The 57,671-nt window shown below is 63.3% G+C and carries 44 protein-coding genes and 1 pseudogene (2 of these 45 cut by a window edge); 18 read left to right on the top strand and 27 right to left on the bottom strand.

Features of this window, described 5'->3' with window-relative positions; translation table 11 throughout:
• From DX905_RS01045 to DX905_RS01035, 3 genes and pseudogenes are all read left to right on the top strand, one after another.
• Positions 1–553, top strand: the 3' end of a protein-coding gene (locus DX905_RS01045) for a glycosyltransferase (protein WP_162875403.1). The gene continues 608 nt to the left of window position 1, outside the view; 553 of the gene's 1,161 nt are visible here — the last part of the coding sequence; its start codon lies beyond the left edge, outside the window; its stop codon occupies positions 551–553.
• An 88-nt stretch (positions 554–641) separates the two neighbouring features.
• A pseudogene (locus DX905_RS01040) lies at positions 642–1,001 on the top strand (YciI family protein); the annotation flags it as partial.
• 126 nt (positions 1,002–1,127) lie between these two features.
• A complete protein-coding gene (locus DX905_RS01035; RefSeq protein WP_116089678.1) occupies positions 1,128–2,438 on the top strand; it encodes an RNA polymerase sigma factor in 1,311 nt (436 codons plus the stop codon).
• Positions 2,439–2,463: 25 nt separating this feature from the next.
• Here the strand turns inward: DX905_RS01035 and DX905_RS01030 are convergent, their stop codons facing one another.
• The 4 genes from DX905_RS01030 to DX905_RS01015 all read right to left on the bottom strand — a co-directional run bounded on the left by DX905_RS01030 (position 2,464) and on the right by DX905_RS01015 (position 9,443).
• The gene (locus DX905_RS01030) at positions 2,464–3,438 is read right to left on the bottom strand and encodes a pectinesterase family protein (RefSeq protein WP_205412170.1); all 975 of its coding nucleotides are present in this window, start codon (positions 3,436–3,438) and stop codon (positions 2,464–2,466) included.
• 25 nt (positions 3,439–3,463) lie between these two features.
• The gene (locus tag DX905_RS01025; RefSeq protein ID WP_116089676.1) at positions 3,464–4,774 is read right to left on the bottom strand and encodes a pectate lyase family protein; all 1,311 of its coding nucleotides are present in this window, start codon (positions 4,772–4,774) and stop codon (positions 3,464–3,466) included.
• A 14-nt stretch (positions 4,775–4,788) separates the two neighbouring features.
• Positions 4,789–6,147, bottom strand: coding sequence for a glycoside hydrolase family 28 protein (locus DX905_RS01020; protein ID WP_116089675.1), 1,359 nt, complete (start codon positions 6,145–6,147; stop codon positions 4,789–4,791).
• 80 nt (positions 6,148–6,227) lie between these two features.
• Positions 6,228–9,443 carry a TonB-dependent receptor domain-containing protein gene (locus tag DX905_RS01015; RefSeq protein WP_240320670.1) on the bottom strand — a complete coding sequence of 1,072 codons (3,216 nt, stop codon included), beginning with the start codon at positions 9,441–9,443 and terminating at the stop codon, positions 6,228–6,230.
• Between the two features lie 586 nt (positions 9,444–10,029).
• Here DX905_RS01015 and DX905_RS01010 point away from each other — a divergent pair.
• Positions 10,030–11,484, top strand: a complete 1,455-nt coding sequence (locus DX905_RS01010; RefSeq protein ID WP_116089673.1) for a GH1 family beta-glucosidase — start codon at positions 10,030–10,032, stop codon at positions 11,482–11,484.
• A gap of 42 nt (positions 11,485–11,526) precedes the next feature.
• Here DX905_RS01010 and ettA read toward each other — a convergent pair whose 3' ends face one another.
• Both ettA and DX905_RS01000 read right to left on the bottom strand, forming a co-directional pair.
• The gene (gene ettA, locus DX905_RS01005; RefSeq protein ID WP_116089672.1) at positions 11,527–13,206 is read right to left on the bottom strand and encodes an energy-dependent translational throttle protein EttA; all 1,680 of its coding nucleotides are present in this window, start codon (positions 13,204–13,206) and stop codon (positions 11,527–11,529) included.
• Between the two features lie 344 nt (positions 13,207–13,550).
• Positions 13,551–14,318: a FadR/GntR family transcriptional regulator gene (locus DX905_RS01000; protein WP_116089671.1), complete on the bottom strand. Its 768-nt coding sequence runs from the start codon at positions 14,316–14,318 to the stop codon at positions 13,551–13,553.
• Between the two features lie 169 nt (positions 14,319–14,487).
• Here DX905_RS01000 and DX905_RS00995 point away from each other — a divergent pair, with 169 nt between their 5' ends.
• The 4 genes from DX905_RS00995 (at position 14,488) to DX905_RS00980 (ending at position 20,059) form a co-directional block, all read left to right on the top strand.
• Complete coding sequence (locus tag DX905_RS00995) at positions 14,488–17,715, top strand: TonB-dependent receptor (protein ID WP_116089670.1); 3,228 nt, start codon at positions 14,488–14,490, stop codon at positions 17,713–17,715.
• Positions 17,716–17,844: 129 nt separating this feature from the next.
• On the top strand, positions 17,845–19,182 hold the full coding sequence (locus tag DX905_RS00990) for a M28 family peptidase (protein ID WP_116089669.1): 1,338 nt from the start codon (positions 17,845–17,847) through the stop codon (positions 19,180–19,182).
• A gap of 1 nt (position 19,183) precedes the next feature.
• Positions 19,184–19,627, top strand: a complete 444-nt coding sequence (locus DX905_RS00985; protein ID WP_116089668.1) for a nuclear transport factor 2 family protein — start codon at positions 19,184–19,186, stop codon at positions 19,625–19,627.
• A 198-nt stretch (positions 19,628–19,825) separates the two neighbouring features.
• Positions 19,826–20,059 carry a PspC domain-containing protein gene (locus DX905_RS00980; protein ID WP_116089667.1) on the top strand — a complete coding sequence of 78 codons (234 nt, stop codon included), beginning with the start codon at positions 19,826–19,828 and terminating at the stop codon, positions 20,057–20,059.
• A 25-nt stretch (positions 20,060–20,084) separates the two neighbouring features.
• Here the strand turns inward: DX905_RS00980 and DX905_RS00975 are convergent, their stop codons facing one another.
• Both DX905_RS00975 and DX905_RS00970 read right to left on the bottom strand, forming a co-directional pair.
• Positions 20,085–21,365, bottom strand: coding sequence for a glycoside hydrolase family 130 protein (locus DX905_RS00975; RefSeq protein ID WP_116089666.1), 1,281 nt, complete (start codon positions 21,363–21,365; stop codon positions 20,085–20,087).
• A gap of 117 nt (positions 21,366–21,482) precedes the next feature.
• Complete coding sequence (locus DX905_RS00970; protein ID WP_116089665.1) at positions 21,483–23,765, bottom strand: glycosyltransferase family 4 protein; 2,283 nt, start codon at positions 23,763–23,765, stop codon at positions 21,483–21,485.
• 257 nt (positions 23,766–24,022) lie between these two features.
• Between DX905_RS00970 and DX905_RS00965 the strand changes: the two genes are divergently transcribed.
• The 6 genes from DX905_RS00965 (at position 24,023) to DX905_RS00940 (ending at position 31,081) form a co-directional block, all read left to right on the top strand.
• The gene (locus tag DX905_RS00965) at positions 24,023–24,259 is read left to right on the top strand and encodes a hypothetical protein (RefSeq protein WP_116089664.1); all 237 of its coding nucleotides are present in this window, start codon (positions 24,023–24,025) and stop codon (positions 24,257–24,259) included.
• Positions 24,260–24,376: 117 nt separating this feature from the next.
• The gene (gene cysS, locus DX905_RS00960; RefSeq protein WP_116089663.1) at positions 24,377–25,816 is read left to right on the top strand and encodes a cysteine--tRNA ligase; all 1,440 of its coding nucleotides are present in this window, start codon (positions 24,377–24,379) and stop codon (positions 25,814–25,816) included.
• A gap of 87 nt (positions 25,817–25,903) precedes the next feature.
• Positions 25,904–27,277: a class II 3-deoxy-7-phosphoheptulonate synthase gene (locus DX905_RS00955; RefSeq protein ID WP_116092226.1), complete on the top strand. Its 1,374-nt coding sequence runs from the start codon at positions 25,904–25,906 to the stop codon at positions 27,275–27,277.
• A gap of 219 nt (positions 27,278–27,496) precedes the next feature.
• Complete coding sequence (locus DX905_RS00950; RefSeq protein ID WP_116092225.1) at positions 27,497–28,948, top strand: ATPase domain-containing protein; 1,452 nt, start codon at positions 27,497–27,499, stop codon at positions 28,946–28,948.
• The gene (locus DX905_RS00945; RefSeq protein ID WP_116089662.1) at positions 28,945–30,624 is read left to right on the top strand and encodes a response regulator; all 1,680 of its coding nucleotides are present in this window, start codon (positions 28,945–28,947) and stop codon (positions 30,622–30,624) included. The genes DX905_RS00950 and DX905_RS00945 overlap by 4 nt, the downstream gene beginning before the upstream one ends.
• A 76-nt stretch (positions 30,625–30,700) precedes the next feature.
• Positions 30,701–31,081 (top strand): hypothetical protein, encoded by a 381-nt coding sequence (locus DX905_RS00940; protein WP_116089661.1) that lies wholly within the window; start codon positions 30,701–30,703, stop codon positions 31,079–31,081.
• Between the two features lie 26 nt (positions 31,082–31,107).
• Here the strand turns inward: DX905_RS00940 and DX905_RS00935 are convergent, their stop codons facing one another.
• From DX905_RS00935 to DX905_RS00910, 6 genes are all read right to left on the bottom strand, one after another.
• Positions 31,108–32,229 carry a major royal jelly family protein gene (locus DX905_RS00935; RefSeq protein ID WP_240320668.1) on the bottom strand — a complete coding sequence of 374 codons (1,122 nt, stop codon included), beginning with the start codon at positions 32,227–32,229 and terminating at the stop codon, positions 31,108–31,110.
• A gap of 147 nt (positions 32,230–32,376) precedes the next feature.
• Positions 32,377–33,156: an SDR family oxidoreductase gene (locus DX905_RS00930; protein WP_116089659.1), complete on the bottom strand. Its 780-nt coding sequence runs from the start codon at positions 33,154–33,156 to the stop codon at positions 32,377–32,379.
• Positions 33,157–33,305: 149 nt separating this feature from the next.
• Entirely contained in the window at positions 33,306–35,621 is a 2,316-nt protein-coding gene (locus DX905_RS00925) for a TonB-dependent receptor (protein ID WP_116089658.1), read from the bottom strand.
• Positions 35,622–35,810: 189 nt separating this feature from the next.
• Positions 35,811–36,008, bottom strand: coding sequence for a hypothetical protein (locus tag DX905_RS00920; RefSeq protein ID WP_116089657.1), 198 nt, complete (start codon positions 36,006–36,008; stop codon positions 35,811–35,813).
• Complete coding sequence (locus DX905_RS00915) at positions 36,008–36,814, bottom strand: DUF72 domain-containing protein (protein WP_116089656.1); 807 nt, start codon at positions 36,812–36,814, stop codon at positions 36,008–36,010. The genes DX905_RS00920 and DX905_RS00915 overlap by 1 nt, the downstream gene beginning before the upstream one ends.
• Positions 36,811–37,782, bottom strand: coding sequence for a threonine ammonia-lyase (locus DX905_RS00910; protein ID WP_116089655.1), 972 nt, complete (start codon positions 37,780–37,782; stop codon positions 36,811–36,813). The genes DX905_RS00915 and DX905_RS00910 overlap by 4 nt, the downstream gene beginning before the upstream one ends.
• A 170-nt stretch (positions 37,783–37,952) precedes the next feature.
• Between DX905_RS00910 and DX905_RS00905 the strand changes: the two genes are divergently transcribed.
• Both DX905_RS00905 and DX905_RS00900 read left to right on the top strand, forming a co-directional pair.
• Positions 37,953–39,179, top strand: coding sequence for a type III PLP-dependent enzyme (locus DX905_RS00905; RefSeq protein WP_116089654.1), 1,227 nt, complete (start codon positions 37,953–37,955; stop codon positions 39,177–39,179).
• A gap of 112 nt (positions 39,180–39,291) precedes the next feature.
• The gene (locus DX905_RS00900) at positions 39,292–40,344 is read left to right on the top strand and encodes a 1,9-bis(guanidino)-5-aza-nonane synthase (RefSeq protein ID WP_116089653.1); all 1,053 of its coding nucleotides are present in this window, start codon (positions 39,292–39,294) and stop codon (positions 40,342–40,344) included.
• Here DX905_RS00900 and DX905_RS00895 read toward each other — a convergent pair.
• The 12 genes from DX905_RS00895 to DX905_RS00835 form a co-directional block, all read right to left on the bottom strand.
• Positions 40,341–41,195, bottom strand: coding sequence for a sulfurtransferase (locus tag DX905_RS00895; protein ID WP_116089652.1), 855 nt, complete (start codon positions 41,193–41,195; stop codon positions 40,341–40,343). The two genes, DX905_RS00900 and DX905_RS00895, sit on opposite strands and share 4 nt — an antisense overlap.
• Complete coding sequence (locus DX905_RS00890; protein ID WP_116089651.1) at positions 41,192–42,025, bottom strand: HpcH/HpaI aldolase/citrate lyase family protein; 834 nt, start codon at positions 42,023–42,025, stop codon at positions 41,192–41,194. The genes DX905_RS00895 and DX905_RS00890 overlap by 4 nt, the downstream gene beginning before the upstream one ends.
• A complete protein-coding gene (locus DX905_RS00885) occupies positions 42,025–42,477 on the bottom strand; it encodes a MaoC family dehydratase (RefSeq protein WP_116089650.1) in 453 nt (150 codons plus the stop codon). Before DX905_RS00885 ends, DX905_RS00890 begins: the two co-directional genes overlap by 1 nt.
• A 9-nt stretch (positions 42,478–42,486) precedes the next feature.
• Entirely contained in the window at positions 42,487–42,948 is a 462-nt protein-coding gene (locus tag DX905_RS00880; RefSeq protein ID WP_116089649.1) for a GNAT family N-acetyltransferase, read from the bottom strand.
• Positions 42,945–44,858 carry an acetyl/propionyl/methylcrotonyl-CoA carboxylase subunit alpha gene (locus DX905_RS00875; RefSeq protein ID WP_116089648.1) on the bottom strand — a complete coding sequence of 638 codons (1,914 nt, stop codon included), beginning with the start codon at positions 44,856–44,858 and terminating at the stop codon, positions 42,945–42,947. The genes DX905_RS00880 and DX905_RS00875 overlap by 4 nt, the downstream gene beginning before the upstream one ends.
• Positions 44,855–45,232: a nuclear transport factor 2 family protein gene (locus DX905_RS00870; RefSeq protein WP_240320667.1), complete on the bottom strand. Its 378-nt coding sequence runs from the start codon at positions 45,230–45,232 to the stop codon at positions 44,855–44,857. The genes DX905_RS00875 and DX905_RS00870 overlap by 4 nt, the downstream gene beginning before the upstream one ends.
• A gap of 95 nt (positions 45,233–45,327) precedes the next feature.
• Positions 45,328–46,923: a carboxyl transferase domain-containing protein gene (locus tag DX905_RS00865; RefSeq protein WP_116089646.1), complete on the bottom strand. Its 1,596-nt coding sequence runs from the start codon at positions 46,921–46,923 to the stop codon at positions 45,328–45,330.
• Positions 46,920–48,077 (bottom strand): isovaleryl-CoA dehydrogenase, encoded by a 1,158-nt coding sequence (locus DX905_RS00860; protein ID WP_116089645.1) that lies wholly within the window; start codon positions 48,075–48,077, stop codon positions 46,920–46,922. Before DX905_RS00860 ends, DX905_RS00865 begins: the two co-directional genes overlap by 4 nt.
• A gap of 59 nt (positions 48,078–48,136) precedes the next feature.
• Complete coding sequence (locus DX905_RS00855) at positions 48,137–50,107, bottom strand: acetyl-CoA carboxylase biotin carboxylase subunit (protein ID WP_116089644.1); 1,971 nt, start codon at positions 50,105–50,107, stop codon at positions 48,137–48,139.
• Between the two features lie 218 nt (positions 50,108–50,325).
• Entirely contained in the window at positions 50,326–52,473 is a 2,148-nt protein-coding gene (gene scpA / locus DX905_RS00845) for a methylmalonyl-CoA mutase (RefSeq protein ID WP_116089642.1), read from the bottom strand.
• A gap of 141 nt (positions 52,474–52,614) precedes the next feature.
• Entirely contained in the window at positions 52,615–53,037 is a 423-nt protein-coding gene (gene mce / locus DX905_RS00840; RefSeq protein WP_116089641.1) for a methylmalonyl-CoA epimerase, read from the bottom strand.
• Positions 53,034–54,560, bottom strand: a complete 1,527-nt coding sequence (locus DX905_RS00835) for an acyl-CoA carboxylase subunit beta (RefSeq protein WP_116089640.1) — start codon at positions 54,558–54,560, stop codon at positions 53,034–53,036. The genes mce and DX905_RS00835 overlap by 4 nt, the downstream gene beginning before the upstream one ends.
• A 77-nt stretch (positions 54,561–54,637) precedes the next feature.
• On the opposite strand from DX905_RS00835, the gene DX905_RS00830 reads away from it, so the two are divergent.
• Positions 54,638–55,873 carry a flavin monoamine oxidase family protein gene (locus tag DX905_RS00830; protein WP_116089639.1) on the top strand — a complete coding sequence of 412 codons (1,236 nt, stop codon included), beginning with the start codon at positions 54,638–54,640 and terminating at the stop codon, positions 55,871–55,873.
• A gap of 30 nt (positions 55,874–55,903) precedes the next feature.
• On the opposite strand, the gene DX905_RS00825 is transcribed toward DX905_RS00830, so the two are convergent.
• Positions 55,904–57,169 (bottom strand): MFS transporter, encoded by a 1,266-nt coding sequence (locus DX905_RS00825; protein WP_116089638.1) that lies wholly within the window; start codon positions 57,167–57,169, stop codon positions 55,904–55,906.
• Positions 57,170–57,288: 119 nt separating this feature from the next.
• Here DX905_RS00825 and DX905_RS00820 point away from each other — a divergent pair, with 119 nt between their 5' ends.
• Positions 57,289–57,671: the 5' portion of a DoxX family protein gene (locus DX905_RS00820; RefSeq protein WP_338053747.1), read on the top strand. 121 nt of this gene lie beyond the right edge of the window; the window shows 383 of its 504 coding nt (coding positions 1–383); it begins with the start codon at positions 57,289–57,291; its stop codon lies beyond the right edge, outside the window.

Genomic DNA, 57,671 nt, shown 5'->3' with positions numbered 1-57,671 from the left:
GATCGAACGCGAGCCCGATCTGATCGTCGCGGCGGGCCGGCTTGAGCCGCAAAAGAATTTCGCCCTGGCAATCGAGGCGATGGCGCATCTGTCCCGCTGGACGAGCGCGCGGCTTGTCATCCTGGGAGAAGGCAGCGAGCGAGCGCGGCTCGAGCGCATGATCGAGCGACTGGGCCTGCATCAATGCGTGCTGCTGCCAGGGCATGTCCGCGATATCACGCCCTGGCTGCGGCGGGCATCCTGCTTCCTGATGACTTCGCATTACGAAGGCTATCCGGCGTCGCTGGTCGAAGCTTTGGTGTGCGGCACTCCCGCGATCGTGACGCCTTTTTCCGCCGCGCTGAACGACATACTGCCTCACGCCGCGCGGGCGGTTACGGTCCGGCCGGACCCGGAGGCGATCGCCTGGGCGCTGCAGGATCTGCTGCGCCGCCCATACCTCCTGTCGATCGACAATGTGTTATTTGCTCGGCACGGCGAGAGCTCTGCCGCTGCATCTTATCTGAAGTTGATGGACGACATGCTGGCGCGAACGAGGAGGAGACACCAATAAATTTCATCACGGTGTCGATTTGCGCAGAGCTCGCTCGTCGTCACAATATCCGGCGCAGGATCGCCGGTAAGGTAGAGGAGTGCAGACGATGCGTGTGATGGTGTTCGTAAAGGCAACCGAAGACAGTGAACGGGGATTGCCGCCGGCCGAAGACATGGCCGAGATGCTCGAGGCGATGGGCAAGTTCAACGAGGAGCTGGCCGATGCCGGTGTGATGTTGAGCGGCGACGGGCTCAAACCCTCATCGGCGGGCAAGCGCGTCGCCTTCGATGGGCCGAACCGGACCGTAATCGACGGCCCATTTGCCGAAACTCGCGAATTGGTGGCCGGCTATTGGATTTGGGAAGTTAAGGACATGGACGAGGCGCTCGCCTGGGTGAAGCGCTGTCCCAACCCGATGCCCGGCCCCAGCGAAATCGAAATCCGCCCTTTCTACGAGCTGAGCGACTTCGGTGAGGCGATGACGCCGGAAGCCGAACGGATCCATGAAAGCGTGCGCGAAAAGCTCGCCGGCAACTGACGCTATCGGCTGCTGCCGGCTTGTCTTGCCGAGGGCGCTCGTCGACAAAGCCGCATGGCGGCGAGCGACACGGGCGCGGAGACAAGGCGGGCAATCGAGGCGGTTTTCCGCATCGAACGGGCCAGGCTCATCGGCGGCCTGGCCCGTATGGTGCGCAACGTCGATCTTGCCGAGGAGCTGGCGCAGGAGGCGCTGGTCGTCGCACTGTCCGATTGGCCCGGGAGTGGGGTTCCGGCTAATCCTGGCGCGTGGCTGATGGCGGTCGCCAAACGGCGTGCCATCGACACGTTGCGGCACGACCAGATGCGCACACGCAAGCATTCGGAACTCGCACTCACGCTGGACGATGCGGCCGATGGAGGGGCGGAAGCTATCGAAGCCGCCATCGACGATGACCTAGGCGACGAACTGCTCGGCCTGATCTTCACGGCCTGCCATCCGATACTGCCGCGCGACGCCCGGGCCGCGCTCACACTGCGGGTGGTGGGCGGCCTGACTACCGAAGACATCGCTCGGGCCTTCCTGTCGAGCGAGCCCACGATCGCGCAGAGGATCGTGCGCGCCAAGAAGGCGATCACGAAGGCCGGGTTGACGTTTGCAGTGCCGCGGGGCGCGGAGCGGGCGGCGCGGCTGCCATCGGTGCTGGAAGTGATCTATCTCATTTTCAACGAAGGCTATGCGGCCACAGCGGGCGACGATCTGGTTCGGCCAGCGCTGGCGCAGGAGGCGATACGGGTCGGGCGCATGCTGGCGGCGCTAGTGCCCAGGGACGCGCCGGACGACGCTTCAGCGACCGCGGAAGTGCTCGGCCTGCTGGCGCTGATGGAGCTGCAAGCGTCGCGCCTCAGCGCCCGTACCGGAACGGACGGCGGCTTCATACCGCTTGAAGGGCAGGACCGTGCCCGCTGGGACCATCTGCTGATCGCCCGGGGGCTGGAAGCGCTGAGCCGGGCCGAAGCGCTGGGCGGTGCCGCGTTGGAAGCGAGCGGTCCCTATGTGTTGCAGGCCGCGCTGGCCGCCTGTCACGCCCGGGCGCGCCGCGCCGCCGATACCGATTGGCCGCGCATCGCAGCGCTGTACGACCGGCTGCGCCTGGTCATGCCCTCACCCATTGTCGACCTGAATCGCGCGATCGCGCACAGCATGGCGTTCGGGCCGGACGCAGGTCTGAAATTGGTGGACGCGATCGCCGACGATCCGGCCCTGCGCCATTATGCGCCCCTGCCGGCGGCGCGGGGCGACTTCCTGTTCCGCGCCGGCCGACTCGCCGAAGCGCGTTCGGAATTCAAGGCGGCCGCCGCGCTCACCCGCAACCGGGCGGAGAAAGCCTTTCTCCTCGGTCGGGCCGCAGCTTGCGATCGCTAGCCAGATCAGCCTCAGTGCCGCAGGATCAACCCGGCCAAGAATCCTGCGCGCGTTGGCGCCGCGCGCCCGGCCCGGTGCTGCCCCGCTCGGCAAAGCGTACCACCCCCGGCTCGAGCGCGACCCGCTCACCGGCGCGATCGCGGTAGGTCATGGATGTCCAGGCGGCAGGCGCGATGTGCGCCTCCATCCGGCAGTGCAGGTAGTTCACCATGCCGACAGCGTCCGGATCGCCGTAGAGCCCGTCGGCGAACTGGCGCGTCGGGCGCCATGGACGGGCGAGATAGACCGATCCGGCAGCGACGCCGGGCTCGTGGGTAAGGTGGCAATGGTCGAAGACCAGTCCGACCGGGCTGCTCCGGTTCGTGCTTGGCGCGGCAATATAGCCGGGTCCGCGCGACCGAACCTCGCAATGGCTCAAATGGGCTTGGCCCGCACCGAAGACGAAGTCGACGGTTCCCGCGACGAGGCACTGCCGGAAGATAGAGCGCCCGGCATTGACGTAGAGCGTGTCCTGCCGCCCGAGAATGTCGACCCGGGCAAGCAGCGTGCGATCGCTGCCGGCCGCGAGCATCAGCGCGACGGCCTGTCGATCATGCGGTGCCTCTGCGCCCAGTGCCGCCGGATCGAAGCTATTCTCGATCGTCAGGTTGGCCGCGTGGAAACCGGGCGCCTTGACGATGATCGTCCCGCTGCCGCCGGTGCCCCACGGGTAGCCGTCCGGCCCCGCCAGGCCAGACGCGGCGTCGAAGCGGATGCGCGTGCCGCTACGGTCTTCGCCCGTGATCCAGACATCAGGCGCCGCGACAACCAATTTCTCCCGCCAAACGCCCGCCCCCAGCCAGATCCGGAACGGACCCTGGCGCGGCTTAGCAGCCACAGCGAGCGCGGCCGCGAGACCGGCGTGGCGCGGTCCGGGCGGCCCAGCGGCGCGCGGTCGAGCAACCACGGCATCGTAACGCAAGGAGCGCGCGTCAGCGACCGTCGCGGCAAGACCTGCCAACCCACCGCCGAGCAGGGCGCGCCGGTCAATCGTTAGCGACAAGGCTGTTGAGATAATCTTCGAGGTTGGTGTAGCCGTCGCCATCGCGATCGAGCGCACCGTCGTTCAGGGCGGGATCGAGGCGATTGGCGCGTTCCCAGGCATCGGGCATGCCGTCGCTGTCGCCGTCGCGCGGCGCCGGAGCCGTCGCGAGCACCGGCCAGCCCCCGACCTCGCGCTGGCTATCGATCTGTCGACCGGTGCGATCGCGCACGCCAGCGACGATGCGAGCGTCGACCGTGTCGCGCGCCTTGGACGCTCCCGCGCTGGCGAGCACCCGGCGATAAGCCGACGCGGCAGGATCGGGCTGGACAGGGGCGACATCGACCGGTGCAGGCAATTTGTAGCCTTCGGGCTGGATGCCAGTGACGAGGCTGTAGGGATCGGCCGGGATGACGCCGTTCATGCTGTTGCCGGCGAAATAGGCTTTGGCGAGCGTGTCGGACTCGTTGAACGCGATCGCCTTCTTCGACTGGGGACCGGATATGTAGCTATTGTCGACGAAATTGTATCGCGACAAAGTCGCGGTGTCGGCATTGTAGCCGGAGCGATCCCCGCCCCAATTGTAGAAGACGTTCGAGCGGAAATCGAAGAAGGCGCCGACCGGATCCACATCGGGGCCGCTGTAATTGCCCGGCCGCGGCATGCGCGCCTCGTGATTTGCCCACAGATTGTGGTGGAAGCTGACCCGCGCCCCGCGCCCTCCGCGGATAAGGCTGCCATAGCCATGTTCGCCCTTGGCGTGGAGCGAATGGGTCAGCGATTCCGCGATCAACGACCATTGGACGGTGAGATCGTAGAAGCCCTGATCCGGCCTCGTATAATTGGCTGATGCGGAGAGCGTCTCGTCGACGGACCAGCTTGCCGACACATGATCGAGGATGATGCGGCGGCCGCCCATGATCCAGATCGCGTCGGACTCCGTCTTGGACTCGTCCCCGAGCCGCGAGCGGATGTAGCGGATGACGACGTCGTCGGCGTCGATCTCGAGCGGATGATCGCGCAGCGTGATCCCCCCGCCCGGCGCCGATTGTCCCGCGATGGTGACGCGGCCTTCGCGAATGCGCAGCGGCTTGGCAAGCTGGATCGTTCCGGACACGGCGAAGACGATCGTGCGGGGGCCAGGCTGCTCCACCGCCGCGCGCAGCGAGCCTGGGCCATTGTCGGCAAGGTTGGTCACCGTCACGACCGCCCCGCCCCGTCCGCCCGCCGCGAACCGCCCGGCCCCTTCCGCCCCGGGAAAGGCGAGCTGCTGGGGCGAAGTTGCGGACGCGGCGATCGCGGCTAACAGTAGCATTGCATATCTTCCAATCAGACGAGCGTGCGAACTGTGGCGCCGTTGACGCTGACATTATCCAGCACCAGGCCTTCGGTATTCCGAACGATGCTGGGCGCGCGAACGCCATCGAAACGGCAGTCGCGCAGCGTTATTCCGGTCACGGGCGCACCCGGCAGCCCCTGGCTGTCGAGCACACGGTTGGCGTGGCGCGCGTGAAGCCGTTCAACGACGATGTCTCTTAACCGCGGCACGAACCGGCCGTTGGCGCCTTCCTCATAATTGAAGTCGCAAGCGATCGCGGCCTTGGCGACATGACCGACGCTGATGTCGCGATAGTAGAAATGTTCCAGCAGCCCGCCGCGCAAGGCGTTGTTCTTGAAGCGTATGGCATAATCGAGATTCGGGCTGTCGAGGATACAATGTTCGGCGAAGATGCGACGCACTCCACCGGAGATCTGGGATCCGACGGTGATGCCGCCATGCCCTTCCCTCATCCTGCAGTTGCGGATGACGATGTCTTCGGATGGGCGCGCCACGCGTCGGCCGTCGGCATTGCGGCCGGAGTTGATCGCAATGCAGTCATCGCCGGTGTCGAACGTGCAGTTCTCGATCACCATGCCGCCCACGGATTCTGGATCGCAGCCGTCATTGTTGGGCCCATGGCCCATGATGTCGACGTTGCGGACGATGACGTTGCGGCACAGCACCGGATGAAGTTGCCAGAACGGCGCACCACGCAGCCTGACGCCTTCGATCAATACATTCTCGCAGAGATAAGGCTGAACGAATGCCGGACGCAGATAGGCGCCGTCCCCGAAGACGCGCTTCTCCGGCGGCACGTTACGCTCAGCCAGATCGAACAGACGCGCCCGCGCCGGCCGCTGATCGGGCATGCCTTCGCGCCAGCCATGGTCCACGGTGCCGCGCCACGGCCCCTTCCACGACCACCAAGCACTGGCGCTGGCCTGGCCGTCAAGCGTCCCCTGTCCGGTCACAGCAACGTTGCGCGCCTTGTAGGCATAGACCAACGGCGAATAGTTGATGAGTTCGATCCCCTCCCACCGGGTGAAGACGAGCGGATAATCGGCGGGGTTGGTGGAGAAGAGCAAGGTTGCCGCGCGATCGAGGTGGAGCTCGACATCCGACGCGAGGTGCACCGCACCGGTCAAGAACCGGCCAGGCGGGACAAGTACACGCCCGCCCCCGGCCGCCACGCACGCCGCGACCGCGCGCGCGATCGCGGCGCTGTTGAGGGTTGCGCCATCGCCGACGGCCCCAAACTTCCGGATATCGAATGAGCGGGCCGGAAAGCGCGGCGTGCGTAGCCCGCGCAGCACGGCTGCGGCATGGTCCCAAGGGTCCGGCGCTGCCGCCGCCCCCCGCAACATCATGGCGGCCGCGCTTGCTCCCCCGAATTGCAGGAGGGCGCGGCGTGTAGGCTCGTTCGGCAAAATCACGCCGCGCCGGTCAATCAGAAGACCAGCCGGATGCCGGCTGTGATCACCCGACCGGTGCTCTGATATCCCTGCGAGACCGGATCGGCAGCATATTCGGTCGAATAGGTCGGTGCATTGGTGAGATTGCGGCCCTCGAGCGTCAGCTTGGCGAAGTCGGTGATGCTGTACGACATGGCCGCGTCGATATTAAGCTGCTTCTCGCGATAGCCGAAATCGGAGACCACCGGCGAGTTACAAACGGCGCCGTTATTGGTGGTAAGTCCGACGCTGCACGTGCCCGATGCCAGCGGGAAGCGCGTCACATAGCGGGTGCGGTAGGCACCCGACACGCGTGCCGAGAAGCGCTTGTCTTCATAATAGAGGGTGGCGTTGAACGAATTGGGCGAGGTGTTGAGGAATGGCCCCGTCGCGAAGGTGTTGGAGGCGGTGCCCGTCTGGGTCCGCGTCGTCGCTAGCTGGGCATTGGTGAGATAATTCAGCTTCGACGAGATATGGGTGTAGTTGGCGGTCACGCCGAAATTATCGAACGGTGCGGGCAGAAACGTGAAGTTCGACTGCACATTGAGCTCGACGCCCTTGATCGTGCCGCCGGGCGCGTCGTTATATTGCCGCACCGCATAGACGCCCCCTCCCCGCGTGTAAGCGAGCAAGGTCGTGCTGGTGATCGACGCGTAAATCGATTCCAGCGTGGCGGCGTCATAGATCGCCTGCAGCGGATATTCGCCCGCGATCTGCTGCGGGAAGCTGGCGAGCTTCTTGGCGAACAGGCCCACCGAAATTAGCCCGCCCCGCCCGAAATAATGTTCGAAGGCGAGATCGAAATTGGTCGCGCGATACGGGCTGAGATAGGGATTACCGACCGTGATCTGCGGCGCGGTCGTCGCATTGAGACCGGTGGGGAATGACGTGGTGCCGGGCGTCAGCGCGGCCAGCTGCGGCCGCGCGATAACCTTGGCAGTTGCGAAGCGCACGAGCGTATCAGGCACCACCTCCCAGGTCACGTTCAGAGCGGGCAGGAAGTCGGTATATTCGTTGCGGGCGGATACGACCGTGCCAATGACACCATTGGCCGCGCCGCCGACCGAGCCGGAGCCGCGCACGACGGTATTCGCGATGCGCGTGCCGGCATTTCCGCGGAAGGGCCGGCCGAGCAACGTTCCGTTCCAGTCGAACTGGAGGAATCCCGACAAGTCGTTCTCGGTGACCTTATTGGCCTGGCGCGCGTCGACCAGCGCGCGGAAATCGGCCCATTTGTTGATGCAATTGCAGTTGATGCCAAACTGATTGATGAACTTGCCGATGTCCGGGGCGTAAAAGCTGGTCGGGGTACCATCGGGTACGTTGAGGCCCTTGCCGAACCCCATAGTGCGGCCGAGATCGGTGATCAGCAGCTTCGACTCGGCCAGCGTGGGGTTGATCGCTTCGATGTCGCTGTTGCGGCGCGCCTGAGTGCTGGAATAGGCAAAGCGCTTATAGGTCAGGCCGGTCGAGACGGTGAATTCGTCATTCGCTTCCCAGCTGAGATTGCCGCGAGCGACGCGGAAGGAATTGACGATATCGTCCGTCAGATAGCGGATGGTCGAGAGGCCTTTGACCAGCGTCCAGCTCTGCGGGCTGGCGACATCGAAGCCGGGGCTGAACACAGGCATCTTTCCACCGGCGCGTTCATCGAACGTGTAATTGTCCTGGTCGATCGCGTTGAACTCGGCGAGCAGCGACTGGCCTTTATATTCGGAGCGTGAATAGCCGGCTGTGCCTTCGAAATGCAGCCGGTCGCCGAGGTCCTGACGCAGGTTGAGCGTGCCCTGGTAGAATTTGGTCGTACCATCGACGCGCTGGGTCGAGCTGCGCCAATCGACATCGTCTAGCACCAGATAATCGGCGATGCCGGCGCCGTTGACGTTGGCGGCGCGTACCTTGGTGTTGGGGCGCCCGATCAGCTGAGTATAAAAACCGGTCTGATCGCCGGTGGCGACGTAGCCCGGCGACGAGGTCGAATTATAATAATCGAACGGGTTGAGATTGTTGGGATTGTAGCTGGCCCGCGTGCCGGCGACGAGCCCGCCACCGTTCAAGGATTGGCCACAATCCACTGTCGTGCTCGGCGCACAATTGGGATAGAGCGCGATGCGGTTGGTCAGCCCGGTGGCAGTATTGGCGGCGCCCAACGCGTTACGCGCATAATTGGCGTTGGTCCCGTTGCGGTTGAGCCCGATCGTGGTGATGCCGGCGGTCGTGCTGTGCTGATCATATTTCGAATAGACGCCGTCGAGTGTGATTTCCGTGCGCGAGGTCGGCTTCCACTGCACGGTCCCGGTGGCGCCGAGCCGGCGATAATGCAGATCCTGGCGATTGATCGACGGTAGCGCCGGGATCAGCGCGTTAGGGGTCAGCAGGGCGTAGGCGGCGGGATCCGAGCCGAACGTAGCCCCCGTCCCCGCCGTTGAAGGACGCGCGAAACCGAATGTGTTCGGGGTGACGCCCATCAGCTGTGACGAGCGATAGACATAATCGAACGCGCCGATGCTGCGCTGGTAGAAATCGATCTGCTGGCGCTGATCCTGATAGGCCACGGAGCCCAGGACGGCCAGATTGTCGGTGATGTGCTTCGACACCAGCCCAGTCAGGCGCGGATTGACCGTACGGCCATTCTCGCGGAATTCGCCCTCAAGCCCGAGGGCGTAGCGATCCTTTTTATAGGTCAGCGGACGGCCGGTGGTGAGATCGATGATCGCGCCGAGCGACCCTTCGTCATTGGCCGCCGACGTGGTTTTGGTAACCGTCACGCCGCCGAACAGTTCAGAGGCGAAGGTGTTGAAATCGAAGCCGCGCGACCGGTTTGCGCCCGAGGCATCGGTGCCGCCACCGGTGATGCTGAGCGCATCGGCGCCATTGAGGCGCACCTGCTGAAAATCACCGCCGAGGCCACGCACGGTGATCGTGCGGCCCTCGCCGTTGTCGCGGTCAATCGAGATGCCCGGCAGGCGCTGGATCGACTCGGCGAGGTTGGCGTCTGGGAAATCGGCAATGTCTTCGGCCGTGATTGCGTCGATCACCTGGTTGGACTTGCGCTTGAGATCGACGGCGCGGGCAAGGCTGTTGCGGAAGCCGGTGATGACCACTTCCTCTGGCGCGGCCGGGGCAGTTTCCGACGTGCTCTGACCGGGCGGTGTACCGGCTGGCTGCTCTGCCTGTTCGGCCGGAGAAGCGCCCTGAGGCGTCTGTCCCACGAGCGGCGCAACCTGATCGACAGCCCTGTTCCTCGAGGAGGCGGCGGGTTGACCCCCGCTATTATCCTGTGTGCCGGCCCAAACCGGGGCCGCCATCAGACTGGCGAAAGCAAGCGCCGCAATCGATGCGCCAGAACGCAACCAAACCCCCGTCGGCATCACTTCTCTCCCGTATATGCCCTTGATACTGTGGGCTTAGCTCGAGAGTAGAAGTCTCTGTCTACCGGTGTCAATAATGCGTGTTGCGTCTGCCCTCGCCGTGCGGACACACCACAGCAAGGGCAAAAGAGACCGTGGCGCTCGCTCTTCCTGAGACAGTCCGTGCTTAAAAGGAGATCGGCCGTGGCGATTCTAGCTCGACCGTGGATCAGCGAGCGCGAGAGCGAGCCGTAGCAAAAAGCCGATCTGACACCGGTTACCAATCGTAGCGTGTGAATGGAACCGGATATTGAAGCCTTACCTCTGCGTCAGGTGGAGTGAGCTGCGGAGAGCTGGTTGGCCACGCATAACGATCCCGTGTTTATCTCAAGAGAAATTGGCCCTATCCATTCTGACATCGATGACAAAAATAGACATGGAGAGGCACATGAAACGGCGGGACCTTCTTAAATCCGGCCTGGCTCTGGGAAGCGGGCTAGCGATGGCCGGGCATAGCGGCATCGTCCAGGCAGCCGTCGGCACGGCGCCTGTGACCTTCCCCAAAGGCTTTCTGTGGGGCGTCGCGACGGCTGCCTATCAGGTTGAAGGCGGCGCCCGCGACGGCGGCCGCGGCCCATCCATCTGGGACACCTTCTCGCATACGCCAGGCAAGACCAAGAACGGCGACACCGGCGATGTCGCCGATGACAGTTTCCATCGCTGGCGCGAAGATATCGCGCTGATGACGCAGCTCGGCGTCGACAGCTATCGCTTCTCCATTGCCTGGTCGCGCATTCAGCCGACCGGGAGAGGGCCGGCCAATGTCCAGGGCTTGGATTATTATAAGCGGCTGGTCGACGGCTTGCTTGAGGCGGGCATTCGCCCCTTCCCCACCCTCTATCATTGGGATCTGCCGCAGGCGCTGGAGGATGCAGGCGGCTGGCCGAACCGGGACACCGCCGATCGCATGACTGATTACGCCCTCATCATGGCCGAGGCGCTGGCGGACCGGGTGACCGCGTGGAGCGTGCTCAACGAGGTCAAGACCTTCACCCAGGCAGGCTATTGGGACGGAGGCATGGCGCCAGGACGCAAGGAGCCTCTGGCCTTTCTCAAGGCAACCCATGTCGCCAATATCGCCAATGCCAATGCTTTCCACGCGCTGAAGGCGGTAAATTCCAAGGTACAGGTCGGCAGCGCTTACGATTGCGCCAATTGCTTCCCAGCGACCGACAGCGAGGCCGACAAGGCCGCAGCCGTCCGCTGGGATAAACTGATTAATCTATGGTATTTGCAGGCAACACTTACCGGCACCTATCCGGAATTGCTGCCCGCCGACCGCCAGGCAGAACTGCTAGGCTGGCGGGCCGGCGACGAAGCGCGGCTCAAGGTGCCGCTCGATTTTGTGGGCATCAATTATTATAGCGGTTGGCGGGTCTGGGACGAGCCCAAGGGCAACGGCATCCCCAATCTCAACACGCGCGCCGAATGGGCATGGTCCCCGCGCTCGATCGGAAAATCCGACTTCGGCTGGGACATCGACCCGCCCGGAATCCACCAGATCCTCAAGCGCATGCAGCAATTGACCGGGTCCATCCCGATCGAGATTACCGAGAATGGCATCGCCGATAATACGCCCCCAGGACCTGACGGGCGCATCCATGACGTCAGGCGCATTGCCTATTTACGTGCACACCTGAAGGAGCTGCGCCGCGCGATCGACGACGGCGTGCCGGTACGAGCCTATCACCTGTGGAGCCTACTCGACAATTTCGAATGGGCGGCCGGCTATTCGCAGCGCTTCGGCATCGTCCACGTCGATTTCGAGCACGGCCAGAAGCGCAGCCCGCGCGACTCGGCCTATTGGTATGCCAATGTCATCAAGCAGAATGCAGTAGCCTGACTCCAGCTCGGCTGCGCAAAGCGCGGCCGAGCCTTTAGCGGATCAGCGCGTCAGCTTCTTATAGGCTCCGGCGCCGGGACGGTCTGCCGCATCGCCGAAGCGCCGGCGCTTGTCTTCCTCATAGCTTTCGAAATTGCCTTCGAACCATTCGACATGGCCGTCGCCTTCGAACGCCAGGATGTGCGTTGCAAGACGATCGAGGAAGAAGCGATCGTGGCTGATCACCACGGCGCAGCCGGCGAAGCTCTCCAACGCTTCCTCGAGCGCGCGTAGGGTCTCGACGTCGAGATCGTTGGTGGGCTCGTCGAGCAGAAGGACGTTGCCACCCTCCTTGAGCATCTTAGCGAGGTGAACGCGATTGCGTTCACCGCCGGACAGCTGGCCGACCCGCTTCTGCTGGTCGGGGCCCTTGAAGTTGAAGGCGCCGACATAAGCACGGGTCGGCACGTCATGCTTGCCGAAGGTGAAGCGGTCGTGCCCGTCCGAAATTTCCTCCCAGACGTTCTTGTTGGCGTCGAGATGGTCGCGGGATTGATCGACATAGCCGAGCTTCACGGTCGGGCCGACGTCGATTTCACCTGTGTCCGGTATCTCCTGCCCTGTGATCAAGCGGAACAAGGTGGTCTTGCCGGCGCCGTTAGGGCCGATCACGCCAACGATGCCACCCGGTGGCAAGGTAAATGACAGATCGTCGAACAATGTCTTGTCGCCATAGGATTTGGTCAATCCCTTCGCCTCGATCACCTTGTGGCCGAGCCGTTCGGGAATCTGGATCAGTATCTGCGCGCTGTCAGGGCGGCGATCCGCCTGCTTCTCTACGAGCTCGTCGAAAGCGCGGATGCGGGCCTTGGACTTGGTCTGGCGCGCCTTCGGGCTCTGCCGGATCCAGGCCAGTTCCTGCTGGATTGCGGTCTGGCGCCCCTTCTCCTCGCGGTCCTCCTGTTCGAGCCGCTTACTGCGGCCCTCCAGCCACGCCGAATAATTGCCCTCGAACGGGAGGCTGCGGCCGCGATCGAGTTCCAGTACCCAGCCCACCACATTGTCCAGGAAGTAGCGATCGTGGGTAACGAGGATGACGTTTCCGGCATAATCGATCAGGTGACGTTCCAGCCAGGCGACGCTTTCGGCATCGAGATGGTTGGTCGGCTCGTCGAGCAGCAGCACTTCGGGCTTTTCTAGCAGCAGCTTGGTAAGCGCTACGCGACGCTTTTCCCCACCCGAAAGCTTGGTGACCGGCGAATCTCCCGGAGGGCAGCGTAGCGCCTCCATTGCGATCTCGAGCTGGTTGTCGAGCGTCCAGCCATCGACCGCGTCGATCTTCTCCTGCAGCGTGCCCATTTCCTCGAGCAGAGCATCGAAATCCGTGTCGTCCTTGGGATCGCCCATCTCGGCCGAGATGGCATTGAAGCGATCGACCATGTCCGCCACGGCGCGCACGCCGTCCTTGACGTTCTCGAGCACGCTCTTGTCCGGGTCGAGCTGTGGCTCCTGCGGCAGATAGCCGACGCGATAGCCCTCGGCCGCCCACGCTTCGCCCGAATATTCGGTATCGAGGCCCGCCATGATCTTCATCAACGTCGACTTACCGGCGCCGTTGACGCCGATGATCGCGATCTTGGTACCGGGCAGGAACTGCAAGTTGATGTTGTTGAGCACGGGCTTGTTGGCGCCCGGGAAGGTCTTCGTCAGGCCCTTCATGACGAAGCTATACTGCACGGCCATAAGATGGCGTCTCCGCGTGTCGATGATGTGAGAAACTGAGGGCAAGCCGATAGACGGCCCGCTCGCACTTGCCAACATGGGTATGGTCTGGCGGCAGTGCAATCGATCGAACGCGCTCTGCCATTGCAGCGATGAACGCGCGACACTCACAAAGGCACATTATGCCGCTGTTAAGGTGCAGCCTCTTATCGCTGGTCGCCGCTGCTGGGATCAACCCGCCTGATCGCGGATATTATCTACATTATTGATAGCGCTCCCAGCCATTGTCTATGGCAGCAGCTATAGCGTGGAGTGGTGGGGGAAAGCCCCGATTAACCGCGTCTCACCGGTCATGGTCTTACCACTTAACCAACTTTTAGACCGGCTCGTCGCGCAAAATCGAAACGCCGCTCCTCGACCCGTAGACGGGCGCGATCCATTACGTCCGCCTCCGACGCATGCAGCAGGCATTCCGTAACCCGGCTCAGATGATCGCGCATCGCCAGCCGCGCCGCGTCCGGATTTCGCGCCCGGATCGCTTCCAGGACGCGGCGATGCTCATCAACGGGGGGCTGGATTCCCGCATCGCGAGCGCGACTGAAGAAATACACGCACAGCGGCGACCGATATCTTTTGTCCCATAGATCCTCGATCATTCCCACCAGGACATCGTTGGTCGTTGCCCGCGCCAGCGCGAGGTGAAATGATCGATCAGCTTGCTCGCGATCGAGCTGCGAGACGTTCATGTCGCTGATTATGGAAAGAATCTCCTCCATTTCGTCGATCTGCGCGTCAGTCGCCGTCGCCGCAGCCAACGCAGCAATCTCACTCTCCAGCAGCCGACGCGCCTCGGTCACTTCAAACGGTCCGTCGAGACCATCATTGGCCGAATTGCCCTGTCGGTCGCCTGTCCGGCCGCTCACGAACACGCCCGCGCCCGGTTTGCGTCGTACCAGTCCGCCTAGTTCCAGAGCCATGGTCGCTTCGCGTATGACGGGGCGACTTACCCGAAATTGTTCGGCCAGCTCGCGCTCCGAAGGCAGGCGCGCGCCCAGCGTGTAGCGGCCCATCTCGATCGCTCTTTCGAGATCGCGGGCCACGCCTTGAGAGAGGCGCGTGGACAATTTTTCCATTCGATGATCCCGTAATGGGCCCGGCACGGACCTAATTGGTAAGACCATTAGGTAAACCAGATGTTGACACTTGTCATCCGCCGCATATTAGGCGGCGATGTGATCGCTAACATAGCGACTTAACGGATTCGTCTCCGTCGTGGAGGCGACTAATGTGAGAGGATTCCTGATGCGAGCCACTTCCGCTCGGCGGGCTGCGCTGCTCGGCGCAACCATTCTCGCCGGCTATTCGATGCCCGTTCTGGCCCAGACGGATGCCCAGCCGGCGGGCGCGCCGGTGCCTGCGGCTGCCTCACCAAGCCAGGCGTCGAGCGAGACGTCGCCTTCGGTTGGCGCGCCTGCCGCTGCACCCTCCACCGCCGACCCGTCCGCTACCGGCGCGGACGTCGAAGAGGTCGTCGTAACCGGCTATCGGCGCAGCCTTGCGCAGTCGACGACGGCCAAGCGCAACGCGACCGGCTTTACCGACTCCATCTTTGCGGAGGACATCGGCAAGTTCCCGGATCTCAACATCGCGGAATCCTTCAATCGCATTCCCGGTATCACGATCAGCCGCGACATCACCGGCGAAGGCACCAACGTCGCCATCCGCGGCCTGGGCAGCAACTTCACGCAGGTGACGCTCAACGGGGCGCCGATCGCAGTTGCCTCCAGCGGCGCCACCGATGCGCAGGGCACCGATCGTTCCGTGGACCTGAGCTTCTTTCCAACCGATCTGTTCACCAAGCTGACGGTCGCAAAGAGCTACACGCCCGATCTCGAGGAAGGAGGCGCCGCCGGTAACGTCGATATCCGCAACGCGCGGCCGTTCGACAATCCCGGCACGCACATCACCTACAATTTGCAGGGGACCAAGCAGAGCCAGGCCTCCGGCTGGGGCGAACGTGGCTCGCTGATCGCAAGCCATACCAGCGACACGTTCGGCATCCTCGCCGGGGTCGCCGCCAATCATACCCGCTCGCGCACCACAGGTTTCGAGACGATTGGCTATACCAACCCCGCGCTTTCAACGCCGCAGTCGCTCGCCTTGGCCAGGAACCACCCGACTCCGACCGCGCAGGATTTCGCCGACGCGCAGTGCGCTACTGGTTGCAACAGCACCGGTGGCGGCAATTTTACCATTCCCGGCACCGTGCCGGCGAATGCCGGTAACGGCCTGGTTCCGGGTGCGACGCTCAACCAGGCTGCACTTCTGGCGCTTAACCCAGGCGCCACGCTGCAGCAGATCGACAACGGGCTGATCCCGCGGCTCGGGCGGCCGTCCGACGAATATGGCAGCCGTGATCGTATCAACGGCGTGGTCAGTGCCGAATGGCGCCCGACTGATGACCTGCATTTCTACATCGACGGCCTGTACGGCTGGCGGAAGAACGATCTCCGGCGCGTCGACATGAATTGGGTCGGCCGCAACGGCGCGACCATCCCGATCAACGAGACATTCGACAAGACCGATTGCTCGGCCGGTTGCACCGTCACCGGCGGCACCTTCGCCAATGCGCAATTCTTCCTGGAATATCGCCCCTATATCGAGACGACAAAGTTCTGGAGCGCCAACCCAGGTGCGTCGTGGAACATCACGAATAATCTCAAGCTCAACATTCAGGGCAATTATACCCGCAGTACCTTCCACCGCGAATCACCCAGCGTCGTCGTCATCACGCCGCCCTCATCGGGCAACACCGTAACCTACACCAACGATGGGGGAATCCCATCCATCACCAGCAATGTCGACCTCAACAATCCGGCGAGCTTCGGCTGGACCGGCGGCGGGCGCGTCAACATCCAGGACGAACGCCGCAAATATTTGACGAAGGGCGTGCGCGGCGACCTGACGTGGGGCGACGAGAAGCTCAACGTCAAGATCGGCGGCAATTACGACGATATCTCGCGTCGTATCGAGGCGTTCGACAACAGCCAGGCTTGGCAGAATGCGGTCTGCGGGAACAATCCCAGCGTGTTCCTTCCTTCGCCTAACGCCCAACCGAATTGCGACGGCCTCAACGTCGCCGGCGCGGCACCGGCCGGCTATCCGACCTACCCCGCATACGGCACCGGCTATACGGCGGGCATGACCGGGCCGGTAACCTATGCCGGTTCGCTGATCCCAACGTCTCAGCTCGCCAATTTCCTGCGGCCGGGGCCCGACGGGTTCGTCACGGTCGACTGGAACAAGTTCAAGCAAGCATCCAATTACGATGCGTTCCACGACGCCGCCCCGGCGGTCGGATCCGCCAATACCGGCGCTGCGGGCGGTTATATCCGGGAGCAGTCCCCAACGGCCTATGTCGAGGTAAACGGCGTCCAGACCGTCGCCGATGCCGATCTGCGCTTCAATGTCGGCGTGCGCTACGTTCACACGAAGCAAACCATTTCGGGGCTGGTTTCGCTGACCGATCCGCGCAACCCGTCGCCGGTTCCGGCCTCGGCGCAGGGCAGCCTTTATCCGAACGTCGTGAATACCGCGACGACCAAGAGCAGCTACACAAGGTGGCTGCCGGCGGCCAACTTCGCCTACGATATCGGTGAGCATGCGGTCGCACGCTTTGCGGTTTCCAAAACGCTGACGCGCGCCGATCCGAACGCGCAGCTGCCGGGCGTGAACTTCTCATCGCCGTCGGCCGATACCGCTTCGATCGGGAACCCTGCGCTCAGCCCCTACACGTCGAAGAATATCGACCTTGGCGTCGAATATTATACCGGGCACGAAGGGCTGGTGAGTGTCGCCGCCTTCCGCAAGGAGCTGAAGGGCTTCACCACCCCCGGCATCTCGACGGTGCCGTTCAGCGCCCTTTCCGCCTACGGCATAACCTTCGGCTCGCTCACGCCGACGCAGCAGGCGGCGATCATCAGCCGGGGTGGCGAGAATGCCGCATCGGTGCAGGTGTCGCAGCAGATCAACGCCAGCGGCACGCTCGACGTCAACGGCATGGAATTCCAGTGGGTCCAGCCGCTCGACTTCATCACCGAGCGGTTCGGCGTAAAGGGCTTCGGCTTCAACGCCAACGCCACGATCGTCGACCAGAAGGGCAGCGGTGCCGCTCCTGCAACGGCGCTCGGCGTCGCCAAATATACCTACAATATCAGCGGCTATTATGAGCATGACGGCATCAGCCTGCGGGTCTCGACCACGTTCCAGAAGGGATCGCAGGTTTCGAGCCCCAATCAGAACGGCATCCCGTCGGCGGCGTTGTTCACCAACAATTACCGCCAGACCGACTTCTCATCGATCTTCGATCTGGAAAAGATTTTCGGCGTCCGGCACGCGCCGCAAGTTACGTTTGACGTGGTCAACCTGACCAATTCCAAGCTGCGCACCTACTTCCAGTTCCCGAACGCGACGTTCACGCAATACAAGCCGGGTCGTCAGTTTCTGATCGGTCTGCGCGGTTCGTTCTAAACTTCTCCTCCCCTGAGGGTGGCCGGCTCCCCCGCCGGCCACCCTTTTTTTTGGTTGGTGACCGATCTGTTCGCCCTCCCTGCGTCGCTCGCGTTGCCAAGCGACGGGCCATTGAAGTAGCCAGGACCTATGCGATCCTTGCTCCTGCCCATTGCCGCCCTTCTCTCCTCTTCCAGCTTGGCCGCTCCGCCGGCCGACCTTGGCTATGAACTGGTCGAGGGACTGACTACCGAAGTCGGCCAGCGCCTTGCCGGCACGGAAGCCGAAGCGCGAGCGCGCGCTTGGGCAGTGTCGCGGCTCAGGTCGCTCGGTTTTGCCAATGTTCGCATCGAACCGTTCGATATGCCGGTATGGGTGCGGGGCGCGGAAACGGCGGAAGTGATCGCGCCTTTCCCCCAGAAACTCGTCTTGGCGGCGCTTGGCAATAGCGGCGCCACCCCCGAGGCAGGCCTCACCGCCGAGGTGGTCGGCTTTCCCAGCCTCGACGCGCTCAAGGCGGCGCCCGACGCCCGGGTGCGCGGGAAAATTGTCTTCGTTTGGCATCGCATGACCGCAACCCAGGACGGCTCTTCTTATGGCTATTTCGGCGCTGTCCGCCGCAGCGGGCCATCGGTCGCATCAAAGAAGGGCGCGCTCGCGATCCTGATCCGTTCGATTGGCACCGACCATCATCGCGTGCCCCATACGGGCGTACAAACGTGGAGCGATGGCGCGCAGCCGATCCCGGCAGCCGCGCTATCCGTACCCGATGCCGATCAGCTCGAGCGCATCCTGTCTCGCGGCAAGCCGGTGACCATCCATCTCGTGCTGACCCCGCGCATGACTGGCACGCATCAGTCAGGCAACGTCATCGCCGAAGTACCCGGGCGCGATGCGGGTGCTGGCGTCGTGCTGATCGGCGGCCATCTCGACAGCTGGGATCTTGGGACCGGCGCCATCGACGATGCCGCCGGCATTGCCATCACCACCGCGGCCGCCAAACGCATTCTCGACGGGTCCAAGCCGAAACGCACGATCCGGCTGGTATGGTTCGGCGCGGAAGAACCGGGCGGGTTCGGCGGTGACGCCTATGCCAGGGCCCATGATCGCGAAAAACACGCGCTGACCGCCGAGGCGGATTTCGGCGGCGATCGGGTATGGAGTTTCCGGGCAAGCCTTGCCGATCCGAAAGGGGCGTTGACGGCAGAACTAACCAACGTTTTGGGTGGCTTCGGGGTCGGGCCGGGCGCTGGCGCAGCGCATGGCGGTACGGACATTGGCCCAATGGTTCAGCGCGGCACGCCCGTGATCGACCTGGAGCAGGACGGAACCCGCTATTTCGATATCCACCACACTGCCGATGATACACTCGACAAGATTGACCGCGCTCAACTCAATCAGGCGATCGACGCCTGGTCGGCGATGCTGCGGGTCGTGGCCGATACCGACGATCCTTTAACGCCGCTGCCGCCGCGTGAGGGTCATTGATATGCGCAATATGGTCCTATTCGCCGCGTCCATCCTGACGCTAGGTGCGCCCGCCGTGGGCCAGACGCCCGCCGAAAACGCTGAGATCCGCGCCGCAGCGCAAGCGTTTGACGACGCCCAGCTCCACGGCGACCGTGCCGTGCTGGAACGGATGCTCGCGCCTGATTTCCTGCTTGTCCGCGGCTCCGGCCGGATCGGCGGCAAGGCCGATTTCATCGCAGGGTTCACCGACCCCAAATCGCATCTCGAACCATTCGAGATTACCGACCGGCTATTCATTCGCCCGTCGGCCGATACGGCGATCGTTGGCGGCGAAGCACGCGTGCGCGGCACCGACAATGGCAAACCTTTCGCGGAGCATTTCCGATACTCGGACACCTTCGCCAGGCGTGATGAACGCTGGATCGTGGTCTACACGCAGGTCACTCCCCTCCCCGCGCCGTAAGCGACTGTCCATAATCGGTCACCTGTCGATCGAGATCGGGCAATCTCGAATTGGCAAATTTTGCCACATATTGGCGTCCTCCTGCCGAGCGGCAGCGCTTCACACGCTATTCATGCCCTTGAGCCGACTTGGCACGGTGTCTGCAATGCTCGCAGTGACGCGGGGAGGCAGGCTCTTCGCCAAGGTACGGAACGACACATGACCACCCAGACCGCCCCCCAGCATGATAACCTCCTCGGCATTTGCCATGCGCTCGGCGAAACGTTCGGTTTCAACCCGATCGTCCTGCGGCTGGCCTTTCTGGTCGGCCTCGTGCTCGCACCCGAAGGCAGCATGATCGCCTATGGCGTCGCCGGCGTGGCCGTGCTGGCATCCAAGCTCCTGACCCGCAGCAGCAGCAAGCGGCCGGTGCAGGTCCTCACGCACGCCTGACGGCGTGCGCCGGCGGCACAGCCGGTCAGCGCATCGCCGCGAGGAGGCTCGCAATCGACACGAAGGCGAACGCGACCGAACTGTCTGCCACCCCGTAGGGCAGGAAGATGAGGTCGCCGTGGCGCATGCCGCCGCAGCTATAGACCACGTTGGGGACATAGCCTTCGCGATCCTCGTCCGCCGGCGATAGCAAAGGCTGGCTCATGCGCCCGATCAACTTGGACGGGTCGTTCTTGTCGAGCAGCACGGCGCCGACCGAATATTTGCGCATCGCGCCGACGCCATGGGTCAGCAGCAGCCAGCCTTCGTCGAGCTCGATCGGCGAGCCGCAATTGCCGAGCTGGACCATTTCCCAAGTATATTTAGGCGTCAGCAGCAATTGCCCCTCGCCCCAGAAATCGAGGCGGTCGGAGCGAAGCAGGAAGACATTCTCGCCATCCTGTCTGCCGATCATCATATATTCGCCGCCGATCTTGCGCGGGAATAACGCCATGCCTTTGTTGCGCGCCGCAGGTCCGCCCATCGGCGACAGGGTGAACGTCCGGAAGTCACGCGTGCGCAACAATTCCGAGCGGATCGCCGCGCCATTATAGGCGGTATAGGTGCCGATCCACTCCTGGCTGCCGTCCTCGTGCATGAATTCCACGAGCCGCATGTCCTCCAGACCCTTCGACTGGGCCGCCGTCATGGGGAACAGCACCGTCCCCGAGAGCGAGCTGTCGGCGTGGCGATGGACCTCGATCGCTCCATTACCTACCTCGCCCGCCCCGTCGGCCGCGGTGGCGAATGGCGGCTCGGGCATCAATTCGACGGTTGGGCCTGGGCCAAGAATGCCCTCGCGAAACGAGACCGAAGAGATATGTCCCTCGCCCACTGCTCGCAGCGACATGGCGATGCGGACGGCGCCGCTCGACAGCCCGCTCTGGTCCGGATGAGCGACGACGCTGGGGTTCATCAGCGCGGCCGCAGCGTAGCTATATTCGTGACAGAAATAAGCGCCGATCAGCTGCTGTTTGATCTCGGATATCTCAGCAGAGTTCAGGCCGAGTGCCTGCTCGATCTGCACGTAGCGTCCCATGAACACGGAACGTGTCTGCCAGTGACGCGCTTCGAAATCGCGAAGCACCAGTTCCAGCTCGATCTCGGCCATTTCTTCGTCGAGCGCTAAAACCGAATCCACGATACGGCGGACGCGCCCTGGCCGTCCGGCAGTGGATGCGGCTTCGATCGGAATATGGAAGGGACGCACCACCACACGGGCAGGGTCGGCCGACAGGCGCAACGGAGCGTGAATTACATCGAGCAAGCGGCACCCCGGCGATTGTCATGACGGCAAGTCGCCGGAACCCCCCGGCATAATGGCCTTATCTCGACACCTAGCGGGCAAATAAAGCCCTATTCGACAACGGCTCGCCGCATCGGCTCAGGCGCGAAGGTTGTTTTGCACTTCGCTCGGTCGCGCATCGGCGGTGGTAGCCGCCTTCGACATTGCTGCGCAGGTGAACTGAAAGGCGAGGATCGATTCAGCGCCCTGGTTGAGATTGACACGATCGCTCATCAGACCGTCGAAGCAGCCACCGTCCGCAACCGTGGCAATCGGCAGATTGAGATCATTCTCACCCAGATACCAGCCGTGGGCGCGCCACGCCGCATCCAGCCAGCGTGCCTGACCAGTCAGCTGATATGCGAACATCATGGCGTCGACCGTGGCCCAAGCCTCCAGGGGCTGCTGATCGAACGGCAGTGGATCCGCATAGGGACGACCGAAGCTGTCGGAACCGACGGCGCGGAACTGGCCATCGCTGTTGGTCTGGTGATCGTCCAGCCACGCCAGCGCCGCCAAACCTTCCTCGACCATCTCCGCGTCGTCCAGAATATCGCCGGCACGCAGCAATGCCTCGGGCAGACGTGCATTATCGTAGGCAAGCACGGCTTCGAACCAGGTCCAGCCCTCGCGCCGCTCCCGGCGTAGTTCCTCAAGCAGGCGGCGGCCATATTCGCGTACCAGCTGGCGCGCGATCGGATGGTCGCGATGCTGGCGGAGCACCGCATCGGCGCCCAACAAAGCGAACGCCCACGTACGCGGGCTGCCGAGCTCTAACGAATGAGGCGCGACCTGGTTGAACAGGTTGAGCGCCCACCGCCGCATATTGGGATTGCGCGCCTCGGCGGCAGTTGCACCGATCGCCCAAAGCGAGCGGCCGAAACTGTCCTCGGAGCCTTCCGCCTCCAGCCACTGGCGATCAAAGCCCATGAAATTGCGAAAGCGACCGAGCTCGCCGTTCCAGGCATGCTGAACGAAAGCGCCATAAACGGTTGCCAAACGATCGGCACGCTCCTCATCCGGCCCCTCTATCCGATGCATGAGCATCAGCGCGCGGCAATTGTCGTCGACGCAATAACCGTGGTTGCGATCAGGGACCGCATAATTGGAATGTTGGATCATGCCGGTCGCATCGGTCATGCGCTCGACCGCTTCGAGCCGCGGATGGATCGCGATACGGGCCAGCGCACGCGCCGGCCGCTGGATGCGCACCGGCCGCTTGGCCACCGCTTCCTCGCAAATGGCGATATAGGCCTCGGCCAGAGCGCTCCACAGCATCGACCGGCCAGCAGAGTAAGCGCGGTTTGCCATGTCTGCGAGCCGCACCGGATCATCCAACAACGTGATGATCTCTTCCGAGAAACGCCGGCTATCGCCGAACGGAACCAGGATTCCCGTGCCTCCGGCAAGCAACTCGGCCGCATGCCAATATGGCGTCGATACAACCGGCTTTCCGAGCGCGACCGAGTAAGACAATGTCCCGCTCGTGATCTGTGCTTCGGTCAGATAAGGCGTGACGTAAACATCGGCTGCCTGGAGATAATCCAGCAGCGCTTCCTGATCGAGGAAGCCGTCGATGAACCTGATCGACTCCGCGACGCCGAGGTCTTCCGCGAGCGCCATCAGGCTCTCGCGATACGCCTCGCCCTCGCGGGCGACGAGGTGGGGATGCGTAGCTCCCAGAACGACATAAAGCGCCTCGGGATGCGCCGCGACAATCGCCGGCATGGCCCGGATCATCGTCTCGATGCCCTTATTGGGCGACAGCAGGCCAAACGTGAGCAGCACGCGCTTTCCGATAAAACCGAACCGCGACTGCATACTTGCGGGCGAGACGAACGGGCGGTCGGGAACGCCGTGGGGTACCACCGCAATCTGATGCGCGGCGATGCCATGGACGCGCATCAGGATCTCGCGGCCCTTTTGCGCCATCACGATCAGCTTGGAGGCGCGTCGCGCCAGTGCTTCGATGACGGCGCGTTGGTCGGCATTGGGCTGTTCCAACACGGTATGCAACGTGACCACCACCGGCGCCTCGACGCGGTCAAGCAGGCGCAAAAGCAGCGCGCCGGACGCTCCACCGAAAATTCCATATTCGTGCTGAACTAAAATGACGTCGGCGCGGCTGTCATTAATGCGTTGCGCCGCAGCACGGTAATCGGAAAGCTCCTCCTGGCGGATGGAGCAGGTGACCTCTTCGCCATAGGCATAAGACCCACCGGGGTCAGTCATGGCATAAAGGTCGAGCTCGACCTTGGGAAAAGATGCGTGAAGAGCCTTGGCTACGTCACGTGTAAAGGTAGCAATTCCGCACAGGCGTGGAGGGCTGTTGCCGATCAATGCAATCCGCTTGATCCTGGTAACACCTGTCGTCGCTACCATCTTTTCCTCATTCCGTTGTGCCGCTCTACCGCTTCTGCCGCGCGCGATCCGGACAAAACCGCGCTCATCAGGTGGTGTTTATGAACAAATCTTCAACTGCCAAAAGGTTGCGCATTTGATGCTGCGGCGCAACAAAATACGGTCAAGCGAGTTGGGGGTGCGCTAAATTCGGCGTTGACGGGCAAAACTCGTAGGCTAATGGAGCGAACGGGACGGCATTCGGGCCGGGCCCGAAATAATTACGTGGAGCAGTTCGGATGAAGAAGGTTGTCTTTGTTCTCGCCGCTGCCGGCCTGATGTCTCTGGCCGCATGCAGCAAGCAAACCCCGGCGGAAAACGCGACCGACGCGACCGCCAACGCCCTCGACAACGCGGGTGAGAATCTTGAGGACCTGGCCGACAACGCGTCGACTGACGCGGCTGCTGCCTCGCTCGACAATGCTGCTGACAATGCGCATGACGCGGCTGACGCCGTCGAAGACAACAAGCAGTAATCCGCGCCGTCTTCGGGCGGTTAAGGAATAAGGAGCGGGCGTCCGATATCGGGCGCCCGTTTTCTTTTGCGCCTGCGCGGGATGACGCGCGCGAGGCCACACGCTAACGATCCCGCAATGACCGCAAGCCAGCTTACCCTGTTCAACAGCCTGACACGCAGCCTCGAACCGTTTACGCCGGGCGACGGTGTGACCGCGCGCGTCTATAGCTGCGGGCCCACCGTCTATAATTTCGCGCACCTCGGTAATTTGCGCGCTTATGTCTTCACCGATACTTTGCGGCGCACGCTTGCCTGGAAAGGCTATCCGGTGCGCCATGTGATCAACATCACCGACGTCGGCCACCTCACGTCGGATGCGGATGCGGGCGAAGACAAGATGGAGCTGGCCGCGGCCGGGCTCGGCAAGGATATCTGGGAGGTTGCCGCCTTCTATACCGCCGCCTTCAAGCGCAACCTCGCCGATCTCAACATCCTCGACCCGAGTTTATGGTCGGTTGCCACCGACCATATCGCCGACATGATCGCATTCGCCGAGAAGATCGCGCCGGCGCATTGCTATGAAATCGAGAGCGGCCTCTATTTCGACGTAAAGACCGTGCCGGATTACGGCCTGCTCGCACGCGCCGTCTCGGACGAGGGTGAGAGTCGGATCGATCCGGTGTCCGGCAAGCGCAACCCCCAGGATTTCGCGATTTGGCGCAAATCGCCGCCCGGGGAGCAGCGTCAAATGGAATGGGATTCGCCGTGGGGCCGCGGCGCGCCCGGTTGGCATCTCGAATGTTCGGTGATGAGCCTCAAATATCTGGGGCCCGAGCCGTTCGACATTCATACTGGCGGCATCGATCATCGCGAGATCCACCACCCCAACGAAATTGCGCAAAACCAGGCTTATTGCGGTTGCACCACCGAGCAGCCCGGTTTCACCGGCGCGCGCTTCTGGATGCACAATAATTTCCTGGTCGATCGCGGCGGCAAGATGTCTAAGTCCGCCGGCGGTTTCACCACATTGCAGTCGCTCATCGACGCCGGTGTCCATCCCCTCGCCTATCGCCTGTTATGCCTGTCGGCGCATTACAGGTCCGAACTGGAATTCAGCGCGGATGCGGTCGCGGCCGCCCTTACCCGCCTCAAGCGCCTTGTCATGACGGTCGGAAAGCTCGGCGTGGAGGATGGCGATGCCGATCCAGCCTATCTCGCTTGCCTCGACGCGGCGCTGTCGGACGATTTGAACACACCAATGGCCTTGGTCGCGCTTGACGAGCTGCTTGCCGACAAGCGGCTATCGCCGGCCGACAGGCGAGCGACGATCGCCGCATTCGATACGACGCTCGGCCTGCGGCTGCGTGACATCGCACGCGGCGAGCTACGCATTGCACCAGCGGAGGCCGCGCTTGCCCCCGAGGCGATCGAAGCGCAGCTCGACGAACGGCAGCAGGCGCGCGCTGCCAAGGATTTCGCGCGTTCGGACGCCATCCGCGACGCGCTCATAGCGGCGGGCGTCGACGTGATGGATGGTGATCCGCTGCGTTGGGAATGGCGGGTGACCCTGCGATAGCCCAACCCAGTCTGCGCCGGCCCCAAGCAGGCTTATCCTTGCCATTGCGCGTCCCATCCGCGAAATGCGGCGCGAGGAACATTGATCATGGCGACGAACTGGACTCCCGAAAGCTGGCGTGCGCACGAGGCGCGGCAGCTCCCGACCTACCCCGATCCGCAGGCTTTGGCCGCGGCCGAAGCGGAACTCGGTCATTACCCGCCACTGGTATTTGCAGGTGAAGCGCGCGCATTGACCGCCGATCTGGCGCAGGTCGCCGCCGGCAAGGCGTTTCTGCTCCAGGGTGGCGATTGCGCGGAGAGCTTTGCCGAATTCCATCCCAACAATATCCGCGATACGTTTCGCGTCATCCTGCAGATGGCGGTGGTGCTGACCTACGCGTCGAAGCTGCCGGTGGTGAAGGTCGGCCGCATGGCGGGCCAGTTCGCCAAGCCGCGTTCTTCCGACATGGAGGAAATAAACGGCGTCAGCCTTCCTTCTTATCGTGGCGATAACGTCAACGACATCGCCTTCACGCCGGAAAGCCGTGCGCCCAATCCGGAGCGGATGGTCAAAGCCTACAGCCAGTCGGCAGCGACGCTTAATCTGCTGCGGGCGTTTGCTCAGGGCGGCTATGCCAATCTCCAGCAGGTTCACGCCTGGACGCTCGATTTTATGGGACGCTCGGCCTGGGCGGCGCAATATCAGCAGCTGGCGGATCGCATCGGCGAGGCATTGAGCTTCATGGCCGCATGCGGGGTAAATCCGGAAACGGTCCCGCAATTGCGCGCGACCAGCTTCTACACCAGCCATGAAGCTTTGCTGCTGCAGTATGAGCAGGCCCTGACCCGTCAGGACAGCCTGACCGGCGATTGGTACGATACCAGTGCGCACATGTTGTGGATCGGCGATCGCACGCGCTTCCTGGGGTCCGCCCATGTCGAATATCTGCGCGGGGTCGGAAACCCGATCGGCATCAAATGCGGCCCGAGCCTGGATCCTGACGTGCTGCTGCGCCTGCTCGATACGCTCGATCCGGCGCGCCAGCCCGGCCGCATCACGCTCATCACGCGTTACGGCTACGACAAGATTGAGGCAGGGCTGCCCGCGCTGGTACGCGCCGTGAAGCGCGAGGGCCGGCCGGTCGTGTGGAGCTGCGATCCGATGCACGGCAACGTCGTAAAGGCGGCCAACGGCTACAAGACGCGGCCGTTCGAGCGGATATTGGCAGAAGTGCGCGGCTTCTTCGCGGTCCATCGCGCCGAAGGCACCCATGGCGGCGGCATCCATGCCGAGATGACCGGCCAGAATGTCACCGAATGCACGGGCGGTGCGATCGCGGTAACCGAACAAGGCTTGGCGGATCGCTACCACACGCATTGCGACCCGCGCCTCAATGCGAGCCAAAGTATCGAATTGGCGTTCCTGCTCGCCGAAATGCTCAACCAGGAAATGCGCGAGCGGGAAAAAGCGGCCGCTTGATTGGCACGCTAAGGGGAGCCGTTTCTTCCCTGTATAGGCAAAAGCGACAAATTAAACGCACGTGATAGTGCGGCCGGGCAGTCATGAGTTGATCGACGTCAATTGCTCGAAATGGCCTGTTTCCCTATCGGTATGAACCTCTCGCGAGAGCGCGCGTTCACCAAGCGATTTTTTTAGGAGTATCGGTTGACTGAGGCACCCAACCAGGCGCTCTTTGGCATTGCAGGGCTGGACGATATCACTCGCGGATTGGCGCGTGCGCGGCTATTCCTGCTGGAAGGTTCGCCTGGCACCGGTAAGACGACGATCGCGACGCAGTGGCTGATTTCGGGCGCCGCAGCCGGCGAACGTACGCTCTATATCACGCTGTCCGAAACCGAGGTTGAGTTTCGCGCCGGCGCCGCCTCGCACGGCTGGCCGCTCGATGGCGTTGAGATTTTCGAACTGATCCCTCCCGAAAGCCTGCTCGACGAGGACCAGCAGCAAAGCCTGCTCTACTCCTCGGACTTGGAACTGGGCGAAACTACCAAGCGCATCTTCGAGCGGTTCGAGGCGCTGAAGCCGCAGCGGGTGGTAATCGACAGCCTTTCCGAAATCCGCCTGCTGGCGCAGAGCTCGCTCCGCTATCGACGGCAGATCCTCGCCCTTAAGCATTATTTCTCACGCCACGATGCCACCGTGCTCATGCTTGACGACATGACCGCCGAGGCGACGGACCGGACAATGCACAGCATCGCCCACGGCGTCTTTCGTCTTGAGGAGCTTTCCCCGGATTACGGCGCCGAGCGGCGGCGCATGCGCGTCGTTAAATATCGCGGACAGAAATATCGCGGTGGTTACCACGATTTCGTAATCGACACTGGCGGGGTGCGGGTTTTCCCAAGATTGGTATCGGCCGAGCACAAGACCGATTTCTCCCGTGAGCCGCTTGGCAGCCATTTACCCCAGCTCGATGCATTGCTCGGCGGGGGGATCGAACGCGGATCGAGCGTGCTGATCCTTGGACCGGCGGGGACTGGCAAATCGCTGCTGACATTGACGTTCATATCCGCCGCGATCGCCCGCGGGGAGCGCGCGGCGATGTTCGTCTTCGACGAAGAACTGGGGGTATTGTTCGCTCGCGCGAAGAGCATGGGTGTCGACCTTCAAGCGCTCGTCGACGCCGATAAGCTGGTCATCGAGCAGGTCGATGCGGCCGAGCTCAGTCCCGGCGAGTTTTCGGAGCGCGTGCGCCGCTGCGTGGAAGTATATGAAGCGCGCACGCTCGTGATCGACAGCCTCAATGGCTATCAGGCAGCCATGCCCGCCGAGCAGGCGCTGGTGCTGCATATGCACGAGCTGTTGCAATATCTGAACCGACAGGGGGTTTCGACCTTCCTGACCGTAGCTCAGCACGGGCTGGTCGGGGACATGCGAGCCCCCGTCGACGTTACCTATCTGGCCGATACGGTCATCCTGCTCCGCTATTTCGAAGCACAAGGACGGGTGCGCCGCGCCATATCGGTCATCAAGAAGCGCACTGGGGCCCATGAGGACACGATCCGCGAATATCGCATCGACAATCACGGCGTGACGTTGGGCGAGCCTCTCATTGGGTTTCAGGGCGTTTTGCGCGGCGTGCCGACGCTCGTCGAAACCGGCACGCGTTTACTCGAGGCGGATGAGGATTGATCCCGCATCTTTCCGAACGCGCTTTGATCCTGGCACCGCAGGGACGCGACGCGGGCATCGCTGCGGCGATGCTGGCGGAGAAGGGATTTGCCAGCATCGTCTGCAGCTCGGTCACCATGCTGCTCGACGAACTGAAGGCCGGTGCCGGCTTTGGCGTGATTACCGAAGAAGCGTTGAGGGACGCTGATCTCAACGCTTTGTCGCAGTGGATCCAGACACAACCCGAATGGTCGGATTTTCCTTTCATTCTGCTGACGGTGCGTGGCGGCGGGCTCGAACGTAATCCGGCGGCCGGCCGCTATCTGGATATGCTCGGCAACGTCACGTTCCTGGAGCGTCCGTTTCACCCCACGACGTTGATCAGCCTGGCGCAAGCAGCGCGGCGCGGCCGCCAGCGGCAATATGATGCGCGGGCACGACTTGAGGAATTACATTCGCTTGCCGCCGATCTTGAACGGCGCGTCGAGGAGCGGACGCGCGAGCGCGAACAGGCGGTCGAGCAGTTGCACGAAGCACAGAAGCTGGAGACGCTGGGCCAGCTGACCGGCGGCGTGGCGCATGATTTCAACAACCTGCTGACGCCGATCATCGGAGCGCTCGATCTGCTCCAGCACAAGGTCGCCGGCAATGACGCCCGCATCGACCGGTTGATCGGCCATGCCCTGCAATCCGGCGAGCGAGCCAAGACGCTGGTGCAGCGGCTGCTGGGCTTCGCACGCCGCCAGGTACTGCAAACCGACGCGGTCGATGTCGGCGAGCTGCTGAACGGCATGCGCGACCTGATCGTCAGCTCGGTTGGGCCCACGATCGAGCTGCGCTTGCATTGCGCTGCGGATCTGCCGCGTGCGCTGGCCGATCCCAATCAACTCGAGCTGGCGCTTCTCAACCTGTGCGTCAACGCGCGCGACGCAATGCCCGAGGGAGGAGTGCTGACGGTCGCTTGTGATCAGGCGCTGGTGAGCCCCGGCGAAGACGCAAAGCTCGCGCCTGGCCTGTATGTCCGGCTTTCCGTGATCGACTCCGGTGAGGGCATGGACGGGCCGACGCTGGCACGCGCGGTCGAACCCTTCTTCTCGACCAAGGAGACGGGCCGCGGCACCGGACTCGGCCTGTCGATGGTGCACGGTCTCGCCGGACAGCTCAACGGGGCGTTCACCCTATCCAGCAGCCCAGGCAACGGAACCCGCGCCGATCTTTACTTGCCCATTACGCACCAGCCGCGCCGCGCCGATCAGGCCCGTGGCGGCGGCCGCCCTGCCCCACAAAACCAGCTCATGACGATCCTGTTCGTCGATGACGAAGAGTTGGTCCGCAAGGGTACGGCCGAAATGATGCGGGACCTCGGCCACGAGGTGATCGAGGCCGCCGGAGGCGAGGAAGCGCTCGCCAAGCTCGAAACGGGTCTGGAGGTCGACGCCGTCATTACCGACTATAAGATGCCTCGTATGGATGGCGGCGAACTGGCGCGCCGGATCCGCCGCGACCGGCCCGGACTGCCGATCCTGCTGGTCACCGGTTATACCGGCGTGGCCGAACCGGTGCTGGGCCTGCCGCGTCTCAACAAGCCGTTTGGGTTGCTCGAGCTGGCCGAGGCATTGAACGAGCTGGGCAATGGCGAAAACGAGGACAATGTCGTACCGTTACACGGCCATCGCGAGCGACGTGGACCGCGTTGAACAATCGACCTGCTGTCGCGTCGTTCAGCGGCGCGACAGGCGCAGCGGTCTTATGATGATGCGAAAGAGGGTTATCATGAAGACCATTGCTGTCGCCGCGCTCGCCATCTTTGTGGCCGCGCCATGTCTCGCTCAGGCAGTCGCGACCGAGGCGCCCTTCTTCTCAGGCACCATTCCCGCCGATCCGTCGCTGCCCGGTACCGTCCGCCTGACGCCGGAGCAGCGCGAAGCGGCGTTGGAATATGGCGCAACCCACCCGCAGCATTCGCTGGATGGCGCCACTGCGCCGGACGGCCGCATCCATGGCGAGATGGGTGTGGAAATCGGCACGGGCGGCTATCGATCGACCTATGGAACCGCCGTAGTTCCGCTTGGCGATACGGGCTCGGCCGCCTTCTCGTTCGAAAGTGAGCGCGCCCGGTATCGGCGGCGCGGCTATCAGACGGATCGTCGCTGACGAGGCGCAGCCATACGCGGCGGGGCTCAATTCAAAGCGTCGGGCTGGAAGGCGAACAAGGCGGTGCGCACGGAGGGCGGCGCACCTGGCTTGAACCACATCGTATCCTGAATGTGACTGGCGGTGACATAGATGCGTCCGTCGGCGTCCTCGGCGAAGGTGTCTGGCCAACGCAGCCGGCGATCGGTCAACACATGTTCGACCTTGAACTTGTTGAGCCGTGTGATCGAATAGTCCGTCGGCGAGGTCAGGTAGAGCACCCCGGCCTTGCTCATCCACAGGCCGTCCGCCACATGGGTCGTGGCGACGTTCCTGACCGCTGCGGCGCGAACGGCTTCGGTGATATCCTGCTGGAGCTTGGCGGTTTCGATCGCGTAGAGAGTGCTCCCCGTAAGCGCCTGATAATACAGAATCCTACCGTCGTTGGAGAGAGCGATGCCGTCCGCCGAGAACATAGGCTGGCGACCGTCCGGGCGGACCAATTGCCGTCCGTCGATGATCACATTGACGCTCTTGTCGACCTGCGTGGAGGCGTGGCCGTCGAGCGTGCGCCAGCTTTTCCCACCGACCAGGTCGACGACGATGATCGCACCCCGCGTTCCGCTGTCTGTGATGTAGGCAAGCTTCCCGTCAGGCGAGAAGCGTATATCGTTCAAATAGCTACCCTGGAGGGCAACATCCTCCGGCACGGGGATCACCTTGGTGACGCGATCGCTCGCCAGTTCGATCTTCACCAGCTTCGGCGCCCCCGGCAGGATTTTCTCGTTGCCGGGCGCTCCGGGGTCGAGGACCCATAGATTGCCATGGCCATCCGGCACGACCGACTGAACGCACACGAAATAGTCGCTGACGGGCAGCTCCGCCGCCTTGGCATTGCGCCAGCTGTTCCATTTCTCATCGGGATATGGTCGCAGCGATCCGTCGGGCATCAGCTCGGCGACCGAAATCGGCGCGTCATCGGTCCAGCGAGGAAAGTTGACGAAGCGGCGGCCGTCCTGCGTGACCGCGACACCTGTGACCTGATGATCGAACTGCGCCAACCGTTCCAGCGGACCACGCGCCCGCGCCAGTGCGGCCCTGCCGGCAAAGCCGCCCGCGATTGCCAGCCCAACACCCAGTCCGCCCAGGACCCACAGGCTCTTCCTCATGATCATGGCTCCTTCGCTGTCCCACCGACACACAATCGACGCTCGGATAGAACACGGTGACTGCCGATCAGTTCAAAGAAAGTGCCTGATTCACGTATGTTAGCGCGCTGCAGCCGCGCCGGGTACCTGACCGTCGACGCTGTTTCATCAGAGCACGCCGGGAAACGCGCCGCCGTCGAGCAGAATATTCTGTCCGGTGATGTAACCTGCATGAACCGAGCATAGGAACGCACAGACGGCGCCGAATTCGTCGGGCTTTCCCAGCCTTTTCGCGGGTATCGCCTCCATCCGCCGCGCGGCAACATCTTCGACCCTGTCGCCTGTCTCCGCCGCTCGCTTCGTATCGAGCGTGTGGATCCGCGCCGTGTCGAACGCACCCGGCAAGAGGCCGTTGATGGTGACATTGGCATAGGCGACCTGACGTGCGACCCCCGCGAGGAATCCAGTGAGGCCCAGCCGCGCGCCGCTCGACAGATCGAGACCGGGCAGCGGCATCTTAACCGATCCGGAGGTGATATTGACGATCCGCCCGAAGCGCCGCTCGACCATGGCGGGGATCACCGCCTGCGCCAGCGCTATCGGCGTCAGCATATTCGCCTCGATCCCAGCAAGCAGCTGATCGTGGCCGAGGGTCGCGAAGTCGGCGGCTGGCGGGCCGCCATTATTGTTGACGAGAATGTCGATGCTCCCGGCAGCGGCGAGCAAGGCCGCGCGGCCACTCTCCGTTCCGACATCCGCTACGACCGGGATGACCTCTGCCCCCGTCGCGGCCGTAATTTCACGCGCAACCTGGTTGAGCCGCCCTTCCTCTCTGCCGTTGATGACGACCCGCACGCCTTCAGCAGCCAGCGCCTCCGCACAGCCGCGACCAAGACCCTGGCTCGAAGCGCACACCAATGCCGTTCTGCCCGCAATCCCCAGATCCATAACGATCTCCCGCTCGTATCCCCTGTCCCCCTACAACAGGTCCCCTGCCCGCGCGCGCTCGACCTTCTGACGTACCCGGCCGGAACGAAAGCGGGCGGCGGCTCCGAAGTGCCACCGCCCGTAATGTCACGCCAAGCGGCGAGGACAGTTCAGAACTTGCCGGACACCGAGACGCCGATGACGCGCGGATCGTTATAGACCGCCGCCATGTAATTCTCGATCACGCCCTTGAGGTTCTTCTCGTTGGTGATGTTGCGCGCGAAGATTGCGATCTCGTACGCGCCATCGTTGCCGCTGTACCCGATCTTGGCGCCGCCCTCGAAATTGCCCTTCGAGGTGAACTCCTTGGTCTTGTACAGGACGTAGCTGGTATAGCCCTGCACGTTCCAGTCGGTCGCGACGAACAGCTTGCCGCTCTCGCTTAGCGGCATGTCATAGCGTGCGGCAAAGTTGAGGTTGTATTTCGGCGCCTGCGGCAGCGGGTTGCCGTTGATCTGCGCGAAATAGGTCGTGCCAGTACCCGTGCCGCGGGTGAAGAGCGGATCCCCGACCGTGCAGACCAACACGCCGTTCAGGCTGCACGCCTGCGCATAGACATTCTTGTCGTCGATGCGCGTGTGCAGGTAGCTCGCGCCGGCGGTCAGCGTCAGGTTGCGAACCGGGCGCAGCTCGATATCGCCCTCCAGGCCATAGGCCTTCGCCTTATCCGCGTTGAACAGCACGCCGTTGCCGTTGCTGTCATTGCCGTTCAGCTGGATGTCCTTGACCGTATAGGCGAAAGCGGTTGCATTCAGGCGCAGGCGATTGTCCCACAGGCTGCTCTTGAAGCCGGCTTCGAACGATGTGTTCTTTTCCGAATTAGCCGTGGTGAAATCGGCGTTGAATACAGCCGAACGGCCTTGGATCGTCGGCCCGCGGAAGCCGCGTGCCGCCCGCGCGTAAACGCTCACATTCGGATCGATCTGGTAGAGCAGGCTTGCATCCCAGCTCGGCTCCTTGTCCGACAGCCGTACGTAGCGGCGGCCGGCATAAGTAACCGCTCCGGCAGCCGTATCGGCGGTCTTGAGCAGACGCGTACTCTTGGTGTCCTTGGTCTCGCGCGCGCCGGCGGTGACGGTCAGCTTGTCGGTGATGTCATAGCTGACCTGGCCGAAGATGCCCCACGACGTGTTAATGTCGTGCAACCGCACCCAATTGTTCGGGTTGCGCGCGGCGGTCGTCAGGAAATAGCCGCGCTGGTAGAAATCGGTCGTGTCGCGGCTGTCGAAATAGATGCCCCCGACCTGCCATTTGAAGCGATCCTGGCCATTGCTGGCGAGGCGTACTTCCTGTGTCCACTGATCGAGGTCGCGGATCTGGCCCTGGGATTCGCCGAAGCCGTTGGCCACGCCATTGAACGGGAAGTTTGCCGCCGCACCGCCGTCCGTGTCGCCACGGCTGTAGCCGGATGTGGTCTCGTAGCCGGTGATCGACGTCAAAGTGGCGAAGTCGAAGTCGTACGACACATGCGCCGACGCGCCATAGGTCTTATAGGCCTGCGGGTTGTTCTGCGCTTCGTCGTACGAAACCTCGTCGCGCGGGCCGACCGGCTTGTTGGAGCCCTTCTTGATGTAGCCGCGCTCGAACAAGGTGGCAGTACCGTCATAGTCGCGGGCATGGCCGGACAGCAGGACCGAGAGCTTGTCCGTCGGCGTGAACAGCAATTGCAGCCGCACGTCCTTCTCGTTGAAGCCGCCCATCGTGTTCTTCTTGGGCGTCACGGTGCCGTCGGCGCTGGTGCCCGTGAAGGTGTTGTCGACGTAGTCGTCGCGATGCTGGTACAAAGCCGACAGCCGGAAGGCGACCTTGTCGGCTACGATCGGACCGCCGACGCCACCGTCGAACGTGATCGTGTTGAAGCTGCCATAGGAGGCCTGAGCCTGGCCCTGCAGCGTCTGGGTCGGACGATTGGTGTCGAACTTGATAATGCCCGCGGTCGTGTTGCGCCCGAACAGCGAGCCTTGAGGGCCGCGCAGCACTTCGACCTGGCCCACATCGAACACCGGATTCGACTTCAGCACGACATGCTCCAGCACGATATCGTCCTGTATGATCGACACCGGCTGCGACGCGCCGAGATAGAAATCGATGTTGCCGAGACCGCGAATGTAAAAGCGCGGGAAGATGCGGCCGGTGGTCGATTCCACATAGAGGCTGGGCACGCGGCCGGAGAGCGAGAGCAAGGTGTCGTCGCCACCGGCGGTAAAGGTGCGCTGATCCGCGCCGCTGATCACGCCGACCGAAACCGGCACGTTCTGCAAATTCTCCGACCGGCGTTGGGCGGTGACGACCACTTCGCCAAGATCGTCGCTCGACGCGGCGGCGGTCGCAGCAGGTGCGTCCTGCGCGATTGCGGCGGTCGCGCACAAAATGGCGCCGATCGATGCGCCCCATGCGAACGCGGATTTCTTACCAACGAAGCTCAACTAAATTCCCCTTGCGGTCATGGTGGATGGCCGGATGCGCACGCGCAGCCGCCCGGATGATACCGATCCTCTCGATTATCATTGGGCCGACCCTGCCGGTTCTTGCCCGTCGTGGCCGTAGGAGGCGATTATGGCGCGTCCGTGACAGCAGGCGGCGCTTTCGCCGGAAAGCCGACGGACCGCAACCCTTTAGCCTTCGAGGAAATCCAGATAGGCGACCACGTCGTTGCTGGTCTGGAGGTAAAGTCCTGCCTGAAGCTCCTCGGGCTGCGCGGCAGCAGCGGCCAATGCCTCAGCCAGCGAACCGTATAGCAACGTAATCGCTGCCCCGCCCTCCTCATCGAGGTGGTAGAGCCTGACCGCCACGTCATCCGAGACGGTGCGCATCAGGCTTGTCCGAGCCGCTCGATCAGGCCCATTGCGGCCGCCGGAGCACGTACCTTGGCGCCGTTGATCATGAAGATGAAGACATCACGGGCGCCGCCCGCGTTCGTGCCCGGCGGGTCGATATAGGCGTAGCCCTCCGGCGCGGCGCCCGCCGCCCATGCCCTGGCGGTTTCGGCCCAACGATCGAGGGCCGCGGGGGCATAGCCGGTCGGTTCTTCCTCCCGCTGATTCTGAAGGCGGGCATAGACGAAGTCGCCCGTAATATCGGCAAATTGCGGATATTTGTCCTCGTCGTCGGCAAAGACGATGGCCACCCCCGCCTTGCGCGCCATTTCCACCAGCGCCGGGCTACGGAAACTCTCATGACGCGGTTCGATCGCGTGGCGCAGGGGAACGCCGCCGACGCTCTTCGGCAGCATGTCCAAGAAGCCCGCAATGTCATCGGGATCGAATTGTTTCGTGCCGGCAAGCTGCCACAGGATGGGGCCGAGTTTGGGACCGAGCTCAACCAAACCCTGGTTGATGAACTTGTCGATCGATTCCGCGCCCTCGCACAGCACACGCCGGTTCACACAGAAACGCGAGGCCTTGATCGCGAACACGAAACCGTCCGGCGTGCGCTTCGCCCAATCTGCCCAGGTGGCCGGCTTCTGCGTCGAATAGAAGGTGCCATTGATCTCGATCGCGGTCACATGGGTAGAGGCATATTCCAGCTCGCGAGCCTTGGGCCAACCGGCCGGGTAGAAGGAGCCGCGCCAAGGCTCGAATGTCCAGCCGCCGATCCCGACCCTGATGCGCCCGCTCATACTTCCCCTCCTATCACCGCCGCATAGGCCGATGGATCGACATTCGATCCTGAGCAGACGATGATTGTGTCGCCGCCAATCTCCGGCAGTCTGCCTGCGAGCCACGCCGCGAGCGCGACCGCCCCACCCGGCTCGACCACCAATCCTATCCCGAACGCATATCGCATCGCCGCGTGCACTTCCGCTTCGCTGACGGATACCCCAAGCGCGCCAGCCTCCACCAGCGCAGCGAACGTCAAGTCTGCGACCCGCCTGGTCTGCAGGGCGTCGCAGGAGGTGAACGGCGCATCTGCCGGCACTTCGACAATCCCGCCCAAGGCAAGCGACCGCCCCATATCGTCCCAGCCCTCGGGCTCTGCGACGATGATCTGCGCCTCGGGCAGGGCCACGGCGATCCCGGCGGCAAGGCCGCCGCCACCGCAGGGAATGACGATCCGCGCGGGGCCGCGACCGAGCTGTTGCGCGATTTCGATCCCTGCCGTCCCCTGCCCCTCAATCACGTCGACATCGTCGAATGAGGGCACCAGCACCGCACCGCGTTCGGCCGCGATCGCCGCGGCGATCTGTTCCCGGCTCTCATTATGGCGGTCATAGCGGACGATCTCCGCGCCCAGCGCCCGCGTGGCGTTAAGCTTCACCGCTGGAGCATCGCCCGGCATGACGATCGTGGCGGGCATGCCCAGCATGAGCGCTGCCCGTGCCACGCCCTGTGCATGATTGCCTGACGAGAAGGCGACCACGCCCGCAACGCGCTCCTCGACGCTCATTTGCGCCAGCCGATTATAAGCGCCGCGCAGTTTGAAGGCGCCGCCGAGCTGGAGCGATTCGGCCTTGATCCACAGTCGGCCACTACCCTCGGGCACGGGCAAAAGTGGCGTGCGTGTTACGGTTTCACCGATACGCTCCGCCGCAGCGAGGACGCCCGCGCGGGACGGCGTCCTGCTTTCATTATGGCTCTGAAAATTCACGCTTTATCCTGTCAGCTCGGAACGGTTTAAATTGTCGTGCGATTGCAACTTTACATGGGGGGACCCCCCTCCTATGTAGCGCCTCCGCTGCCCCATGGGACTTCCACCGCAAGGCAGTTTTTTTCAACTGTAGACCGCAGGTTCGCTTGCGGCACTGGAGGTCCCTTGAATTGCACAAGCAACATAACGCGCTGGGGCTAGCTGCCACCCCGAACAAGGCTGTCAGCAGCCTTGATATCGCCAACGGGCGCCCGGTCCAGCCGGTAACGCTCATTCGTCCGCACGCTGCCCAGCGCGCGGCGCGCTTCTTCGTCGAGAAGTTTAACGGCCGGTCGCTTTATGCGGTCAAGGCCAACCCCTCGCCCGAGCTGATCCAGCTCTTGTGGGAAAGCGGGATCACGCATTTCGATGTCGCATCGATTGCGGAAGTGCGCTTGGTCGCGCGGATCGCGCCCCGGGCGACGCTTTGCTTCATGCACCCGGTCAAGGCCGAGGAAGCGATCCGCGAGGCTTATTTCGATCATGGCGTGCGCACCTTCTCGCTCGACTCGCTCGAGGAGCTGGAAAAGATCATGCGCGCCACCGGCCAGGCGACCGACCTGACCTTGTGCGTGCGGCTGCGAGTGCCCTCCGATTATGCCAAGCTCAGCCTTGCATCGAAGTTCGGCGCCGAACCGGCCGAGGTGAAGGCGCTGCTGTTCGCCGCCCGTCAGGCGGCCGACGCGCTCGGCATCTGTTTCCATGTCGGCAGCCAGACCATGTCGCCCTCGGCCTACATCAACGCGCTCGGCCGGGTGCGCAACGCCATCGTCGAGGCGGCGGTCACGGTTGACGTGATCGACGTCGGCGGCGGCTTCCCGTCCATCTATCCTGGTATGGAGCCGGCGCCGCTGGAGGCCTATTTCGACGCCATTCACGCTGCGTTCGAAGCGCTGCCGATTTCCTATTCGGCCGAATTGTGGGCCGAGCCCGGCCGCGCATTGTGCGCTGAATATGCCAGCCTGCTGGTGCGGGTCGAGAAGCGTCGCGGCGACCAGCTCTACATCAACGACGGTGCTTATGGCGCCTTGTTCGATGCGGCGCATGTCGCGTGGCGTTTCCCGGTCGAGCTGGTGCGGGAGGAAGCTTCCGGCACCAAGGACATGGCGTTCAGCTTCTACGGCCCGACCTGCGACGATATCGATCATATGGTCGGCCCGTTCATGCTGCCAGCTGACGTTCAGGCCGGCGACTATATCGAGATCGGCATGCTCGGCGCTTACGGTTGCGCGATGCGGACCGGCTTCAACGGTTTCACCGCCGGGGAAACCGTCATCATGGACAATGAGCCGATGGCGAGCGCCTATGTTCAGGCTGTGCCGGAGCAGGCTCGTCCGTCGAACGTCGTCACGCTGTAACAACCCACGGTAATGAGGTTTCGAAGGCCGGGCGGACAACCGCTTGGCCTTCGTTTTCGGGTTTCCGCGTCCCCACAACGACGCCGGTTCATATGTGCACGGGGATATTCCCATGACCGACTTGACTGTAAACGACACCCGCAAGGCCGAGCTTCTGTCCACCACCGTCGAGCATATCGACATTCGCAGCTATGACGCGCGGCCGATCATCGACGCCATGGGCAAGATGAGCTTCACCAGCCGCGATCTCGCGCGCGCAACCGGCATCTACAACCAGATGCTCGCCGACAAGGATTGCACAATCTTCCTCGTGATCGCGGGCTCGACCTCGGCCGGTGGCTGCATGGACGCTTATGCCGAGCTGGTGCGCTCCAACATGGTCGATGGCATCATCGCCACCGGCGCGTCGATCGTCGACATGGACTTCTTCGAAGGGCTTGGCCACAAGCATTATCAAGCGCTTGAAATTCCTGACGATGATACGCTGCGCTCGCTGCTGATCGACCGGATCTACGACACCTATATCGACGAGGAAGAGCTTCAGCACGTCGATCATACGATCTTCGAGATCGCCGAGACGCTGGAGCCCAAGGCCTATTCTTCGCGCGCCTTCATCCGCGAGATGGGCAAATATCTGGTTGAACATGGCAAGAAGGAGAACAGCCTGGTCAAGCTCGCTTATGAGCATGACGTGCCGATCTTCTGCCCGGCCTTCACCGACTCTTCGGCGGGCTTCGGTCTCGTCAAGCATCAGGTCGATTCGATGAAGGCGGGCAAGCCCTACCTGACGATCGATTCGATCGCCGACTTCCGCGAACTGACCGACATCAAGATCAAGGCGGGCATCACGGGCCTGCTCATGATTGGCGGCGGCGTGCCCAAGAATTTCGTGCAGGACACGGTCGTCTGCGCGGAGATTCTCGGCCATGACGACGTTCAGGTGCACAAATACGCAGTGCAGATCACGGTCGCCGACGTGCGCGACGGCGCTTGCTCGTCCTCGACGCTGCAGGAAGCCGCGAGCTGGGGCAAGGTGAACACGGGCATCGAGCAGATGGTGTTTGCGGAAGCCGGTTCCGTGGTGCCGTTGCTGGCGTCCGACGCCTATCATCGCGGCCACTGGAAGGATCGCGCCAAGCGCGGCTGGGCCAAGCTGTTCGACTAATCCGAACCGGAGGCAATGGAGCGAGTGGTATCGCTGGTCCACTCGCTCCATGAGCCGGGATAAAGGCGCGAGCCGGTAAGCCCGGCAACTTCCATCGCCAGCAGGTTATGCGTGGCCGTTACGCCGGATCCGCATTGATGCACTACCTGCTCCGGCGAAATCCCTCCCAGCACAGCCCTGAAGTCGCGCGCCAGCTCGGCCGCGGGCTTGAACGTGCCTTCGGCGGTCAGATTTCGCTGGAAGGGGCGGTTGGCCGCGCCGGGAATATGGCCCGAAGCATCATCAAGCGGATGCGGCGCGCCGGCAAAACGCTCGGCCGTGCGCGCGTCCACGATCAGGAAGTTTCCGCTCTCGAGGTTGGCTTCCACCGCAGCGACATCTACCGCAGCCACGGCGGGTTCCGGCGACATCTCGAAATCGCCCCGGCCAACCGGTTCATCGCCGGAAGCGAGCGCCAGGCCGGCGCCGGTCCACGCCGCCAAGCCTCCGTCGAGCACCGCCACATCCCGGTGACCAAGCCAGCGCAACATCCACCACAGCCGCGACGCATAAAAGCCGCCGGACGTGTCATAGCTCACCACCTGCACGCCACGGCTCAAGCCGAGCTCGGCCATGCGAGCGGCGAACTCGGCCCGCTCCGGAAGAGGATGCCGGCCGTTGCCGCCGTCGGGGGTGCCGGAGAGATCGCGATCCAGATCGAGATACAAAGCGCCGGGAATATGGCCGCTCAGATAGCCGACGCGGCCGGCGTCTACATCGCTAAGATCGAAACGACAGTCGAATACCAACACCTTCTGCTGTTCGACCAGCGGCGCCAGACAGGCAGCATCGATCAGGGTCTGGTAGGTCAAGCACCCTCCCCCGCCCGCGCCAGCACGCGCCGCGCCTGCGCCAGATGCGGTGCGTCTACCATCTTCCCGTCGACCGCCAGCACGCCAGCTTCCGGTTCGGCCGCAAAGGCCGCAACGATCGCACGCGCCGCTGCGACCTCGGCATCGCCGGGCGTGAAAGCCTGGTTGATCACCCTCACCTGATCGGGATGGATCGCCATCATGCCGGTGAAGCCGTCGCGCGCGCCGCGTTCGGCATAGGCGGCAAGACCGTCGAGATCACGAAAGGCAGGGTAGACCGTCTCGATTGCCGCCACGCCGGCGGAATGAGCAGCGAATAGTGCCAGAGAGCGCACCGTCTCGATCGGCGCGGTGTAACGCCCGTCCGGCTCGCGCGCGGTGGTCGCACCAATGGCGGCGGGCAAATCCTCGGCACCCCAGGTGAGGCCAAACAGGCGGTCGACGACATCCCGATAGCTGCCGAGCGCGAATATCGCCGATGGCGTTTCCGTCGCGATCGGCAGGATGGGGAGGCCGGTCCAATTGGCCAAAGCCCGGATGCTTGCCGCGCCTTCCGCCTTGGGCAGCATGATTGCGTCCGCGTGCGTTGCCCTGATCGCTGCGAGATCGTCGTCGATATAGGGGCTGCCCAACGGGTTGATCCGCACCAGCAGCGGTATGAAGCGATCCCGCTGCAGGAAAGACGTCACGGCCAAGCGGGCCTCCGCCTTGCGTGCTGGCGCGACTGCATCCTCGAGGTCGAGGATCAGCGCATCGGCACCCGAGCTCAACGCCTTTTCCATGCGGTCTGGCCGGTCGCCCGGCACGAACAGCAACGAACGTAGGCGCATCAAGCAGCCTTCCCCTGGATCAGCGCCATACGCAGGCAGGAGCACACCACTTCGTCACGCTGATTGACCGCGCGATGCTGAAAGGTGACGATCCCGGCACCGGGACGGGACTTGCTCGCCTTGAGCTCGGCCACCTCGGTCTCGACCCGCAACGTGTCGCCCAGGAAGACCGGCTTGGGCATGACGAGCTTGTCGTAACCGAGATTGGCAAGCAGTGTTCCCAAGGTGGTTTCGCCCACCGACAGGCCGATCATCAAGGCGAAGGTGAAGGTCCCGTTGACCAGGATCTGGCCGAATTCGCTCGCCTTGGCTGCCTCGGCATCGATGTGCAGCGGCTGCGGGTTATGGGTCAGTGTCGAGAAGAGCAGATTGTCGGTTTCGGTCACGGTCCGTCGGATCGGATGCTCGATCCGGTCGCCAACCTGCCATTCGCCGAAAAACCTGCCCGCCATGGTCGCTTCCTATACGAGGTGAAGCTTCATGCCGATATGGCTCGGCGTGAAGCCCAGACGTTCGTAAAATGCATGCGCCCGCAGCCGTGTCGACTTGGTCGTGAGCTGGACCATGTTGCAGCCACGCTCACGGCATCGTTCCACTGCCCATGCGATCATCTGCTCGCCCAGCCCCTTGCTTCGGAATTGGCTCGCGATCCGCACCGCCTCGATCTGGCCTCGCCATGCCCCGCGGTAGGACAGGCCGGGCAGAAAGCTCAACTGCAACGTGCCGACAATCTCGCGACCCGATATGGCAACCAACAGGCGTTGGTCCGGATTAGCCTCGATCGCCGCAAAGGCGGCACGATAGCCGGAATCGAGCGGCTGGCTGGGATCCTCGCGTAGGCGACCATTCTCATCGTCGGCGAGTAAGACGATCAAGGCCGGTAGGTCAGCCTCCGCCGCGTCACGGACGTGCAGCGCGCTCATGTCGCGCTCGGTTCGATCCGCACCAGCAACGTGCCCTCGGCCACCTGTGCTCCTGGCTGTGCCTTCAGTTCGGCGACGACACCATCGAACGGCGCAACCAGCGCCTGTTCCATCTTCATCGCTTCGAGAATCACCAGCCTTTGCCCCGCGGTGACCGAAGCCCCCTGCTCCACCTCGACCGAAACGATCCTGCCTGGCATTGGCGCACTGATTGCGCCCGATGATACCGCACCGCCGGCTAAGGGCCGGGCCTGATAGGGCGAGGTCACATAAGCGGCGCCGCCCTCGAACAACATGGTCTCGCGCCCCGACTGGATTCCCCCGATCCCGCCCTGCCGATAATTCTGCTCCGCCAGCAGATCGTAATCGACGACCTGCTCCCCTCCATTGATGCTCAGCCGAACGCGATGGTCCGGTGTGCTATTAAGGCGGAATCCGAGCAGTCCGGCGAACCGGTCAAAGGCTGGCTCGCCCAGCTTCGCAGGCGCGAAGCCATGGAAGACTGCTTGCTCGGCTGCGGCCTGAAGCAGAGCTTCGCTCGGCCGCGGCGGCGCGACGAGCTCTTCACCCAGCTGCGCGATGCTGTTGGTGGTCATCGTGCCGGCCCGGAAGGGCGCAGCATCGAGCAGCCGCGCCAGGAACCAGGCATTGGTCTTGACCGGCTCGCACTGCACCCGGCGGCATGCCTGTGCAAGATCGTCGATCGCCTCACCACGCGTTTCACCGTGCGCGATCAGCTTCGCGATCATCGGGTCGTAGAACGATGAAACCTGATCACCTTCTTCCACGCCGCTCTCCAGCCGGACATCGTCGGGAAGAATGAGGTGATCGATGGGCCCGATCGAAGGCATGAAGTCTCGCGCCGGATCCTCGGCATAGAGCCGCGCTTCAATCGCATGACCGTGGATCGCCAGCTCGTCCTGCCGCTTCGGCAGCGGCTCCCCGCTCGCGACGCGGAGTTGCCATTCGACCAGATCCTGGCCGGTGATCTCCTCCGTGACCGGATGCTCGACCTGCAGGCGGGTATTCATCTCCATGAACCAGATGCGGTCGGCGCGCAGGCCATCGGAAGCATCGGCGATGAACTCGATCGTACCCGCGCCGACATAATTGACCGCCGTGGCCGCCTTTACCGCCGCGGCGCAGATCGCGTCCCGTGTCGCCTTATCCATTCCGGGCGCGGGTGCTTCTTCGATCACCTTCTGATGGCGGCGCTGCAGCGAGCAGTCCCGCTCGAATAGATGGACGACATTGCCATGCGTATCGCCGAAGATCTGCACCTCGATATGGCGCGGGTTGAGGATATATTTTTCCAGCAACACGCGGTCATCACCGAAGGACGAAGCAGCCTCTCGCCGGCACGATCCGAGCGCATCCGCGAAATCGGCGGATGCCTCGACCCGACGCATCCCTTTGCCGCCGCCGCCCGCGACCGCCTTGATCAGCACCGGGTAGCCGATCGCGTCCGCCTCCGCCTGCAGGCGGTCTGGCGATTGATCTTCGCCAAGATAGCCAGGCGTGACGGGCACGCCCGCCCTGGTCATCAGCGCCTTGGCGGCATCCTTGAGTCCCATCGCGCGGATCGCTTGCGGGGGCGCCCCCACCCAGATCAAACCAGCATCGATCACTGCTTGCGCAAAATCCGCATTTTCCGAAAGAAATCCGTAGCCTGGGTGAATAGCCTCAGCACCCGTCTCACGAGCTGCGGCGAGTATTTTTTCCTGTACGAGATAGCTCTCGCGCGCCGGTGCCGGCCCGATGCAAACCGCCTCGTCCGCCTCGCGCACGAACGGCAGCTTGGCATCGACGTCGGAATGGATCGCAATCGTGCGCACGCCCATCTCGCGCGCCGTCCTTATGATCCGCCGTGCAATCTCGCCCCGATTGGCGATGAGGAGCGACGTGATCATCCGACCTCACAGCCGGTCGTTCGCGACGACCAGGTCACGTTCAGCACCTTCCAGGCGCCCTGCTCGCGCACCAGGTCGAAATGATTGACGCCGCAATGGTGCACCTTGCCGTCGATCAGGAAGGTGAACGGTGCCCACACCATGGCGATATCGCCGTCGATTTCGATTGCGGGATCGCTGATCCGCTCTTCGTAGCGTTCCGGGCCGGGCTTGATCCCGCCGGCAAATTCGGCCCAGGTGAGGTGGCGGATCGATCTGCTTCCGTCGGGCTTCTCATTGGCGACCGTTGCGCCGCCCTCGGTGCGGGTCTGGGCGAGGATCGCTGCCCCGTCGCGTGCCGCCAATCCGGCAAACATCGCCTTGATCGGCGCCATCACCGCGCCCTCGGCGCTGCCTTGCATCGGCAGCGGAGTCCAAGTCGGGAGCTTTGCAGTCTGAGCCGCTAGAAGGAGCGCAAGCAGCATCGGCATTACATCCTGAATATGCCGAACTGCGCGCGATCGGGGATCGGCGCGTTCAGCGTGGCAGCAAGGGCAAAGCCGAGCACGTCGCGGGTCTGGACGGGATCGATCACCCCATCGTCCCACAACCGCGCGGTGGCATAATAAGGATTGCCCTCATCCTCATATTTCTGGCGGACGGGCGCCTTGAATGCCTCCGCCTGCTCGGGCGTCCATGTGTCGGCATCGCGATGGACGGTGGCAAGCACGGACGCCGCCTGCTCGCCACCCATCACGCTGATCCGCGCATTGGGCCAGGTGAAGAGGAATCGTGGCTGATATGCCCGGCCGCACATCCCGTAATTGCCCGCGCCGAAGCTGCCGCCGATCAGCACGGTGATCTTGGGCACGGAGGCAGTGGCGACCGCCGTCACCAGCTTTGCGCCATGTTTGGCGATGCCTTCCGCCTCATATTTGCCGCCGACCATGAAGCCGGAAATATTCTGAAGGAACAGCAGGGGTATGCGCCGCTGGCAGGCAAGCTCGATGAAATGAGCACCTTTCTGTGCGCTTTCGCTGAACAGCACGCCGTTATTGGCGAGAATGGCGACCGGCATGCCCCAGATTCTGGCGAATCCGCACACCAAAGTGGCCCCGTAAGCCGCCTTGAATTCGTGAAATTCAGAGGCGTCGACAATGCGCGCGATCACTTCGTGCACGTCATAGGGCGCGCGAACATCGCTCGGAACGATGCCGTAAAGCTCCTCCGGGTCGAATTTGGGGGGGCGCGGTTCGGCCAGATCGACATCCGACTGCCTGGATTTGCCGAGCGTCGCGACGATATCGCGCACGATTGCGAGCGCATGTTCGTCATTTTCGGCGACATGATCGACCACGCCCGACTTGCGCCCATGCGTCTCCGCACCGCCTAATTCCTCAGCCGAGATGACCTCGCCAGTCGCCGCCTTGACCAGCGGTGGGCCCGCAAGGAAGATCGTCCCCTGCCCGCGCACGATCACGCTCTCGTCCGACATTGCCGGTACGTAAGCACCCCCGGCGGTGCAGCTGCCCATCACGCTGGCGATTTGCGAGATGCCAAGCGCCGACATATTGGCCTGGTTGAAGAAGATGCGCCCGAAATGATCGCGGTCGGGAAAGACTTCGGCCTGGTGGGGCAGATTGGCACCGCCGCTGTCGACCAAATAAATGCAAGGCAACCTATTCTCCTGCGCGATCTCCTGCGCGCGGAGGTGTTTCTTCACGGTCAGCGGGTAATAAGTGCCCCCTTTGACGGTGCTGTCATTCGCGACGACCATCACCTCCCGGCCCATAACGCGCCCAATTCCGGCGATCAGGCCGGCGCCTGGCACTTCGTCGCCATAGAGGCCGTTGGCGGCGAGCTGGCCGATCTCCAGGAAAGGCGAAGCCGGATCGAGCAGCCGCGTGACGCGATCGCGCGGTAACAGCTTGCCACGGCTGACGTGGCGCTCGCGTGAGGCCTCGGAACCGCCCAAAGCAGCCGCGGCGACCCGCGCCCGCAATTCGGAGGTCAGCGCGCGATTGTGGGCGGCGTTGGCGCGAAAGCTTTCGGAGGACGGATCGATCAGGGTCGATAGCTGCGTCATACGCCCAATATCTCGCGGCCGATCAGCATTCGGCGCACCTCGTTGGTGCCGGCGCCGATATCGAGCAGCTTGGCGTCCCGTAGATAACGCTCGACCGGCCAATCCTTGGTGTAACCCGCTCCCCCGAGCGCCTGGATCGCCTCGTTGGCGACCTTAACCGCATTCTCGCTGGCATAGAGGATGGCGCCGGCGGCATCGTGGCGCGTGGTCTTGCCGGCATCGCAGGCGCGGGCCACCGCATAGGAATAAGCACGCGAGCTATTGAGTGCGACGACCATGTCCGCGACTTTGGCTTGCATCAGCTGGAACGCGCCGATCGGCTTCCCGAACTGCTTACGCTCCTGAAGATAGGGCACCACCACATCGAGGCAGGCCTGCATGATCCCGAGCTGGATGCCCGACAAGACGACGCGCTCGTAATCCAGTCCGGACATCAGCACCTTCGCGCCGCCGTCGAGCGGACCCATGACATTCTCGGCCGGCACGAAGCAGTCGTTGAAGACCAGTTCGCCAGTCGGCGAGCCGCGCATGCCCATCTTGTCGATCTTCTGACCGATGGCGAAGCCGGCCATGTCCTTCTCTATCAGGAAGGCGGTGATGCCCTTGGAGCCTGCGTCCGGCGTGGTCTTGGCATAGACCACCAATGTCTCGGCATAGGCAGCATTGGTGATCCAGAACTTGGTGCCATTGAGGCGGAAGCCGCCGTCCACCTTGTCGGCGCGCAGCTTCATCGAGACGACGTCGGAGCCTGCCCCCGCCTCGGACATGGCAAGACTACCGACATGCTCTCCCGAGACCAATTTCGGCAGATATTTCGCCTTCTGGTCCGGGTTACCCCAGCGATTGATCTGGTTGACGCACAGATTGGAATGCGCGCCGTAGGACAGGCCGACCGAGGCAGACGCCCGACTTACCTCCTCGCACGCGACGACATGTTCGAGGTAGCCGAGACCGAGACCGCCATATTCCTCGGCAACGGTAATGCCGTGCAGGCCGAGCTCGCCCATTTGCGGCCAAAGCTCGATCGGAAACCAGTCTTCGGCATCGACCCGCGCGGCCAGCGGCGCGATCTTGTCCGCAGCGAAACGCTGGGTCGTCTCGCGGATTGCATCAGCCATCTCGCCAAGTGCGAAATCCAGGGGTGTGGCTGTCATGCGTTCCTCAACTTGTGTCTGATTTTGAAACAACCTATGCCGGGTCCTGTAGCCGAAAGCTACTCAAACTCGAGGATGATCGCATCGACGGCGAGGCTGTCCCCGGGCTGAGCATCGATCTTTGCGACGATCCCCGCTTTCTCCGCACGCAGAATATTTTCCATCTTCATCGCTTCGACCACTGCTAGCGCCTGCCCGGCTTCGACCTTGTCTCCGGCTTTGACGTTCAGCGTCGTCAGCAGGCCGGGCATCGGGCAAAGCAGGAAACGCGACAGATCGGGCGGCACCTTCTCGATCATGTAGTGGGTCAGCGCGGCAATGTGCGGCGGCAATACGCGCAGACTATGTGCATGGCCGCGCGTCGTCAGGCGGAAGCCCGCCCGCATATGGGTCAGGCGCACCGACAAGGGCTCGCCGTCGATCTCAGCCTCGATCAGGCGCTGTCCGGGAATGTAAGGCGCGTCCACTACCAGAGCGGCACCATCGACTAGGACGGTCTCATCCTCGATCGCGACATGATGTTGGGCATCGTCCATCGAGACGATCCATTCGCAGCTCGGATCGATGCGGCCGTTGAGGCGCCCGTCGATCGAAGCATCCCGCGCAGCCTCGGCGCAGGCGACGATGCCTGCTATCGCTGAGAGCTTGGCGGTAAGCGCTTGCGGCACCGGAGCGCCCTCAAAACCATCGGGATATTCCTCGGCGATGAAGCCGGTAGTGAGCGCGCCTTCCCGGAAGCGCGGATGCTGCATCAGGGCTGACAGGAAATCCACATTGTGGCCGATCCCGTCGATCTCGAACCGGTCGAGCGCCGCGATCTGCGTGTCGATCGCCTGCTCCCGCGTCTCGCCATAGGTGATCAGCTTGGCGATCATCGGATCGTAGAACATCGAAATTTCGGAGCCCTCGACGACGCCGTCATCGACACGGACGTTTTCGCTCGTCGCGGGCGGCCGATAGCGGACCAACCGACCGGTGGACGGCAGAAATCCGCGATAAGGATCTTCGGCATAAACCCGGTTCTCAATCGCCCAGCCGGAAAGCTTCACATCCGCCTGAGAGAAGGCAAGTCTCTCCCCATTGGCGACGCGGATCATTTGCTCGACCAGATCGAGCCCGGTGACATATTCGGTCACCGGGTGTTCGACCTGCAGCCGGGTATTCATCTCGAGGAAGTAGAAGCTGCGGTCGGCGCCGGCGATGAACTCAACGGTGCCTGCGCTGTAATAGCCGACTGCCTTGGCGAGCTCGACGGCCTGCTCGCCCATCGCCTTGCGCATCTCGGGCGTCACGAATGGCGACGGCGCCTCCTCCACCACCTTCTGGTGACGGCGCTGGACCGAACATTCGCGCTCGCCGAGATAGACCAGGTTGCCATGCTGGTCGCCGAGCAGCTGGATCTCGATATGGCGCGGGCTTTCGACAAACTTCTCGATGAAGACGCGATCATCCCCGAAGCTGGCGAGGCCTTCGCGTTTCGTCGCCTCGAAGCCTTCACGGACGTCGGCTTCGGACCATGCGAGCCGCATGCCCTTGCCGCCGCCGCCGGCCGAGGCCTTCATCATTACCGGATAGCCGATGCCGCCGGCGATCTCGACCGCATGATCGGTACCCGTGATCTCGCCAATGAAGCCTGGGACCACCGAGACACCCGCCGCCTGTGCCAGCTTCTTGGACTCGATCTTGTCCCCCATCGCGGCGATCGCGTCGGGCGGAGGGCCGATGAAGGCGATGTCATTGTCCGCCAGCAACCGCGCGAAGCTCTCACGCTCCGACAGGAAACCGTAGCCTGGGTGAACCGCCTCGGCGCCACTCTCCTTCGCCGCGCGCAGGATCGCATCGGCAAGCAGGTAAGATTCCGATGCCGGCGGCGGGCCGAGGCGCACCTTCTCGTCCGCCAGCTCGACATGCGGTGCGCGCGCGTCCGCGTCCGAATAAACGGCGACCGTCTTGATGCCCATGGCGCGCGCGGTGCGGATCACCCGGCAGGCGATCTCGCCGCGATTGGCGATCAAAATCTTCTTGAACACCTAGCGCACTCCAAAGCGCCGTAGGCGCCAATAAATGAACGTGGCCACACCGTAAAAGGCCACGGCCCCTGCCACGAAAACCTTTGCCCGAAAGTCCGCTTCTGCATTGCAGGCCACAGGGCTGTCAGTCCCCAATCCACAGCTCAGCAATATCGGAAACCAGACGAACGTCGCTGCCAAAGCATAACCCAACGAGGCGATCGCAAATATCATCACCCTCATTCGGCAGCCTCTCCAAGCCCTTCGGGCGGAAGGTTATGCCCGAGCAGCCTGAGCACCTCTCCCGCCGCCTCGACCAGATTGGTGCCCGGGCCAAAGATCGCCTGGACTCCCACGTCGCGCAGGAAGCCATAATCCTGGGCGGGGATGACGCCGCCGACGATGACCTTGATGTCGGCCCGGCCCGCGTCGCGCAGATGCTGGATCAACTCGGGGATGAGGGTCTTGTGGCCCGCGGCCAGGCTCGACGCGCCGACTACGTCGACATCCTTCTCCAGCGCCAACGCGGCAGCTTCAGCCGGGGTCTGAAACAGAGGGCCGGGGACAATTTCGAAGCCGAGATCCCCGAAGGCGGACGACACCAGATTGGCGCCGCGATCATGGCCGTCCTGGCCCATCTTGGCGACCAGCATGCGCGGAGCCCGGCCCTGGCGGCGGGCGACGGCCGAAACGCCGTCGACCAGGGCCACCCACCGACGATCGTCCGTATAAGCACCGCCATAGACGCCCGAGACCGGCGTCGGGGTCGTGCCATAACGGCCGAACACATCCTCCAGCGCCTGACTGATCTCGCCCAACGTAGCGCGGGCACGAGCGCAATCGACCGCAAGCGCGAGCAGATTACCCTGCCCTGCCGCCCCTTGACGCAACGCATCGAGGGCGGCGCGACACGCAGCCTCGTCGCGCGACGCCTTGACCCGCGCGATCCGCGCAAGCTGGCCAGCGCGGACCGCATGATTGTCCACATCAAGGATCGAAAGCTCGTCCTGCTCGGGCAAGGTGTATTTGTTGACGCCGACGATCACGTCCTCGTGCCGATCGACGCGCGCGGCCCGTGCCGCCGACGCTTCCTCGATCATCGCCTTGGGCCAGCCCGCGGCAACGGCCTTGGCCATGCCACCCTCGGCATCCACCCGGGCAATAATCTCAAGTGCTCGGTCGTGCAGTTCCTGCGTCAGCGCCTCGACATAATAGGAGCCTCCTAGGGGGTCGACGACATGGGTAATCCCGGTCTCTTCCTGGAGGACGAGCTGGGTATTGCGCGCAATGCGGGCAGAGAAGTCGGTCGGCAGGGCGATCGCCTCATCGAGCGCATTGGTGTGGAGCGACTGGGTGCCACCCAGCGCCGCCGCCATCGCCTCGACCGTCGTGCGGATGACGTTGTTGTAGGGGTCCTGCTCGGTCAGCGAAACTCCGGACGTCTGGCAATGCGTGCGCAGCATCTTCGAGCGCTCGTCCTTAGCGCCCAGCCCATCCATAATCCCATGCCACAATTTGCGCGCGGCGCGGAGCTTGGCGACCTCCATGAAGAAGTTCATGCCGATTGCGAAGAAGAAGCTCAAACGCCCTGCAAAAGCGTCGATATCCATGCCCGACGCGATCGCTGCCTTGGCATATTCCTTGCCGTCCGCGATGGTGAAGGCAAGCTCCTGCACCGCCGTCGCACCAGCCTCCTGCATATGATAGCCGGAGATGGAGATGGAATTGAATTTCGGCATATTGGCCGAAGTGTAGGCTATGATGTCCGACACGATCCGCATGCTGGGAGCTGGCGGGTAAATATAGGTGTTACGGACCATGAACTCCTTGAGGATGTCGTTCTGGATGGTGCCGTCGAGCGCCGCCTGCGGCACCCCCTGCTCCTCGCCGGCCACGATGAAGAAGGCTAGGATCGGGATCACCGCCCCGTTCATCGTCATGCTGACCGACATCTTGCCCAACGGGATGCCGTCGAACAGGATTTTCATGTCCTCGACGCTGTCGATCGCGACACCCGCCTTGCCGACGTCGCCCACGACGCGCGGATGATCACTGTCATAACCGCGGTGGGTGGCGAGATCGAACGCGACCGACAGGCCCTTCTGCCCGCCGGCGAGGTTGCGGCGGTAGAAAGCGTTGGATTCCTCGGCAGTGGAGAAACCCGCATATTGGCGGATCGTCCAGGGCCGCCCGGCATACATCGACGCGCGGACGCCGCGCGTGAACGGCGCAAAACCGGGCAGGCCCGGATCGACGTTCGCGATGTCTTCAGCGGTATAGAGCGGCTTGACCGGGATGCCTTCGGGCGTGTCCCACGTCAGGTCGCGGTTTTTTACCTCCTTGGCGGCAAGCGCGGCCCAGTCGGCGGGCGTGGGCTTACCAGTCACGCGACACGTTCCCACGACCGCTCATCCTGAGGAAAGGCTGAGCTTGCCGAAGCCTCGTCTCGAGCGACACCGGTACCAAACGTCCTTCGAGACGCCATTTCGACAAGCTCAATTGCTCCTCAGGATGAGCGGGAACGGAGGTCATGGATGAGCTCCCGCCGGTGTCTCCATCAGCTCGACCAGCACGCCGCCCATATCCTTCGGGTGGACGAAGATGACCGGCGTCCCGTGCGCGCCGATGCGCGGCTCCCCCAGCACGGTCGCGCCTTTCGTTTCCAATTCGGCCTTGGCCGCGGCCACGTCGGGCACCTCGAAACAGACATGATGCTGACCGCCCGCGGGGTTCTTGGCGAGAAAGCGCGTGATCGGGCTATTTTCTCCAAGCGGTTCGAGCAGTTCGATCTGGCTGTTGGGCGTATCGATGAAACATACGCGCACGCCTTGCGCGGGCAGGTCGAACGGCGCGCGGATCACCGTCGCGCCAAGTAGATCGCGGTACATCGCCACGGCCGCTTCGATCGAGGCTGTGGCGATACCGACATGGTTGAGCGGGCCGAATTTCATAGCGGGATATTGTCGTGTTTCTTCCATGGATTTTCGAGCTGCTTGTCCTTGAGCTTGCGCAAGCCCACCGCAATCCGGCGCCGCGTCGAATGCGGCATGATCACCTCATCGATAAAGCCCTTGGACGCGGCCACGAATGGGTTGGCGAAACGCGCCTCATATTCTGCGGTGCGCTCCGCAATCTCTTCCGGCGTCTTGCCGCGGAAGATGATCTCGACCGCACCCTTGGCACCCATCACCGCGATTTCGGCGGTTGGCCACGCATAATTGAGGTCTCCACGCAGATGCTTGGATGCCATCACGTCATAGGCGCCGCCATAGGCCTTGCGGGTGATGACGGTGATCTTGGGAACGGTCGCCTCGCCATAAGCAAACAGCAATTTGGCGCCATGTTTGATGATGCCGTTATGTTCCTGCGCGACACCCGGCAGGAAGCCCGGCACATCCACGAAGGTGACTATCGGGATATCGAACGCATCGCAGAAGCGGACAAACCGCGCTGCCTTCTTCGATGAATTGATGTCGAGCACGCCGGCCAGCACCATCGGCTGGTTGGCGACGATGCCGATTGGACGCCCATCGATCCGCCCGAAGCCGATCAGGATATTGCCGGCATGGGTCGGCTGCACCTCAAAGAAGTCGCCTTCGTCGACCACCTTCGTGATCAACTCCTTCATATCATAGGGCTTGTTGGCGCTGTCTGGGATGAGCGTGTCGAGGCTGGGGTCCATCCGGTCCCACGGATCGTCGGTCGGCCGCTGCGGGAGATCATGACGGTTGGAGAGTGGCAGGAAATCGAAGAAATCGCGTGTCGCCAGCAGCGCTTCGATATCGTTCTCGAACGCGACATCAGCCACGCCCGATTTGGCGGTGTGGGTGACCGCGCCCCCCAATTCTTCCTGCGTCACGACTTCGTTGGTTACGGTTTTGACGACGTCGGGCCCCGTCACGAACATATAGGAGCTGTCCTTCACCATGAAGATGAAGTCCGTCATCGCGGGCGAATAGACTGCGCCGCCGGCGCATGGCCCCATGATCAGGCTGATCTGCGGCACAACGCCGGAAGCGAGCACGTTGCGCTGGAAGACCTCGGCATAGCCGCCGAGGCTGGCGACACCCTCCTGGATGCGCGCGCCGCCGGAATCGTTGAGGCCGATGACCGGGGCGCCGACCTTCAGCGCCATGTCCATCACCTTGCAGATCTTCTGGGCGTGGCGCTCGGAAAGCGAGCCGCCGAATACGGTGAAATCCTGGCTGAACACGAACACCAGCCGTCCGTTGATGGTGCCGGATCCGGTCACCACGCCGTCGCCTGGAATGACCTGGTCAGCCATTCCGAAGTCCACGCAATTATGCTCGACATACATGTCGAGCTCCTCAAACGAACCGGGATCGAGCAACACGTCGAGCCGCTCGCGCGCTGTCAGTCGCCCCTTGGCATGCTGGGCATCGATGCGCTTTTGGCCGCCGCCCATCTTGGCTTGGGCGCGCTTTTCCTCGAGCTTCTGCAGGATCGCCAGCATTAAGTCCTCTCGTCGCGACGGAACGTAACGCCTGATACTGCTTTGGCCCAAGGTCAAGCCGGATCGGGGAGCGGGAAGTGGAGCCAGAAGTCGTGATCGTCGGCGCGGGCGCTGCGGGAATCGCGGCAGCGCGGCGGCTTCAGCAGCGCGGCCGTGACATCTTGCTGGTGGAAGCGATGCGCCGCGTCGGCGGGCGGGCCCATACCGAGACCGTCCAACATCTGCCGCTCGATCTCGGCTGCGGTTGGCTCCATTCCGCCGAGCGCAATCCGCTTGCAGATTTCGCGCGGGCGCAGGGCACGGTAATCGACCGATCTTCGGCGGCCTGGCGCAACCAGCTCCGCAACCTTGGCTTCAGTACGGCCGACCAGCGCGCGGCCGAACGTGCCTATGAGGAATTCGAGCAACGCCTGCACAGCGAGGCGGCGGACGACTGCGCCGGCAATGCGATCGCCCGCGATCATCCCTGGCGGCCCTATCTCGACATGATCAGTGGCGCCCTCAATGGCGCCGAGCTGGATCGGGTCTCGGCGCGCGATCTGCTGGCTTATGACGATAGCGCTTCGGAGCTAAACTGGCGGCTGCCTGGAGGCTACGGCACCCTGATCGCAGGAGCAGCGGCAGCGCTGCCGCTGCGTCTCGGCACCAAGGTGACGGCGATCGACGATAGCGGCCCGCGCGTTGCGATCGACACGGACAAGGGGCGGATCAAAGCCGACGCGGCGATCGTGGCGGTTCCAACCGACGTCCTGGCGCGCGGAGATATCGCCTTCACGCCGACGTTGGACGATCATGTCCACGCGGCGGCCTGCCTGCCGCTCGGCCGCGTCGACAAGTTATTCCTGGCGATCGAGCGGCCCGAGGCCATTCCGCCCGAGACGCATCTGCTGGGCGATCCGCGCAACGCCCGTACCGGCAGCTATTATCTGCGGCCTTTCGGCTGGCCGGTGATCGAATGCTTCTTCGGCGGCATCGCGGCGCGGGCGATGGAGGAGGCAGGCGATGCGGGCCGCGTGGCCTTCGCCATCGAGGAACTGGGCACATTGCTCGGCCGCGACTTTGCCGCCGGCCTGCATCCGATCGCCGGCAGCTGGTGGCACCGTGAGCCGACCATTGGCGGCGCCTATAGCCATGCTCTGCCCGGGCATGCCAGCAAGCGCGCCATATTGGCCGCACCGGCAGGCGAGCGGCTCCATTTCGCCGGCGAGGCCTGCTCGCGCCACGATTTCTCGACCGCCCACGGCGCCTGGCAGAGCGGGATCGACGCCGCCGACCGCGTCGAGGCTCTGCTAAACACCAGTCCGTCACCCTGAACCTGTCGAAGGGCTCAGCATGGCGATGGGTCAAGCGGTCGCGAAAACCGGCGCCGCCGGCTCCTTGCGCCACAAAATCACCGCCAGGGCCGCCGCTACGCCGAACATGCCTGCGACCAGGAAAGCGGGGCCGTAGCTGCCGGTCTGAGTGCGGATCACGCCCGCCCCGAATGCCGCGGTTGCGGCGCCGAGCTGATGGCCGACGAACACCCAGCCGAAAATGATCGGCGCGTCCCGCTCTCCGAACGTGATCGTCGCCAGCTTGACGGTGGGCGGCACTGTCGCGATCCAGTCGAGCCCGTAGAAGATCGCAAACGTAGTGAGGCTGCCCGCGCCGAAATCGAGGAACGGCAGCGCCATCAGCGAAAGTCCCCGCAGTCCGTAATAAACGAGCAGCAATTTGCGCGGATCGTAACGATCCGTGAGCCAGCCCGATCCGGTCGTGCCGATGAGATCGAACAGCCCCATCAATGACAACAGTCCCGCCGCCTGCACGGGCGGAATGCCATGATCGCCGCAGTAGGCGATCAGGTGTGTCCCGACGAGGCCGTTGGTGGTCAGCCCGCATACGAAGAAGGTGCCGAACAACAGCCAGAACGTCGGCGACCGGCTTGCGGTGCGCAGGGCAGTGAAAGCGAGCATAACGCTCGGCGCCCCGCGCGGTTTGATGGGCGTCGCGACGCCGTCAGTGCCCCCAAAGCGCTCGGTGCCGATATCGCCAGGATGCTCGGGCAGGAGCAAGGCGACCACCGGGATCAGCACTGCGCAGCCAATGCTGACGAACCACACGATCGGCTGCCAGGCACCGTGGCGTGACAGCCAGGCCATGAACGGCAGGAAGATCAGGGCACCCGTGGCGGTCGACGCGGTCAGCGCGCCCATGATCAGGCCTTGTCGCGTCGCGAACCAGCGATTGACCACCGCCGCGCCCATGACCGACGCTACCGCGCCGCTGCCGACGCCCGATATCACGCCCCACGTCACGATATATTGCCATGGCTGTGTCATCCACAGGCTGGCGAAGGTCGCGCCAGCCATCAGCGTGAGCCCGCCCATCATCGTGCGGCGGATTCCCACGGTCTGCATCAGCGCGGCAGCGAACGGCCCCACCAGGCCATAGAGGCAGATGCCGACCGCAGCCGCCGTCGAAACCGTGGCACGGCTCCAGCCAAAATTCATGCCGAGCGGCAGCATCAGCACGCTTGGCGCGGCCCGGAGTCCGGCCGCAACCAGCAAGGCCGCAAAGGTCACGCCGGCGACGACGAAGGCATAATGCTGTCCGAACGGCCGGCGCATCGCGGGCTCCCGTTGATGAAACCGAGACGTGCAAGCCGGCACCATCGGAGTCAACGCGGGCGGCCGATAGAATTAGCTCGCCCCCGGAACGTTCGCCTTTGCCCGGCTTTGCAGCCGTGGTGCCTTCCGCAGATCCTTCCCTTGGGCATGCCGCGACGCGCGGGATAGATCAGGCGCGCCTGATCCTGCGCTGGCTGTTGGTGGCGGCATTTCTGCTAGCCGCTTATTTCCACATCGCGCATCCCGCGCCGTTCCTGCGGATCACGCCAGCCTGGGTGCCGGCGCCACGCGCAATCATATTTCTGACCGGCATTTGCGAATTGCTCGGCGCTGCCGCTCTGCTGATCCCCCGCCTGCGCTGGATCGGGGGCTTGATGCTCGCGCTCTATGCAATCTGTGTGTTCCCGGCCAACGTCCAACACGCGCTGCTCTTTGCCCAACATGCGACCAGTTGGACCGGTTGGCTCTATCACGGACCGCGCCTGCTGTTTCAGCCGGTGAT

The organism is Sphingomonas crusticola, from assembly GCF_003391115.1.
Taxonomy (GTDB): domain Bacteria; phylum Pseudomonadota; class Alphaproteobacteria; order Sphingomonadales; family Sphingomonadaceae; genus Sphingomonas_I; species Sphingomonas_I crusticola.
Note: the sequence above shows the minus strand (reverse complement) of the source record. Positions and strands in the feature narration are given on the sequence as shown.

Excerpts from the sequence above, each read along its gene's own strand:
- DX905_RS01035 (WP_116089678.1), top strand. The coding sequence starts at position 1,128 with ATGGCGGCGAGCGACACGGGCGCGGAGACAAGGCGGGCAATCGAGGCG.
- DX905_RS01025 (WP_116089676.1), bottom strand. The coding sequence starts at position 4,774 with ATGCTACTGTTAGCCGCGATCGCCGCGTCCGCAACTTCGCCCCAGCAG.
- DX905_RS01020 (WP_116089675.1), bottom strand. The coding sequence starts at position 6,147 with ATGATGTTGCGGGGGGCGGCGGCAGCGCCGGACCCTTGGGACCATGCC.
- DX905_RS01010 (WP_116089673.1), top strand. The coding sequence starts at position 10,030 with ATGAAACGGCGGGACCTTCTTAAATCCGGCCTGGCTCTGGGAAGCGGG.
- ettA (WP_116089672.1), bottom strand. The coding sequence starts at position 13,206 with ATGGCCGTGCAGTATAGCTTCGTCATGAAGGGCCTGACGAAGACCTTC.
- DX905_RS01000 (WP_116089671.1), bottom strand. The coding sequence starts at position 14,318 with ATGGAAAAATTGTCCACGCGCCTCTCTCAAGGCGTGGCCCGCGATCTC.
- DX905_RS00995 (WP_116089670.1), top strand. The coding sequence starts at position 14,488 with ATGCGAGCCACTTCCGCTCGGCGGGCTGCGCTGCTCGGCGCAACCATT.
- DX905_RS00990 (WP_116089669.1), top strand. The coding sequence starts at position 17,845 with ATGCGATCCTTGCTCCTGCCCATTGCCGCCCTTCTCTCCTCTTCCAGC.
- DX905_RS00985 (WP_116089668.1), top strand. The coding sequence starts at position 19,184 with ATGCGCAATATGGTCCTATTCGCCGCGTCCATCCTGACGCTAGGTGCG.
- DX905_RS00980 (WP_116089667.1), top strand. The coding sequence starts at position 19,826 with ATGACCACCCAGACCGCCCCCCAGCATGATAACCTCCTCGGCATTTGC.
- DX905_RS00970 (WP_116089665.1), bottom strand. The coding sequence starts at position 23,765 with ATGGTAGCGACGACAGGTGTTACCAGGATCAAGCGGATTGCATTGATC.
- DX905_RS00965 (WP_116089664.1), top strand. The coding sequence starts at position 24,023 with ATGAAGAAGGTTGTCTTTGTTCTCGCCGCTGCCGGCCTGATGTCTCTG.
- cysS (WP_116089663.1), top strand. The coding sequence starts at position 24,377 with ATGACCGCAAGCCAGCTTACCCTGTTCAACAGCCTGACACGCAGCCTC.
- DX905_RS00955 (WP_116092226.1), top strand. The coding sequence starts at position 25,904 with ATGGCGACGAACTGGACTCCCGAAAGCTGGCGTGCGCACGAGGCGCGG.
- DX905_RS00940 (WP_116089661.1), top strand. The coding sequence starts at position 30,701 with ATGAAGACCATTGCTGTCGCCGCGCTCGCCATCTTTGTGGCCGCGCCA.
- DX905_RS00935 (WP_240320668.1), bottom strand. The coding sequence starts at position 32,229 with ATGAGGAAGAGCCTGTGGGTCCTGGGCGGACTGGGTGTTGGGCTGGCA.
- DX905_RS00930 (WP_116089659.1), bottom strand. The coding sequence starts at position 33,156 with ATGGATCTGGGGATTGCGGGCAGAACGGCATTGGTGTGCGCTTCGAGC.
- DX905_RS00920 (WP_116089657.1), bottom strand. The coding sequence starts at position 36,008 with ATGCGCACCGTCTCGGATGACGTGGCGGTCAGGCTCTACCACCTCGAT.
- DX905_RS00915 (WP_116089656.1), bottom strand. The coding sequence starts at position 36,814 with ATGAGCGGGCGCATCAGGGTCGGGATCGGCGGCTGGACATTCGAGCCT.
- DX905_RS00900 (WP_116089653.1), top strand. The coding sequence starts at position 39,292 with ATGACCGACTTGACTGTAAACGACACCCGCAAGGCCGAGCTTCTGTCC.
- DX905_RS00890 (WP_116089651.1), bottom strand. The coding sequence starts at position 42,025 with ATGCGCCTACGTTCGTTGCTGTTCGTGCCGGGCGACCGGCCAGACCGC.
- DX905_RS00885 (WP_116089650.1), bottom strand. The coding sequence starts at position 42,477 with ATGGCGGGCAGGTTTTTCGGCGAATGGCAGGTTGGCGACCGGATCGAG.
- DX905_RS00880 (WP_116089649.1), bottom strand. The coding sequence starts at position 42,948 with ATGAGCGCGCTGCACGTCCGTGACGCGGCGGAGGCTGACCTACCGGCC.
- DX905_RS00875 (WP_116089648.1), bottom strand. The coding sequence starts at position 44,858 with ATGATCACGTCGCTCCTCATCGCCAATCGGGGCGAGATTGCACGGCGG.
- DX905_RS00870 (WP_240320667.1), bottom strand. The coding sequence starts at position 45,232 with ATGGCGCCGATCAAGGCGATGTTTGCCGGATTGGCGGCACGCGACGGG.
- DX905_RS00865 (WP_116089646.1), bottom strand. The coding sequence starts at position 46,923 with ATGACGCAGCTATCGACCCTGATCGATCCGTCCTCCGAAAGCTTTCGC.
- DX905_RS00860 (WP_116089645.1), bottom strand. The coding sequence starts at position 48,077 with ATGACAGCCACACCCCTGGATTTCGCACTTGGCGAGATGGCTGATGCA.
- mce (WP_116089641.1), bottom strand. The coding sequence starts at position 53,037 with ATGAAATTCGGCCCGCTCAACCATGTCGGTATCGCCACAGCCTCGATC.
- DX905_RS00835 (WP_116089640.1), bottom strand. The coding sequence starts at position 54,560 with ATGCTGGCGATCCTGCAGAAGCTCGAGGAAAAGCGCGCCCAAGCCAAG.
- DX905_RS00825 (WP_116089638.1), bottom strand. The coding sequence starts at position 57,169 with ATGCGCCGGCCGTTCGGACAGCATTATGCCTTCGTCGTCGCCGGCGTG.